Raw genomic sequence first — 57,298 nt, 5'->3', positions numbered from 1 at the left:
TTTCAAGTTTGCGTTATTTCGGCGAAATCCTGTTTCGCTATGCTGTCGCGGAAGAGAACACTCGAGACTGGAGACGCAACCTTGCTGGTGAACGGGAAATGGACTGAGGATTGGCAGCCGGTCCAGGCCAAGGATGAAAAGGGCGGCTTCGTCCGCCAGACCTCGAGTTTCCGCAGCTGGATAACACCCGACGGCCGACCGGGACCGACGGGCGAGCGCGGATTCAAGGCGGAGGCCGGCCGTTACCATCTTTATGTCGCGTTGATTTGCCCCTGGGCGTCGCGCACCCTGATCGGCCGCAAGCTGAAGGGGCTTGAGGATGTCATTTCCGTCTCGGTGGTCGAACCGGCGCTGACCAAGCAGGGCTGGCGTTTCGGAGATTATCCCGGCGCGACAGACGACCCGGTCAACGGCGCCACCTATATGCATGAGATCTACACCAAGGCCGATCCGCTCTTCACGGGCCGCGCCACCGTGCCGGTGCTTTGGGACAAGCGGACCGGCACGATCGTCAACAACGAATCATCAGATATCCTGCGTATGCTGAATGACGGTTTCGGCGATCTCGCCCAGAACGACATCGATCTTTATCCGACCGGCAAGCGCGAGGATATAGACCGCTTCAACGCGCGGATCTATCCGGCCCTCAATAACGGCGTCTATCGCGCCGGCTTCGCGACGACGCAGGTCGCCTATGAGGAAGCTTTCCATGGCGTGTTCAAATGTCTCGATCAGGTTGAGGCCGAGCTGGAGGGCAGGGACTACCTCTTTACCGACCATCCGACCGAAAGCGATATCAGGCTGTTCGTCACCCTCGTCCGTTTCGATGTCGCCTATCACGGCCTCTTCAAGTGCAACCTCCGCAGGCTGTCGGATTATGCCAATCTCCGGTCCTTCTGCCGCCGCATGTTCGACTGGCCTGGGATCGCCGAGACGGTCAGCTTCGATCACATCAAGCGCGGCTACTATTCGGTGACGGCGCTCAATCCGAGCGGTATCGTGCCGCTCGGCCCTGCACTCGAAGAGCTGTTCTGATACTCGACCGCCCCCAAAAACCCGTCTAAGGTCCGCCTCGTTTTGATGGAATTGGGAGGACCGTTATGAATGGGGAGGAGTTTCGGCGCTGGTCGGAAAAGGCCGCGAATTGGGGTGCGGATTATCGCGCATCGCTCCGGGACCGGCCCGTGCGGGCGCAGACGGCTCCTGGCGAAATATCCGCGCATATTGCCGATTCCCCACCGGAATCCGGCGAAGCGATGGAGGATATCTTCAAGGATTTCGAGGATATCCTCGTTCCCGGCATGACGCATTGGCAGCATCCACGCTTTTTTGCCTATTTCCCCGCCAATGCCGCCCCGGTCTCGGTGATCGCCGAATATCTGGTCAGCGCCATTGCCGCGCAATGCATGCTTTGGCAGACCTCGCCTTCCGCCACCGAGTTGGAGACCAAGGTGGTCGACTGGCTGGGTCAAGCCCTCGGCCTGCCTGACAGTTTCACCGGCGTCATCCAGGATTCGGCTTCAACCGCAACTCTTGCCGCCGTTCTGGTCATGCGCGAGCGGGCGCTGGACTGGCATGGCAACAGCCACGGACTCGCTGCAAACAAGGCGGTGCGGATCTATTCTACCGATCAGGTCCATACGTCAATCGACCGCGCCATCTGGATTTCCGGCGTCGGCGCGGAGAACCTAGTGCGCATCCCCTCCGCCGGTCCGAACAAGGCCATGGATCCTCAGGCGCTTGCCGCTGCGATAGAGCAAGACCGCGCCGCCGGATTGCTGCCGGCCGGTGTTATCGCCTGCGTTGGCGGCACCAGCGTCGGCGCCTGCGATGATATCGCTGCTGTCGTCGATGTGGCGCATGCCCACGGACTTTACGTGCATGTCGATGCCGCCTGGGCGGGCTCCGCCATGATCTGCCCGGAATTCCGTGAGCTGTGGCAAGGCGTCGAGCGGGCCGATTCCGTCGTCTTCAATCCGCATAAATGGCTTGGCGCGCAATTCGATTGCTCCGTCCAGTTCGTTCGCGAACCGGAAACGCTGGTGCGGACGCTGGCGATCCAGCCCGAATATCTGCGTACCCATGGCCATGACGGCATCATCAACTATTCGGAATGGTCGGTGCCGCTTGGCCGGCGCTTTCGCGCGTTGAAGCTCTGGTTCCTGCTGCGCTATCACGGCCTGGAAGGGCTGCGGGGGATGATCCGCAATCACGTCGCATGGTCGCAGAATCTGGCTAAGCGCCTGGTGGCCGAACCCGATTTTGAGATTGTCACCCAGCCGTTTCTGTCGTTGTTTTCGTTCGATCACAAGGCGCCCGCGGGCGCCGATCAGGAAAGCCATACGCAGCGCCTGATTGCCGCGATCAACAATGACGGCCGCATCTATCTAACGCAGACCCGCGTTGCCGGCCGCCTGGTCATTCGCTTTCAGGCCGGACAGTTCGAAGCGACAGCGGAAGATATCGATATGGCTTTTGCTGTCATCGTCGAAATCGCCAGAGCATTGCCCCCGGTCTAGAAAAACTGTTGTTCCCACGCGGAACGCCGGAGCATGCTATGCTCTGAAATCGATTGATGACACTGGTAAATAATTCGTTCATATATGGTGTCACCAATCTTGGCTTTGAAAGCAATCTCGTCTTTGAAAAATGCAGGGAAGGAAAATCCATGAAATTGTTGCGTGTAGGGCAAGCCGGAAAGGAAAAGCCGGCACTTCTGGATAGCGACGGCAAGATCCGCGATCTCTCCGCGCATGTCGCCGATATTGGTGGAGAGGCCATTTCGCCGGCTGGTCTCGCGAAGATCGCCGCTCTCGATCCGAAGAGCCTGCCGGAACTGGCGGAAGGCCGCATCGGCGCCTGTGTCGCCGGCACCGGCAAATTCATCTGCATCGGTCTGAACTTTTCCGACCATGCCGCGGAAACCGGTGCCACCGTGCCGCCGGAGCCGATCATCTTCATGAAGGCAAGCTCGGCCATCGTCGGCCCGAATGACAACGTGCTGATCCCGCGCGGCTCGGAAAAGACCGATTGGGAAGTCGAGCTCGGCGTCGTCATCGGCAAAAAGGCGAAATATGTCAGCGAAGCCGATGCTCTCGATTATGTCGCCGGCTATTGCGTTTCGCACGATGTTTCCGAGCGCGCTTTCCAGACGGAACGTTCGGGACAATGGACCAAGGGCAAGTCCTGCGACACCTTCGGTCCGATCGGCCCGTGGCTGGTTACGAAGGACGAGGTTGCCGACCCGCAGAACCTCGGCATGTGGCTAAAGGTCAACGGGAAGACGATGCAGAACGGCTCGACCAAGACCATGGTCTATGGTGTTGCCTACCTCGTATCCTATCTCAGCCAGTTCATGTCGCTGCATCCGGGTGATGTCATCTCCACCGGCACGCCTCCCGGCGTCGGCATGGGCATGAAGCCACCGCAATATCTGAAGCCGGGCGATGTCGTCGAACTCGGCATGGAAGGCCTCGGCACGCAGCGCCAGACCTTCCTCGCAGACGCATGAGGCCTTGAGGCTCAGGAACTTTAATCTTTTGAGATCATTGTTGATGCCGGAGAAGCGATTCTCCGGCGTTTTTATAGGTAAAACTCTCTGCAGTTATGTTGCCCCCCAACAAAAACTGCTAGACTGGTTAGTAAGAGCTTAAAGGATGGAGATTGCGCCTGAGGAGCCGCAATCATCCTGCTGCGCAGCGCAACCGGAGGAGCGCCGCAATGAAAGCAGCGACATATGAGGCGCATGAGCTTTTGAAAATCTATGTGATTTGCAAGTTCGCGCGCCGGCATCTCGAAAGGTGACGCCCCCAAATGTTTTATCAGTTTTACGAACTCAATCATGCCGCCCTCGCACCCTTCCGCGCCGCTGCCGACATGATGCGCCTGGCCTCTGCCAATCCCCTTAATCCGCTGTCGCATACCATGCTTGGCCGCACGTTGACGGCAAGCCTCGAAGTCTTCGAGCGCACGACCAGGCGCTATGGCAAGCCGGAATTCGGGCTTCATGAGACGACGATCGACGGCAAGCCGGTTTCGGTGCACGAAAAGATCGCCTGGAAGAAGCCGTTCTGCGATCTCATCCATTTCGAGCGCAGCCTGCCCGCCGGTCACGGCATCGATCCGCGCATCCTGATCGTCGCGCCGATCTCGGGCCACTATGCGACACTGCTGCGCGGAACCGTGGAAGCCCTTCTGCCGGGCGCCGATATCTACATCACCGACTGGATCGATGCCCGCATGGTGCCCATGACCGAAGGCACCTTCGATCTGGAGGATTATATCGATTACGTCATCGAGATGCTGCACCATCTCGGGCCGGACACGCATGTCGTTGCCGTCTGCCAGCCGTCCGTGCCGGTTCTCGCGGCCGTTGCGGTGATGGAGGCGGCCGGCGATCCTCTGGTGCCGGCGTCGATGACGCTGATGGGCGGCCCGATCGATACGCGCATCAATCCGACGGCGGTCAACAAGCTGGCCAAGGACAGGCCGCTCGAATGGTTTGCCGACAATGTCATCATGAATGTCCCCTGGCCGCAGCCGGGCTTCATGCGGCCCGTCTATCCCGGCTTCCTGCAGCTTTCCGGCTTCATGTCGATGAACCTCGATAGGCACATGATCGCCCACAAGGACTTCTTCGTGCATCTCGTCAAGAACGACGGCGAGCCGGCGGAGAAGCACCGCGATTTCTATGATGAATACCTGGCTGTCATGGATCTGACCGCGGAATTCTATCTGCAGACCGTGGACCAGGTGTTCATCAAGCATGCGCTGCCCAAGGGCGAACTCATGCATCGCGGCCGGCCGGTCGATCCTTCGGTGATCCGCAATGTCGCGCTGCTGACCGTCGAGGGCGAGAATGACGATATCTCCGGCGTCGGCCAGACCATGGCGGCGCAGACCATCTGCACCGGCATCCCCGATCATATGCGCATGCATTATCTGCAGCCGGACGTCGGCCATTACGGTGTCTTCAACGGCTCGCGCTTCCGCCGCGAGATCGCGCCGCGCATTTTAGCCTTTGCCCGCGAGCATGCCCGCACCGGCCGGCCGGTCGTCAAGCGGGTGATCAAGGGCGGGAAATCCGCCTGAGGAGCATGATCCAAAAAAGGCGCAGCGATTTTTGGATGAAGATCATGCAAAATCAAATAGTCAGAGCGTGATGACGTCCGAAAAGAACGTCATCACGCTCTGGCAGCGCAAATTATTAGCTTTTGTTGAATTATCCGCGCGGATTCAAGGGCTTGTCCGATTCCGCTTGAATATGCCATTGAAGGCTCACGAAGAGGTTACCATCTCGATTCCAGCGGTTTCGAAGATGATCGGGCCGTTTACCGCGCCGCGCGTCCTTGGAACGCGCTGAGATGCAGTAGAGCTTTAAAAAATGCGCAGAAGCCTTTCCGTCGATCGGTGTTGGTCGAGGGGCGATGCGCCGTGCGAGGATACCTCACGATGAACCAATCTGCATTGCTACGCCCGGATTGGACTCCGGCTACTATTGCCCTGATGGTGCTTGGCTTCGTGGTCTTTTGGCCGCTGGGCTTTGCCATGCTCGCCTATATTCTCTTCGGGGAACGTTTGCGGGATTTCAAAAGGGATGTGAATGAAAGGGCCGACGGCATGTTTGCCGGCTGCGGCCGCCATCGCGGCCGTCACCGTCATTCCTTCTCCACCGGCAACGTCGCCTTCGACGACTGGCGCAAGGCGGAACTTGAGCGCCTCGAGCAGGAGCGCCGCAAGCTGGACGAGATGCGCGCCGAATTCGACAGCTACGTGCGCGAGCTGCGCCGCGCCAAGGATCAGGACGAGTTCGACCGCTTCATGCGCGAGCGCAACAGCGTCAAGCGCAATGACAACAATGGCGGTCCGGCGACCGAATTCCAGACGCCGTGACCGAGGCCCTGTAACGCAATCGAAACCGGCATCGGGCGATGCCGGTTTTTCTTTGCCAGATATCAGCCCGAATCGTATAAAACTGCCTTCCATGTTTCCGCTTCTATCCAGATCCCGCAGAGCGTCTGCCGAACCACCCGCGCCGGAAACGCGCACCCTGAACGTCGCCGGCCGTCTGATGCCGCTGACGATCCGCCAGCATGAGCGGGCGACGCGCATCACGCTTCGGATCGAGCCGGGCGGACGCTCGCTGAAGATGACCATTCCGCGCGGTCTTGCGGCACGCGAGGTCAATGCCTTCCTCGACCGGCATCAGGGCTGGCTTTTGACAAAGCTCGCCAAATTCACGACGGACAGCAGCCTGCGCAGCGGCAGCGAAATCCTTCTGCGCGGCGTGCGTCACCGGATCGAGCACACAGGTACCCTGCGCGGTCTCACCGAAGCCATCATCGTGGACGGCCAGCCGGTGCTGCGTGTCAGCGGTCTGCCGGAACATGCCGGCCGCCGCATCGCGACTTTCCTGAAGAAGGAGGCACGCGCCGATCTCGAAAAGCTCGTGGCGGTGCACGCCGGAACGATCCGCGCGCCTGTCTCCTCCATCACCATGAAGGACACCCGCAGCCGTTGGGGCTCTTGCTCTTCCCAGGGAAACCTCAGCTTCTCCTGGCGTATCGTCATGGCGCCGCCGCTGGTCATCGACTATCTCGCCGCCCATGAGGTCGCGCACTTAAGAGAAATGAACCACGGCCCGCGCTTCTGGGCGCTCTGCCGCAAGCTCTGCCCCGGCATGGACGATGCCAAGGCCTGGCTGAAGCGCCATGGCAGCCAGCTGCACGCGATCGATTTTGATTGAGCAGCCGTTATCGGCTAAAGGCTTCTGGCCCCTTTCGCGTGATGTGGCTCATTCGGGTGCAGCGATGCGAATCGGCCGTGTGCCGATCGGAGCGCCGGTTGCACGGTCGATCATGACGGGATCGATCTCCGTCCCGGTCTCGGCGTCGAAGAACCGGGTTACACCGTCTGCATTGCGGTGCTTTCGCCCCCACGCGCCGATCGCAAACAGGACAGGCAGGAAGTCCTGGCCCGCTGCAGTCAATATGTACTCATCCCGCGGCGGCCGCTCCGAATAGCGGTGCTTCTCCAGCAGCCCGTCCTCCGTGAGCGCTGCAAGCCGACGGGTCAGGATCGTCGGGGCGATGCTGAGGCTCTTGCGGAATTCATCGAATCGGGTGAGCCCGGCATGGGCGTCCCTTAGGATCAGCATGCTCCATGCGTCCCCCACCAGCGCGAGGCTGCGGGCAATCAGGCATGATTGGTCTGAAAGATTCTGCATGTTAGTATCTTTTTGATAGTGACTTAGTTTCGAAATGATAGTAACTTAGTTTTCATCGATGTTCCACGATAAAAATGAAAGCTGAGACAGATGAGCGGTAAAGAACGCGGCGTCGCCCTGGTTACAGGCGCTTCCTCCGGCATTGGGCTGGCAACCGCACGAGCGCTGCGGCGCAATGGTTACCAGGTGTTCGGAACCAGCCGCAAGCCGATGGCCGACACCTCCGATGGCGTGACGATGCTGGTTTGCGACGTCACTGACGATCGTTCGGTGCAGAGTGTGGTCGAAGATGTTGTGATCCGTGCAGGACGAATCGATCTTCTCGTCAACAATGCCGGGATCGGGTTGCTCGGAGGTGCCGAGGAGTCTTCTGCCGTACAGGCAAAGGCTCTGTTCGATGTGAATGTCTTCGGCGTCGTGCGTCTGACGAATGCGGTGCTGCCCATTATGAGACGCCAGCGAAAGGGCAGGATCATCAACATGAGCTCCATCCTTGGTCTCATACCCGCCCCCTTCAACGCCCTCTATGCATCGACCAAGCATGCGATCGAGGGTTATTCGGAATCGCTCGACCACGAGGTGCGAACGCAAGGCATTCGCGTCGTGCTGGTCGAGCCTGGCGTCACCCGCACGTCTTTCGAGGAAAATCTCACGCGTGCTGATCAGCCGCTTCCCATCTACGACACCATTCGCGCCGATGCGGAAAAGCTGATGCGGGAGATCGTCGAGACGGGAGATGCACCGGAGATCGTCGCCGACATGCTCGTTAAGGCGGCCAATGCGGCATCACCGAAGAGACGTTACACCGCAGGAAAGATGGCAGGCCAGGTCCGCTTCATACGCCGCTTCCTGCCTGAGTCATTCGTCGACAAAAATCTTCGGAAATTCAACAGGCTTCCGGCCTGAGCCGCTAGCGCCGCAACCTTAGGAAAAGAAAGTCAGTATCATGAAGGCATTCCTGATCGATCGCTATGCGAAAGGTGCTGCTCTGCGCTTGGGCGAGGTCCCCGAGCCGGAGTTGCGGGAAGACGAAGTTTTGGTCCGGATCCATGCTGCCAGCGTAAACCCGGTGGATGCAAAGATCAGGGACGGCGAGTTCAAACTTGTGCTGCCATACCGCCTGCCGCTGATCCTGGGCAATGACGCGGCAGGCGTCGTGGTTCGGGTCGGATCTAAAGTCCGGAAATTCAAAACCGGCGACGAAGTCTATGGACGCCCGGCCAAGGACCGTATCGGCACATTCGCGGAGTTCATTGCGATCAACGAGGCCGACGTTGCGATGAAGCCGAAGAACCTGACAATGGAAGAGGCGGCATCTGTGCCGCTCGTCGCCCTGACCGCCTGGCAGGCGCTTGTCGACCGGGCAAACCTGAAGAAGGGGCAGAAGATTCTGATCCATGCCGGCTCGGGCGGCGTCGGGGCGATTGCCATCCAGCTTGCCAAACATATCGGTGCGACCGTGGCGACGACGACAAGCACAGCCAATGTCGATCTGGTCAGAAGTCTCGGAGCGGATGTCGTCGTCGACTACAAGAAGGACGATTTCGAAAACGTCCTGCAGGGGTATGATGTCGTGCTGAACAGCCTTGGCAAGGATACGCTGGAAAAATCACTCCGCGTCCTGAAGCCGGGTGGGAAGTTGATCTCGATCTCCGGTCCGCCAGATCCGGAGTTTGCCAGGGAAAGCGGTTCCGGCTGGCTGCTTCGGCAAGCTATGCGCCTGCTGAGCTTTAGCATCCGCAGAAAATCCAAACGCCATCGCGTCAGCTATTCGTTCCTCTTCATGAAGCCGAGCGGCGGGCAGCTCGAGCAGATCGCCTCATTGATCGAGGCAGGAGCCATACGACCTGTCGTCGATCGGGTCTTTCCGTTCGAAAAGACCAACGAGGCGCTGGCCTACGTCGAGACAGGCCGTGCTCGGGGCAAAGTCGTCATCGCGGTGCGGTGAGGACTTTTGCCACATGAAGGCCATTGTATAGGTTTCAGGCCAAAGAGCACTGTTGCCCGCCGTCGCCTTCGGCAGCGCAAAATTCCCCCGCCTGTCGCCTTTAGGCTCGACTCTTTTGAAATTTCGTGTCACTCCGCTGCCATGAACCCCGATGTCAAAATTTGCGGTCTGAAGACGCCGGAAGCGGTGGATCGTGCGCTTGCGCGCGGCGCCACCCATATCGGCTTCATCTTCTTCGAGAAGAGCCCACGCTATATCGAGCCCGATCTGGCCGGCCGGCTGGCCGAGCGCGCTCGCGGCAAGGCAAAGATCGTTGCCGTCACGGTCAATCCCACCAATGACGATCTCGATGAGATCATGTCGCTGGTGCAGCCGGATATATTGCAGCTCCACGGCAATGAAAGCCCGGAGCGTGTCTTGACGATCAAAGCGGTCTATAATGTCTCCGTCATGAAGGCCATGTCGGTGCGTGACGCCGACGATCTGAAGCGGGTCGAATCCTATATCGGCATTGCCGACCGCTTCCTGTTCGATGCTAAGCCGCCTGTCGGCTCGGAGCTGCCGGGTGGAAACGGCGTGTCCTTCGATTGGGGCCTGATGAGCTGGCTCGACGATCGGGTCGACTACATGCTGTCCGGCGGCGTCAACAAGGATAATGTCGCGCTCGCGCTGGCATCCACCAAGGCCACGGGCATCGATCTTTCCTCCGCCGTCGAAAGCGCGCCGGGTGTGAAGGATCTGGGTAAGATCGACCAGTTTTTCGACGCATTTGCAGAAGCATGTCTGCCGGAACCGGCAGCAGGGAGTAGAGAGTGAACCAGACGCCAAAACTGAATTCCTTCCGCGCCGGCCCCGATGAGGACGGTCGTTTCGGCATTTATGGCGGCCGTTTCGTTGCCGAAACGTTGATGCCGCTGATCCTGGATTTGCAGGAGGAATGGAACAAGGCGAAGAACGATCCGGCCTTCCAGGCGGAATTGAAATCTCTCGGCACGCATTATATTGGCCGCCCGAGCCCGCTTTACTTTGCCGAGCGCCTGACGGCCGAACTTGGCGGCGCGAAGATCTATTTCAAGCGCGAAGAGCTGAACCACACCGGGTCCCATAAGATCAACAACTGCATCGGCCAGATCCTGCTGGCCAAGCGCATGGGCAAGACCCGCATCATCGCCGAAACCGGCGCGGGCCAGCATGGCGTCGCTTCCGCGACCGTTGCCGCCCGTTTTGGCCTGCCCTGCGTCGTCTACATGGGCGCGACCGATGTCGAGCGGCAGGCGCCGAACGTCTTCCGCATGAAGCTGCTGGGTGCCGAGGTCATTCCGGTGACGGCCGGCAGCGGCACGCTGAAGGATGCCATGAACGAAGCCCTTCGCGATTGGGTCACCAATGTCGACGACACCTATTACCTGATCGGAACGGCCGCCGGCCCGCATCCCTATCCGGAAATGGTTCGGGATTTCCAGGCTGTGATCGGCACGGAAGCCAAGCAGCAGATGCTGGAGGCCGAAGGCCGCCTGCCGGATCTCGTTATCGCGGCCGTCGGCGGCGGTTCGAATGCGATCGGCATCTTCCATCCCTTCCTCGATGATGAAGGCGTCAAGATCGTCGGCGTCGAAGCCGGCGGCAAGGGCCTTGAGGGCGACGAGCATTGCGCCTCGATCACCGCGGGCTCGCCCGGCGTGCTGCACGGCAACCGCACCTACCTGCTGCAGGACGATGACGGCCAGATCAAAGAGGGACATTCGATTTCGGCCGGCCTCGACTATCCCGGCATCGGCCCGGAACATTCCTGGCTGAACGATATCGGTCGCGCCGAATATGTGCCGATCATGGACCATGAGGCGCTGGAAGCCTTTCAGACGCTGACGCGCCTCGAAGGCATCATTCCGGCGCTGGAGCCGAGCCATGCGCTCGCCGAAGTCATCAAGCGCGCCCCGAAGATGGGCAAGGACGAGATCATCCTGATGAACCTCTCCGGCCGCGGCGACAAGGACATCTTCACCGTCGCCAAGATTCTGGGAATGTGAGTTAGACGCCATGACCGCACGTATGGACAAACGCTTCGCCGCTCTGAAGGCTGAAGGCCGCCCGGCACTCGTCACCTATTTCATGGGTGGCGATCCCGATTACGACACCTCGCTCGGCATCATGAAGGCGCTGCCTGAAGCCGGTGCCGACGTCATCGAGCTCGGCATGCCCTTTTCCGATCCCATGGCCGACGGCCCGGCGATCCAGCTTGCCGGCCAGCGCGCCTTGAAGGCCGGCCAGACGCTGAAGAAGACGCTGCAGCTCGCCGCCGATTTCCGTAAGACGGATGCCGATACGCCGATCGTGATGATGGGCTATTACAATCCGATCTATATTTACGGCGTCGAAAAGTTCCTCGATGACGCCCTTGTCGCCGGCGTCGATGGCCTGATTGTCGTCGACCTGCCGCCGGAAATGGACGACGAACTCTGCATTCCCGCCATCAGGAAGGGCATCAACTTCATCCGCCTGGCGACGCCGACCACCGATGACAAGCGCCTGCCGACCGTTTTGAAGAACACGTCCGGTTTCGTCTATTATGTCTCGATGAACGGCATCACCGGTTCGGCTCTGCCGGATCCGTCGCTGGTGTCGGGCGCCGTTAAGCGTATCAAGCAGCACACCGACCTGCCGATCTGCGTTGGCTTCGGCGTCAAAACGGCAGAGCATGCCAAGGTAATCGGCGGCTCTGCAGACGGCGTGGTCGTCGGCACCGCCATTGTCAACCAGATCGCCACCAGCCTCACCAAGGATGGCAAGGCCAGCGCCGACACCATCCAGGCCGTCGCGACGCTTGTCCGGGGCCTGTCGACGGGAACCCGCTCGGCGCGCCTTGTTGCCGCCGAATAGTTTCCCCATATAGGCCATGTCTTCAAATCGTTGCGAATTGAAGACATGGCCTATGGGCATTAGGTGACGACTACGATATCGATTGATATGGTCGATTAGGAGTTTCGAATTGAACTGGATCACGAATTACGTTCGCCCGCGGATCAACTCCATGCTGGGCCGTCGCGAAATTTCGGAGAATCTCTGGATCAAGTGCCCGGAGACCGGCGAAATGGTCTTCCACAAGGATCTTGAGGACAACAAGTGGGTCATCCCCGCTTCCGGCTTCCATATGAAGATGCCGGCCAAGGCGCGCCTTGCCGATCTCTTCGACAATGGCGAGTATGAAGCCCTGCCGCAGCCGAAGGTCGCGCAGGACCCGCTGAAGTTCCGCGATTCGAAGAAATATACCGACCGCCTGAAGGACAGCCGCATCAAGACCGAGCAGGAAGACACGATCCTTGCCGGCGTCGGCAAGGTTCGCGGCGTCAAGCTCGTTGCCGTCGTGCATGAGTTCAATTTCATGGGCGGTTCGCTCGGCATCGCTGCCGGCGAGGCCATCGTCAAGGCATTCGAGCGGGCGATTTCAGAGAAATGCCCGCTGGTCATGTTCCCGGCTTCGGGTGGCGCGCGCATGCAGGAAGGCATCCTGTCGCTGATGCAGCTGCCGCGCACCACGGTTGCCGTCGACATGCTGAAGGAAGTCGGCCAGCCCTATATCGTCGTTCTGACCAATCCGACGACCGGCGGCGTCACCGCCTCCTACGCCATGCTGGGCGACATTCATCTGGCCGAGCCGGGCGCGGAAATCTGCTTTGCCGGCAAGCGCGTCATCGAGCAGACGATCCGCGAAAAGCTGCCGGAAGGCTTCCAGACCTCGGAATACCTGCTGGAACACGGCATGGTGGACATGGTCATCAAGCGTCACGACATTCCGGATACCCTGGCCACGCTCCTGAAGATCCTGACCAAGGCGCCGGCAAACGACGTGTCCGCCAAGAGCAAGAATGGTGCTGCGCTGGCGATAGCGGCGAGCGCCTGATATCATCGATGGCGGAGGTGCGGGATGACGGCTATGGATCAATCCGCAATGAGCGAGGCAGCACGGGAGATTGACAAGCTGATGGGGCTGCACCCCAAGGGCTTCGATCTCTCCCTGGAGAGAATAACCCGGCTGCTCGATATCCTCGGTAACCCTCATAGGAAATTGCCGCCGGTGATCCATGTCGCCGGCACCAACGGCAAGGGATCGGTGACGGCCTTCTGCCGCGCGCTGCTCGAAGCCGGCGGTTACAGCGTCCACGTTCACACCTCGCCGCATCTCGTCAATTGGCACGAGCGCTACCGCATGGGCGTCAAGGGTGGCCGCGGCAAGCTTGTCGACGACGCCGTGTTCGCTGATGTGCTGCGGCGCATCGCCGACGCCAATGGCGGCCAGAAAATCACGGTCTTCGAGATCCTGACGGCAGCGACTTTCATCCTCTTTGCCGAGCATCCGGCCGATGCCGCCGTCATCGAAGTCGGCCTCGGCGGCCGTTTTGATGCCACCAACGTCATTTCCGATCCGGCCGTGTCGGTCATTATGCCGATTTCGCTCGATCACCAGCCCTATCTCGGCGATCGCGTCGAGCTGATTGCGGCCGAGAAGGCTGGCATCATGAAATCAGGCCATCCTGTTGTCATCGGCCACCAGGAATATGATGCGGCGCTCGACGTGCTGATATCGACGGCCGAGCGGCTGCGTTGCCCGACGGCCGTTTTCGGCCAGGATTTTTCCGCCCACGAAGAATATGGCAAGCTGGTCTACCAGGACGAGTTCGGCCTCGCCGATCTGCCGCTGCCGCGCCTGCCGGGCCGCCATCAATATGCCAATGCCGCCGCCGCCATCCGCGCCGTCAAGGCCGCCGGTTTCGTCGTCACCGAAGCGATGATGGAAAAGGCGATGACCTCGGTCGAATGGCCGGGCCGCCTGCAGCGGTTGACGGAAGGCAATCTGATGTCGCATGCACCCGAAGGCGCGGAGATCTGGGTTGATGGTGGCCATAATCCCGGCGCCGGCGAAGTCATCGCCGAAGCCATGGCCAATTTCGAGGAGCGCCAGCCGCGCCCTCTGTTCCTGATTATCGGCATGATCAACACCAAGGATCCGGTCGGTTATTTCAAGGCCTTCGCCGGTCTTGCGGAAAAGGTCTATTGCGTGCCGATCCGCGCCAGCGACGCGATGATCGATCCGGTCATTCTGGCGAACGCGGCCTATGATGCCGGCCTGGTGGCGGAACCGATGTCTGATGTCGGCGAGGCGCTGGATGCGATCAAGGCCTTCGTTGTGCCGAATTCACCCGCTCCGCGCATTTTGATCGGTGGATCCCTCTATCTGGTCGGCGACGTTCTTGCCGATAACGGCACGCCGCCTCGATAAATTGGATCAGGATCAATAAAAAAGCCCGGTCGAGCCGGGCTTTTTTATTCTATTCAGTCGATACCTATCAGGATGCGCTGGAAATCCAGCTCTGCAGGGCGGTCTTCGGAGCGGCGCCGACCTTGATGTCAGCCACTTCGCCGCCCTTGAACATGGCAAGCGTCGGGATCGAGCGAACGCCGAACTGGGCGGCCAGTTCCGGATTTTCGTCGATATTGAGCTTGGCGACCTTGACCTTGCCTTCAAACTGTACGGCGAGCTCTTCCAAAGCCGGAGCGATCATCTTGCACGGACCGCACCATTCGGCCCAGAAATCAACGACGACGGGCTCTGCGGACTGCAGGACTTCAGCAGTGAAGTTGGAAGTATCGACTTTAACGGTAGCCATAGGCTGCTCCTTTACCAGGATTTGCGGTTGCTATGTATGTGAGGGGGCGGCGCCTGAATTTCAATGTCCGATATTTCACTTTGTCTGGAGCTCCGCAAGCGCCAATGCAAGGGCGTCGTCGGACAGCGTATAGATCGAAGCGTTTTCGGTATAGACCAGCAGGCAATCGATGCGTTTTCCCGGATAGAGCGGCGAAAGGACGGAGCGGTAGATAGCAAGCTGCGCTTTGTGCGCGAAGGGAATGTCCCGCTCACTGCCCGGGGGCACGCGATTCGTCTTGTAGTCCAGGATGACGATGCGGTCGTCGAGTACCGCCAGACGGTCGATGCGGCCCGAGACGGCGTAGGACTGGCTGCCGAGCGTCAACGTGCCCATGATCGAGACTTCGGCCTGGGCATGCGCGCTGAAGGTGCCTTGCAGGTCCGGGTGCGAGAGTAGCGCCATGACGGAGCCGATCAATGCTTCCCGCTCGGCCTGGGGCCAGAAGCGCGCGGCGCGTTCGGCGTAGCGCCGCGCCGCGTCGGCGCGATCCTCCGGCGCGATATCAGGCAGTGTCTGCAGCATGCGGTGGATGAAGCGGCCCTTCTGCAGAGCGTGGTCGGACTTCGCTTTCTCGCCGAAAAGCGCCGAAGTGACGAGCAGATTGTCGGCCTCATCGTCGATGACGGTGCCGACCCCAGAGGGGCTGAGCGGCCGGGGAAGGTTCCTCTGCGGCGGCAGTGGTCGGCTGAGTCCCGCAGGCAAGCCCGCGCGCTCCATCAGTTTCTCCGGCTCCGGCATGATTTCGAAATCGAGCTTCACTTGCGCAATTCGCCAGCTCAAGCCCTGCCAGTCACCATCAGCGCCGGAGAAAGTCCTCAACGTACAATGCTGCTCGTCCTGGCGCAGCGCCGCCGAAATCATCGCGTGCCATGTATCGCTGTTTTCGCGGATGCCGCGGTAGCCGCAGATGATCAGCCGGTCGGCAGCGCGCGTCATGCCGACATAGAGCAGGCGACGATATTCTTCCTCGGTCAGCGACTGCAGCCGCGCCGTATCGGCCTGCGTCAGCGAATTGGCAAGCGCGGAGACCGGCACCCAGACCGGCAGCGGGATCTGGTCCTTGCCGGTTTCGATCAGCCGCATCTTCGGCAGATGCGTATGGGTAAAGGCCTTGCCGCCGCCGTCGACGAGGAAGACGATCGGCGCTTCCAGCCCCTTCGATGCATGCACCGTCATGATCCGCACTTCGTTGCGGCCCTTGTCCTGCTCGCGCTTGACGGTTGGTGCTTCCAGTTCCAACGTCGAGATGAAGGATTGCAGGCCGGGCAGGCCGCCCGTCTCGTGATCCAGCGCGAAGGTCAGGAATTCGTCGAGGATGTCGCTGACCTCGGTGCCGAGCCGCGCCAGAAACTGCCGCCGGCCGCCGAAGCTGCCGAGCACGCGAGCGTAGAAGTCATGCACCGCCAGGCTTTTCGACAAAGCAAGGAAGGTCTTCAGCTGTTCGACGGCCCGGCTAAAGCGGTCATGGCCGTCTTCGGCGAACCGTTGCAGATGGCTCCAGACGCTCTCGTGGTCATCACGATAAGCCGCGACCGCGAAGACATCCTCTTCGCTGAGGTCGAACAACGGGCTTTTCAGCAGTGCGCAAAGCGAAAGATCGTCTTCCGGCAACAGCAGGAAGCGGCCGAGCGCCAGGAGATCCTGAATGGCGATATGGCTGGTCAACACCAGCCGGTCGGCACCGGCGACGGGAATGTTGCCGCGCCGTTTCAGGGCGCGGGTCAGCGCGTTGACGAAGCTGTCGCGCTTGCGCACCAGCACGAGAATGTCGCCGGCTTCGATGAAGCGGGCCTTGCCTTTTTCGATGATCGTCTCTCGCCCGATGAGGTTGCCGATCGTCTGCGCCATCCGCCGCGCCAGGATGGCGGGCGGTGCGCTTTCCGGCGTCGAATCGAAAGGTGCCGTCCAGTCCTCCTCCTTGGCAGCCGGTTCCGGCGCGATCATCTCCCAGAGATCGACGGCGCCGGGATGGCCGATGCGGCTGGAGCGGTGCACCACCGGCTCGTTGACGGCGCTGAGCCCCCTAGCGTTCTCCGGGCTGGTGAAGATATGGTCGACGGCGCCGAGCACATCGGCCGTCGAGCGGAAGGACAGCGGCAGCCGAATCGACGAGAACCGCAGGCCGCTGGCATCCACCCGTCGGCGGGTGCGATCGCTTTCCTCGGAAAAGCGCTCCGGCCGCGCGCCTTGGAACGAATAGATCGATTGCTTCTCGTCGCCGACGGCAAAGATCGTCCGCAGCGTCGGCCGCGCGCTTTCGCCGGCGAAGAAATCCTCCGCTAGCGACTGGATGACGCTCCACTGGATCGGGCTGGTATCCTGTGCCTCATCGACAAGGATGTGATCGATACCCTTATCCAGCTTATAGTGAATCCATGGCCCGACGCCCTTCTTGTTGAGAAGGTCCGCCGTGCGGGTGATGAGATCCTCGAAATCGAGCTGGCTGCGCCGCTTCTTCAGCTCCTCATAGTCTCGGTTCAGCCGGTCGGCGAGGATAAGGGCAGCGCGGGTCGCCCGGTACATCCGCATCAGTTTCAGCCGGTCGCGGCAGGCAACGACATGAGCGCGTGCCGCCGCCACTGCATCGGAAAGTGCCGGAGCGTCCGCCAGCATCGCCTTCACAAAAAACTGGCTGTCCGATTTCGGTTCGCCTTTCGCGGTCAGCATGACCTTTTCGAGTATCTCGGCGCGGGCGATAGCATCCGCCTCGCGTTTGGCGAGGCGCAGCGCATAAGCGATCTCCTGTGCTTTTGCACCGCCCTTCTGATCGGCGAGCGTGAGATAGAGCTCCAGCGTCGCACCGAAGAGGCCGGGAAGCGGCCAGTACTGTTCCGCAATGCCGGCTTCCGTGTCGTCGGCGGAAAGTCCGAGCCGCGCCAGCAGCGTCGCTTCAAGGCCGCCCTGTCGCTCCGCCGCTTCGGTAAAGCGGCGGATGGCGTTGCGTTTGGCGACGATATCGCCGAGCAGCGTTTCCAGGCCCGATTCATCGCCGAGATCGAGCACATAGGCAAAGGCTTGTGCCAGCTCGGCATCGCCGTGCGGCGTCGCGGAGGCCAGCAGCGCGCGGCGCGCATCCTCGAGTAGGGTCGCCGCCGCACGGTCGTCGAGAACGGAGAAATGCCCGGCGACATTCGCCTCGAGCGGGAATTGATGCAGCAAGGCCTCGCAAAAGGCATGGATCGTCTGGATCTTCAACCCGCCCGGCGTCTCCAGCGCCTTGGCAAAGAGCCGACGCGCCTCGGCAAGCTTGAAGATATCCGGTTCCGCGCCCTCGATATCGGCGATGCGCGTTTTCAACTCGTCGTCCGGCATCGTCGCCCAAGTTGCCAGCCGGTCGAAGACGCGGTTCGACATTTCGGAAGCGGCGGCCTTGGTATAGGTGAGGCAGAGGATGGCCGAGGGCCGGGCGCCAGATAGCAGCAGGCGGATGACGCGCTGGGTGAGCACATGCGTCTTGCCCGAGCCGGCATTGGCCGAAACCCAGGCCGAGCGTTCGGGGTCCGAGGCGATGGATTGCTGGATCGTCGTCCAGCTGATCCAGACGCCGGGGTCGTCGCTGTCGGGCAGGCCGGCTGGTTCGCTGGCGGAAAGCTCACTCATCGCCGCCGCCTTCCTGTTCGCTTTCCGCCGTCGACCATTCCGAAACGCGGGCGAGGTGATCGTAATCGCCGCCATATTCGAACTGCTGGGCGGGGATCAGCCGCGAGGAAAAGCCCTTCTCGCCGGATTGCAGCAGCGAAACGAATTTGACGAACTGGTCCATCGCTTCCTGCGCCAGGTCCATAGCCGACTTTGTTTCCGTCTTGCCGCCGCGGCTGGAATGTTCGTTGTTGACCTGATCGACCCTGAAACGATCGCCCGGCCGCAGCCGCACGTAAAGCAGGTTTTCGGGAACCATCGCGCCGATATTGCGGAAGGCACCCTGTCTGAGCGCATAGGCTTCCAGCGCCAGCTGCGGGTCGAGCAGCGCGCGGGCCTGCGGCGGCGAGGGATTGTAGCCCGTCTTGTAGTCGATGATATCGGCCGCCTTGTCGCTCTTGATGTCGATGCGGTCGGCGACGCCAGTCAGCCTGACGCCGATGGGCTCGATCTCGACACCGGCCGGCACTTCCGTCGCCGTCTTGCGAACCTCCGGCCGTCGTTCCGCTTCCCAGGAGAGAAAGGCGCGAGCCACTTCGCGAAAGCGCGGCCGCCAGACGCTGTCGATATGGTCAGGCAGCCGCTGTGCATCGAACAGCTCAGCGATGATGCGATCCATAGCCAGCGTCGCATCCGGTGTGCCGGCAATGTGGCCTTCACGAACGAAGCGGTCGATGATCTTGTGATAGAGCGTGCCGCGCTCGGCCGGGCCGGGATCGCGATTGAACGGATCGACCGGATCGAGCCGCAGCACGCGCCGCGCATAGATGGCATAAGGGTCGCGACGCAGGCGGCCCACCTCGCTGAAGGAATAGCTTTTCGGCTGCAGTTCAGCGGGCGGCTTCGGCGCCGGCCGCAATGCCGGGGCCTGATTGTCGCCTTCGTCGATCAGGCCTGCCCAATGGCGGTATTGATCGCCGCGTGCCTTCAATACGGTTTCCAGGTCTTCTCCACCGAGTGCGATCAGCCGCTGCAGCCACCGGGAGGCGACCGTCGGCGTCGAACCCTGGCGCAGCGCGCGCGAATAGATGAGGTCACGGGTGCCGTTTGCCATTTCGAAATCGTGGGCAAGCTGGCCGATGCGCCGTTCCGGCGGCTCAAGGCCGATCTCCGTCTTCATCGTGCGCGAGATGAAGGGATTGTTCGCCGTCTGTCCGGGCCATGAGCCTTCATTCAAGCCGCCGAGGATCAGTGTGTCGACGCTCTGCAGGCGCGCTTCAAGCGTGCCGAAGATGAAAAGGCGCGGGTGGCTGAGAGCCCGCGGCTTCACCGCCTGTCCCACGCAGAGGGCCGTCATGATGTCGATCCATTGCGGCCCGTCCGCCTCGAGCTGGCCTTCGGTATCGATGACTTCCTTCAGCAGGCTGGCGAGCGTATCTCCGGCTTCCCCGGACCAAAGCGCCGCCAGATCACCGCGCTCGTCGGTCGCGACGGCTTCGAGCGTCCGGCCGGTGCGCTCGGCCCATTCCGAAAGGGTAGGTAAGCCGTCGGCCGTCTGCAAGGAGAGTGCCGTCACAAGCGGCTCACATGCCCTGGTGACCCTACTCGCCAGCTCGCGTGCATGCTCCACCGATTCGGGGGGAAGCGATTTGCGCCATTGCGGCGCGTGGCGGTCGTTCGCCTGTTCGGCGAGCCTGATATCGAGCAGCGCTTCCAGCGTGCCGATATCGACATGGGTGACTCCGCCCCTGAGCGCCAGGATTTCCAGCGCGTCGACGCCGAGCCGGTGCGTCTGCGACGGCAAGCCGAAGCGAGCGAGGGGATGCTTGAGCAGCGAGACGATGGAGACGGGATCGCCAGGGCGGAGCGTCGCTTCGAGCAGCAATTGCAGCAGCGTACCTTGCGGCATGGCCGAAAGCGGCGTGCCGGCCGAATCGTCGGCGGTGATGCCGAAGCGGGATAGCTCTGCGGTCACGCGCCTTGCGAGGTTGCGGTCGGGCGTGATCAAGGCGGCCTGGCTTTCGCCGCCATTGCGTCCCGGCTTCTCCAGCGCCAGTCGCAATGCGATTGCGATTGCCGTCGCTTCCTCGCGCTCGTTTGCCGCCTCGATCAGGGCGACATCGGCGAAGGCGCCGGCTATGGCATCAGGAGCAAGCGTCTTGTGCCAGCTTCCCCAGCCGCTCGTCGCCTCTGCCGGCGCCAAAGCGCGCGACAGGATCTGCGCCCGCATCTGCATGCTCTCCGCCGCCTCGGCAACGGTTTCGACATCGTGACGGGTGGCATACAAGCGCTTCAGCAGCAATGAAAGGCCGTATTGCGGATGGCTGCGCGTGGTCGGATCGGACCTTTCGCCGGCGACTGTTTCCGGCGCGACGAGCTGCCAGTGCTCTTCCGGCATCGAAAGATCGAGTCCGGGCAGGACGATCACCCCCTGCGGCAACGAGGCGACGGCCGCGATCAGCTCCGCAGTTGCCGGCACCGAGCCGGTCGAACCCGCGACGATCACCGGTCCCGGATGCTGCGTTGCGGCAATCCGCTGTGCTTCGGCGCGAAGGATGGCATTGCGATTGCGGGCGGCGGAGGACTTGCCGAGCTCTTCGAGGCGCGCCGGCCAGAAGGCGCTGGCGATCCGCAGAAATTCGGCCGTCAGCTGCCACCAGAGCGCATGCTCTTCGGCGTTGAGACTGGCAAGCTCGCTCCAGTCGCGATCCTCGGTCTCAAGCGAATCGATAAGCTCGGCGAGATTGCGCGCCAGCCATATGGCATCGGCCGGGCTTGCGGGGGCGACGAGCGGTGAATCGGAATGGATGTCGCGCACGATCTGCGGCAGCTTGTTGCGCCAGGCAAGGATCAGCCGCGCCAGCTCCAGAAGCCGCGACGTATTGGCAAGCGGCTGCGCCAGATCGGCCGTATCAGGCAGGGTTTCCTCGAAATAGCCGCTGTCGTCATCGGTTTCGCCGAGCGGGCGAATGACTGGCAGGATGGCGGAACGACCGCCGAGCAGATCGACGAATTCCGAGCGCAGGACACGCGCCGCGCGCCGTGTCGGCAGGAAGATGGTGACCCTGGCGAGCGACAGCGGATCGTTCGGATCATGGCGGAAATGCTCGGTCAGCCGGCCGTCGCAGAGAGCGGCCGCAAGGGTCTTCAGGAAGGGCAGGCCTGTCGGGATCGTCAGGATGCGTTGACGGTGGCCGCCTGCCATGGGCCTCACGCAAACGCCCGGAAAGTCCGGATCGTTTCCTCCGCCTCGCCGACCGCCTCGGGTGTCCCCACAGTCAGCCAGTGACCTTCGAGCATCGTACCGTAGAGCCGGCCGCGGGCAATGGCCTTGTCGAAGTATATATTGATGTTGAAGGCGTCATCCGGTGCGTCGTCGAGGAGCGACGGATCCATCGCGATGGCGCCGGCATAGACGACGCCATCATGCGGCGCGTCTCGATAGCGCCGGAGCCGGCCGTCTTCAGCCATGCTGAAATCGTTCTTGCCGTTATGGCCCGTCGTTTTTTCCAGCTCGACGCAGAGCATGGCCATATCCATGCGGGAGGCGTCGTAGAATCCGGCTAAACGCTCAAGGTTCGTCGGTTCGCCTGGCCGTTCACCGATCCAGAACAGATCGGCATTCATTACGAAAACCGGGTCGCGGCTCAGCAGCTTGAAGCCTTTGACCAGGCCGCCGCCGTTGTTCATCAGCGCGTCCCGCTCGTCTGAGATCAGGATCTCGAGCCCGCGATAGCTACGCAGATGCGCTTCCATCTGGTCGGCATGGTGATGCACATTGACGACTGCACGCTCGACGCCGGCTTCGGCCAATGCGTCCAGTGCGTAGTCGATCATCGGCTTGCCGGCGATCTTCACCAGCGGCTTCGGGATGGTGTCGGTGATCGGCCGCATGCGGGTTCCGAGCCCCGCGGCCAATACCATGGCTTGCTTGATGGTCATCTCGTCTCGAACTCGTGATTCGGTCGCTTGCTTTCCTTTAGCACAAGGCCGGAAAGCCGTCGCCGGGTCTTCGGTTGCTATGCCCCGCCGATACCGGCTTTCTCGCACCATTCGCGCAAGGGAGCCAGCGCCTCATGCTCGAAGGCGACGGCGAGATAGGCGAGGGTGCGCGGCATGTGCTTGAGGTAGCCGGGTTTGCCGTCACGCTGCAGCAGCCGCACCCAGAGGCCGGCGAGCTTGCAGTTGCGCTGCGCCGACATGATGGCCCAGCTTTTCAGGAACTTGGCCTCGTCGAAGCCGCCTTGGGCATGCCGAAGTGCGAGGTAGTCCGATATCAGCTGATCGTGCAGATCGCGCTCGATCGTCACGCGCGCATCCTGCACGAGCGAGGCGAGATCATAGGACGTAGGCCCGATCATCGCGTCCTGGAAATCGATGAGACCGATGCGCTGAATGCCCTTTTCCGCCGCCCGCCAGATGATGTTGGGCGAATGCATGTCGCGCAGCAGCAGGTTTTTTTCCGCGTCATCAAGCTGGTCGATGAGCTGATCCCAGATCGCCAGATAATCGGCGCGTTCGGCGTCGCTGGCCGGGGTGCCGCGTTTCCAGGGCAGATGCCAGTCGAGAAGCAGCCGCGCTTCCATCTTCATGGCGGTCCGGTCGAAATCCGGAATGTGATGGGTATGATCCGGCGTCACCGGAATATCGTGGGGAATGGTAAGGTTGTGCAGATGTGCGAGGCACGCGACGCTGGCGCGATAGCGCTCGGCAATGGGCCTGCCATGCTCGTCGAGCACGCCATCGGTGCCGAGATCCTCGATCAGCAGGATGCCTTGCTCGTAGTCGACGGAGAAGATTTCGGGTGTGGCAAAGCCGTTCTCGCGGAGAATGTCGGCGAGAGCCACGAAGGGATAGGCATTCTCGGCGAGATGCGCGACCTTCGGATAGGGCTTGCCATCGAGCACCGCCGGTCCCTCCGGTAGTGGCGGCCAATCCATCAGGATCACACGGCTGCCCTCGCCACGCGGATAGATGGACTCATAGGCCCGCAGCGAGGCGTCCCCGGTCAGGAAGCGGCGCCGGGCGCCTGCATAGCCGCTAGCATCGAGAAAGGCGCGTATCGCCAGCACGCGCCGTATGCGCGCCATTTGCCTGGCCGGCGCCATGATCGTTGCCCGCCGCCCTTCGCCCTCATGTTCCAGTTTGATTATGATGCGCTCTTTCGGCAGCTCGCTTTCCGCCATTTCAGGCCACTCGACGAGGCAGATGCCGGTCTGCAGCGCTTCGTCGAAGCCGAGTTCCATCAATTCGCTGGGATCGCCAAGGCGATAAAGGTCAAAATGGGAGACGGGGATGCGCAGCTCATAGGACTGCACGAGCGTAAAGGTCGGGCTTGGTACGTCGAGTTCCGCGTCGTCGGCCATGGCACGCAGCAGCGCGCGTGCGAGCGATGATTTGCCTGCGCCGAGGTCGCCGGATAGCGCCACGCAGTCGCCCGCCTTCAACGCCAGAGCCAGATCCTCCCCAAGCTGGGCGGTGGCCGTATCATCTGCGAGGAAGAGGGAGATGCTGGTGTCGGTTGCTGTCATTCTGCTGCGACGGAGTGGGGCAGTCCGGCGGACGGAATACGGCAGGTCACCTTCGTTCCCTTGCCCGGCTCGCTTTCGATCGAGACCTGGCCGTCATGCAGGCTGACAAAGCTTTCCACGATGGAAAGGCCAAGGCCCGCGCCGCTGCGCTTGCCGCCCTTGCCGTTGGAAGCGAAGCGGTTGAAGACCGTGTGGATCAGATCTTCCGATATGCCGGGGCCGTTGTCCGCGACCGAGAAGACGAAGTCCGTGCCTTCGCGTCCGCATGTCAGCGCGATGGTTGATCCCTCGGGCGCGAAATTGGCGGCATTGGTCAGAAGCTTGAGCAAAATCTGCTTCAGCCGCTGCTGGTCGGCGACAATGGAGCCGAGATGGGCGGGTACGGTGATTTCCAGCGTCACGCCGCTTTCCTGCAGCCGGTCGGCGATCTGCATCGATACTTCGTCTAGGAGATCGCTGAGCACGATCTCGGAATAGTTCAGCCGCATGATGCCGGCATCGACCGTCGCCAGGTCGAGAATATCGTTGACCAGCGTCAGCAGCACCGACGACGAGGTGGAGATATGGTCGATATATTCGGCCTGCCGATCGTTCAGCGAGCCGATGCCGGGCGTCTTCAGGAGATCGGTGAAGCCGATGATGTTGGTCAGCGGCGAGCGCAGTTCGTAGGAGACATGCTGGACGAAGTCGTTCTTCAGTTCGTCCGCCTTCAGCAGCGCCTCGTTCTTCTCGGTCAGTGCCCGTTCGGCGCGCACGCTGTCCGTCTTGTTGACGAAGGTCAGCATGGTCTGCGCATTCGGCAGCGGAATGACGGCGTAATCGAGCACCAGATTTGAATAGAGCTCCAGCGTGCCCTGCGACGACGGCCGCTCGTCATCGAAGCTGGTGATCTGCTCGGCAAAGCGCTTCCAGCCGTCCGGTCGGTCGTAGGAGGGCGTGCAGGCCTCGGCCAGCGCCTGGATATGCGTGCCGGGTTTGGCTTGCGCCTCCGTGATGTTCCACAGAATGCGGAAGGCCGGGTTCGAAAGGCGGATACGGCCATCAGGCCCGAAGACGGCGACGCCTTCGGATAGGTGGTCGATGGTCTCGCCCTGCACCTTGACGAGCGTATTGTAGCGCGTCTCAAGGTCGACCTGCTCGGTCAGGTTCTCGAACACCCAGGTGGCGCCGCCCTGGGGATGCGCCGTGGCGAAAACCCTCAGAATCTGGCCATTGGGCAGGTGCCAGAGGTCGCTCTGCGTATCGAGCGCACGATAGACCGAAAGGACGCCGTCCTTCCATGTCTTCCAGTTCAGCTGCTCGGGCAGCTTCTTGGCGCCGCGCAGCCGGTCCAGGATCTCGCTATTATCGGGTCGCTTCTCGAGGAAGGCGATGTCGAGCTCCCAGAGCTGGACGAAAGCCTGATTGTAGAACTGCAGCCGTCTGTCGCCGTCGAAGATCGCAACCGGCGTCGCCAGATGATCGAGCGTCTCGGCATGGCTCTTCAGCGTACGCGCCAGCTCGGCCCGGACCGCTTCCGCCTCGGAAACATCGATGGCGATGCCGGCGGAGCCGCTCGGAGACTTTACGTCGATGACGTCGAAGAACGTGCGGTTGCCGTGTACGACCGTCGAAATCTTGTCGTGGAAGGGCGATTCCGGGGTCGCCGAAGCGCGAATGCGCTCGCGGGCCACGGTCGTCAGGAATTCGCGCCCCTCGCGGATGGCTTCTTCCGTCGAGACGGCTTCAACAGCTTCGCCATAGGCCTGGTTGATCCAGGTCAGCTTGCCTTCGGCATCGCGCTGCCAGACCGGCAGGTCGATGGCGTCGAGCAGATTCTGGAAGGCGGAGATCGACGTCATCAGCCGGTCGCGCTCGATCTTCAGCTCGGCCAGTTCGGCGCGCAGATTATTGAGCGCGATGAAGCGAACGAAGGCGCGGCCGCCGGAAATGCGGCCCTGCGCTTCGAGGATCTCGTCGCGGTTGGTCTCGACCACCATGTCGAAGCTCTGGCCGTTGCCGCGCAGCTTGTCGATCGCCTTGTCCAGCTCGCCGGCCGACCACGACTTCAGCCAGCGGCCGAAGGCAAGGAATTCGTTGTCCTGGGGCGCGCCGGTCTCGACCGGGAGCTGGCCGAGCAGCTCCGGGCGCGCATTCTGGCCATCCCAGATGACGATACGGCGGTTCTTGTCGGCGATCAGCGCCTGATACTGGGAAATGCGTTGATTGGCATCGGACAGCGCCGTGCGGATCTCGCGGCTTTCGTTTTCCAGATTGCCACGCTGCCGGACCATCCACACGGTCGACAGCAGAGCGGCGGAAATGACGCCGATGATGATGGAAAAAACAGCCATTTCGGAAGAGGTGAAGAGGCGCACGGTCGCCTGCGACGCGATGTTGCTCTGCGCGAGAACAGGACCCGCCAGGCCGGTAACGAGGCCACCGAACACGCTGAGCCGCAACAGACGGGTCAGCGAGGCCAGCCGACCCTTGTCATTCCCTCGCTTCGTCCGCGGTAAAAACATATATGCACCGCCCTGCCGCAACCACGCTGCCGCTCCGCGTAGCGCTGGCTGATGCAAGTTGTCTTCCCCTTCAGACATAAGAGGTCTGTCTCCGTCCTTCAGAGCAGGATGCCGAAAAGTGTAAGCGGTTTTCGGACGACATCATGCTCTACTTATTTGATTGGAGAGCGGATTCAGATGTTAGGTCGAGCCGACCCAACATCATCCGGCTCTACTGTGCCGCATCCTGACAAGACATCCCATTTTCATGGCTCCGGGCGCGCCGGTTCGTCACGAATCAAGTTCAAAAACAATACTGCCTAAGGGAATCTGCGGGAAGGGAGCTGGCCAAAAAATAAGCCCCGGCATTTGTCAATGCCGGGGCCACAAGATGTTGTGGATATTGATCTTAAAATCAGTATCTGTAGTGGTCGGACTTGAAAGGACCTTGGGTCGTGACGCCGATATACGCGGCCTGCTCGTCCGAAAGCTCGGTCAATTTTACGCCGAGCTTGGCGAGATGCAGGCGGGCGACCTTTTCGTCGAGGTGCTTCGGCAGCACGTAGACCTGATTCTGATACTGACCGGGCTTGGTGAAGAGCTCGATCTGCGCCAGTGTCTGGTTGGTGAAGGAAGCGGACATGACGAAGGACGGATGGCCGGTGGCGTTGCCGAGGTTCAGCAGGCGGCCTTCCGACAAGAGGATGATGCGGTTGCCCTTGGCGAACTCGATCAGGTCGACCTGCGGCTTGACGTTCGTCCACTTCAGGTTACGCAGAGCGGCAACCTGGATTTCGTTGTCGAAGTGGCCGATGTTGCCGACGATCGCCATGTCCTTCATCGCGCGCATATGGTCGATGCGGATGACGTCCTTGTTGCCGGTCGTGGAGATGAAGATATCGGCGCTGGAGACGACGTCTTCGAGCTGAACGACTTCGTAACCGTCCATCGCAGCCTGGAGCGCGCAGATCGGATCGACTTCCGTAACCTTGACGCGGGCGCCGGCGCCGGAAAGCGAAGCGGCAGAGCCCTTGCCGACGTCGCCATAGCCGCAGACGACAGCGACCTTGCCGGCCATCATGACGTCGGTGGCGCGGCGGATGCCGTCAACCAGCGATTCCTTGCAGCCGTACTTGTTGTCGAACTTCGACTTGGTGACCGAGTCGTTGACGTTGATCGCCGGGAAGGGCAGCAGGCCCTTCTGGCTGAGCTGATAGAGGCGGTTGACGCCCGTGGTGGTTTCTTCGGTCACGCCCTTGATGGCGTCGCGCTGCTTGGTGAACCAGCCCGGCGAAGCCTGAAGGCGCTTCTTGATCTGCGCGAAGAGGATTTCCTCTTCTTCGGAATGCGGGTTGGAGAGCACGTCCTCGCCGGCTTCGGCGCGGGCGCCGAGCAGGATGTACATGGTGGCGTCGCCGCCGTCGTCGAGGATCATGTTGGACAGGCCGCCATCGGTCCACTGGAAGATCTTATCGGTGTAGATCCAGTAGTCCTCGAGGCTTTCGCCCTTGATGGCGAAGACCGGCACGCCGGAAGCAGCAATCGCTGCAGCGGCATGGTCCTGGGTCGAAAAGATGTTGCAGGATGCCCAGCGAACCTCGGCGCCGAGCGCCACCAGCGTCTCGATGAGAACGGCTGTTTGAATCGTCATGTGCAGCGAGCCGGTGATGCGCGCGCCCTTCAGCGGCTTCGTTTCGCCGAACTCGGCGCGGCAGGCCATCAGGCCCGGCATTTCGGTTTCGGCGATCGTGATTTCCTTGCGACCGAAGTCGGCAAGGCCGATATCCGCGACGACGTAGTCTTTTTCAGTGCTCATGAAGATCTCCAGCCTGAACGATGCAACCGCGCCGTGGGCAAAACGCCTCGGCCGAATGCAACAAGAATTGCACGCTGACAGCGTGTGGGATGATGCCGTGTAGCAGGCTTCAGGCTGGAAATCAATAATGATATAAAGAAGTCTTTATGTCTTTATATCCTGGCGGCAGCCAAGAGGAAAACTTAGATTTCCTCGCCGAACTTGTTGGCCACAAGCAGGTCCAGCGCCTCGAGCGCTTCGGCGGCCTGATTGCCGCTCGCCGTCACCAGCACGCTGCAGCCGGGGCTGGCCGCCAGCATCATCAGGCCCATGATCGAATTGCCGCCGACCGTCGTCCCGTCCTTGGAAACGGTGATGGCGGCGTCGTAGGCTTCGACGGTCTGGACGAATTTGGCGGAGGCGCGGGCGTGGAGGCCTCGCTTATTGATGATCAGGAGTTCCCTGGAAAGCTCGGTCATAGAGGCGGTGCTGTCCGTCATTTGCCGCTGAGCACACGGCTGGCTACGTTGATGTATTTGCGTCCGGCCTCCGAAGCTTCAACCAGAGCCTTCTCCATGTTGTTGTCGCCGCGCACGCCTGCAAGCTTGATGAGCATCGGCAGATTGACGCCGGCGATGACCTCGGTATGGCCGCTATTCATGACGGAAATTGCAAGATTGGAGGGCGTGCCGCCGAACATGTCGGTCAAGATGATGACGCCGTGGCCATCATCCGCGCCGGCGACGGCTTGCAGGATATCCTGTCGCCGCTTGTCCATGTCGTCTTCGGGACCAATGGATACCGTTTCTATGAACTTCTGCGGACCAACGACGTGCTCGACCGCATGCCGAAACTCTTCAGCTAGCTTGCCATGAGTGACAAGCACAAGTCCGATCATGATATTACTGCTCCCATCGCATTACGCAAACAGGTGGCCAATATCGCAATGCAGCAATGTCGTCCACCGGTTGGGGGGACATCTTGGCGATGAAAAGACGAAGTGCAAGCTTAAAATACAGGATTTGAACGCCTGTGAAGGCTTAAAAGGCCGATTATTCCAAACTGGAAGCGATTTTCGCCATAATTGTTGCGAGCGGATTCACCGAGTTGGCAGACAGGCGGACCAGCGGCAGCCGGATGGAGCCGGTCACGTTTATCTGCTCGTCCTCGGGAGGCAGCCTTTCCGCCGTCGCTGGATCGACCGGACGGATGGCGAAGTGCATTTCGGCCTTCTGAACGTAAGGCAGGCGAACAATGCCGGTGTAGCGGATTTCCATCAGGCCGGCGATCGAAGGCGGGCATTCGGCGAAAATGGAACCATCGTGCTCTGTGATCAACACCCGGTCGTCGGCGACCAGCGCTGCGGCGAGCCCGAGCGGCTTGGCGGCTGTCAGACATGAAAAGGCGAGCGAGGATTTGCCGCTGCCCGAAGGCCCCAGGAACAATAGGCCGGTCTTGCCGATGACGATCGCTGTCGCGTGAATATTGGCTGCTTCGACGGTCATGCGGCCGCTCATGCCGGTGTCTCGGCGGGCAGAGACAGGATGAAGCGGGCGCCCAGCAGCGTTGTGCCGTCAGTGTCGATAATGTTCTCCGCGCGGAGCGATCCGCCATGCGCCTCGGCAATCTGTCGGCTGATCGACAGGCCGAGACCCGAATTCTGCCCGAACTCCTCCGAATCCGGCCGGTCGGTATAGAAACGTTCGAAGATGCGGTCGATGTCCTCGGCCTGGATGCCGGGGCCATTGTCCTCGATGTAGATGACGCAGCGCGTCCTCGTGCGCGTCAGCCTCACCGTGATCTTCCCGGTGCCGTTCGGGACGAAGGATCGAGCGTTTTCGATGAGATTGGTGACGATCTGGCCGATACGCAAGTCGTGACCGACGACGGTGAACTTCGCCTTGTTGGCCGGCTTGCGGTCGACCAAATACTCAATCTCGACTGCCCTCTTGCTGTGTCCGACCTGGCGGGAAATATCGATCATGTCGCGCAGCAGCACTTCCAGATCGAGCGATTTTTCATCCGAGCGGGCGAGTTCAGCGTCGAGACGCGAGGCGTCGGAGATATCGCTGATCAGCCTGTCGAGGCGGCGCACATCATGCTGGATCACATCCATCAGCCGCTTCTTGGAATCGTCGCTCTTGGCCAGCGGCAGCGTCTCGACGGCGCTGCGCAGGGATGTCAGCGGGTTCTTCAGCTCGTGGCTGACATCGGCGGCAAAACTTTCGATCGCATCGATGCGGTCGTAGAGCGCCGACGTCATGTCACGCAGCGCGATCGATAGGTTGCCGATCTCGTCCTGGCGGGCGGAGAAATCGGGAATTTCCTCGCGCTCCTTCGCCCCGCCGCGGCGCACGCGAATGGCGGCGGCCGAGAGCCGGCGCAGCGGATTGGCGATGGTTGACGACAGAAGCAGCGACAGGACGACGTTGACCAGCGTCGCAACGCCGAAGACGCGCATGATCGCCAGGCGCTCGGCATGGACGATCTTGTCGATGTCGCCGGCTTGGGTCGAGAGCAAAAGCACGCCGAGCACAGCCCGGAAACGCTGGATGGGCACTGCGACCGAGACGATCAGTTCGCCCTTTTCCGTGGTGCGGACGACGGCGCCGCGCACGCCGGTCAGTGCGTTCATGACTTCCGGATAGATCGAACCGTCGCCTCCGGGCGCTTCCTTGTAAACAGGCAGGTTGCCTGGCTGCAGCATCTTGTTCAATAACCCGCTGAACCAGTCCGACCAGCTCTGCTTCTCGTCGTCAACAGGCGGCAGGTCATAGCGCAGCACCTGGCCGCGGGAATAGAGGTGGCGGCTGTCGAGCAGCAGATTGGCATCGGCGTCGAAGATGCGGGCGCGGGTGCGTGTCGGCGAGATCAACCGGGTCAGCACCGGCGCCACCTTTTCCGGATCGATCGGGAATTCCAGGTCCTCGTCGTTCGGAACAGGCGTAATGCTCTGGCCGGCCTGCAGCTCGAGCAGCTTCTGCGGATCGATGGTGATGGAATTGGTGTCGACCGATGCCGAGGCGGAAACGGCACCGGCGATGATTTCGCCCTGGGTCAGCAGGCTCTCGACGCGCGCGTCGATCAGGCCTTCCCGGAACTGGTTGAGGTAGAGAATGCCGCCGACAAGAACGACAAGGGCGGCAAGATTGAAGAACAGGATGCGCCGCGTCAGGCTCGAAAAGACGGCATTGCCGAAGATACGGCGGATCAGCGTGAACGGATGAGTCCATCGGCGGCGCGCAGGTCGAGCGCCGCTCGGGCTTTCCGCGTCATCTATATCTCTGTCCTGCACCAGCTGTGCCAATCCAATGGCCCTTTCGAAGAACGGGATCGCGGTCCCGTCCGCATGCTCTTATTCCATTGCCCGCTGTATGGTCCAGTTAACTATTCGGGCATGATGCCGAAAGGTGTGAGGGGATTTCGGACGACGTCATGCCCTATTTCTGATTCCGGAGCGGATTCAGATTTTAGGTCGATCCGACCTAAAATCATCCGGCTCTAGGCAGCTTCGCGGAAGCGGTAGCCGACGCCATACAGCGTCTCGATCATATCAAAATCGAGATCGACCATCTTGAATTTCTTGCGGAGCCGCTTGATGTGGCTGTCGATCGTGCGGTCGTCGACATAGACCTGCTCGTCGTAGGCGGCATCCATCAGAGCGTCGCGGCTCTTCACGACGCCGGGGCGCTGCGCCAGGGAATGCAGGATCAGGAATTCCGTGACGGTCAGCGTCACCGGCTCGCCCTTCCAGGTGCAGGTATGCCGCTCCTGGTCCATGACGAGCTGGCCGCGCTCCAGCGAGCGGGCCTGCTGCGTGGCACCCGGCTTGGCGGCTGCGCTGCCGCCAGCTGCGTTCGCGGCCTCGCGGGCGGAAGCGCGGCGGAGCACCGCCTTGACGCGCTCGACCAGCAGGCGCTGCGAGAAAGGCTTGGTGATGAAGTCGTCGGCGCCCATCTTCAGGCCGAAGAGTTCGTCGATCTCCTCATCCTTCGAGGTGAGGAAGATCACCGGTATATCGGACTTCTGCCGCAGGCGGCGCAGAAGTTCCATGCCATCCATGCGCGGCATCTTGATATCGAAGATCGCCAGCTGCGGCGGCCGGGCGAGCAGACCATCGAGCGCGGACGCGCCGTCCGTATAGGTCTCTACCTTATATCCCTCTGCTTCCAAGGCAATCGACACGGAAGTCAGGATATTGCGGTCGTCGTCAACGAGCGCGATTGTCAACATGGTATTCGTCTCCGTCATCAGTGCGCGTCTCCCGGATTTGGAATCCAGCCCAGGCGGTTTGCCAGCTCGGTCGGCGGTAACCTGGCGCGCTTATGGGGATAAAGGTGGAACAAATTGTGGCAAAGATAAAGGGGTGGATTGTCGAACCGCGACGCGCTTGCTCAAAGGTTGTGCGACGAAACGTCCCGGTGTTGTCAATTCAAACGATTTAAAATTATCGAAGTTTATTTAAATCGATTAAATAACTGATATCATTAAAGATTTTTTGTTTTTTGCTCTTGTGCTTTTAAAAAGACGTCTCTACGCTTTAGAAAGTTCTAACGGCCAAGGCCTTGTTGAGGAAAAAAGTGATGGAGCAATTCGGCGTCCGTAATCCCGCAACCGAACTGGGAACGATCGGCCTGGGAGCCGCCGCCAGCGTGCGCTATAACCTCATGGAGGCCCACCTCTATGAAGAGGCGATTCGCCGCCGCGAAGCTGATCTCACCGCCGATGGTGTGCTGAGGGCGCTGACCGGGCAGCACACCGGCCGTTCTCCGAAGGACAAGTTCGTCGTGCGCGACGCCACCACCGAAGATCAGATCTGGTGGGACAACAACAAGCCGATGTCGCCGGAGCACTTCGCGCTATTGCAGGAAGACATGCTGGCGCATGCGCATGGCAAGGACCTGTTCGTCCAGGATCTCATCGGCGGCGCCGATCGCGACTACGCCCTGCCGACGCGTGTCATCACCGAATTCGCCTGGCATTCGCTGTTCATCCGCAACCTGTTGATCCGTCCCGAACGTTCGGCGCTCGAAAGCTTCATGCCCAGGCTGACGATCATCGACCTGCCGAGCTTCCGCGCCGATCCGGAGCGTTACGGCTGCCGCACGGAAACGGTGATTGCCTGCGATCTGGTCAACGGCATCGTTCTGATCGGCGGCACGTCCTATGCCGGCGAAATGAAGAAATCGGTCTTCACCGCGCTGAACTATCTGCTGCCGGAACGCGGCGTCATGCCGATGCACTGCTCGGCCAATGTCGGCCCTGATGGCGACGCCGCGATCTTCTTTGGCCTGTCGGGCACCGGCAAGACGACGCTCTCAGCCGATCCGACGCGCACGCTCATCGGCGACGACGAGCATGGTTGGGGCGAAAACGGCATCTTCAATTTCGAAGGCGGCTGCTACGCCAAGACCATTCGCCTGTCGGCCGAGGCCGAGCCGGAAATCTACGCCACGACCCGCCGCTTCGGCACGGTGCTGGAAAATGTCGTGTTGGACGAGCATGGCCGCCCGGATCTCGACGATGGTTCGCTGACGGAGAATACCCGCAGCGCCTACCCGCTGCATTTCATCCCGAACGCCTCGGAATCCGGCTTAACAGGCCATCCCGAGACGATCATCATGCTGACGGCCGATGCCTTCGGCGTCATGCCGCCGATCGCCAGGCTGACGCCGGAACAGGCGATGTACCACTTCCTCTCCGGTTACACCGCCAAGGTCGCCGGCACGGAGAAGGGCGTCGTCGAGCCGGAAGCCACGTTCTCGACCTGCTTCGGCGCTCCCTTCATGCCGCGCCATCCGGCCGAATACGGCAATCTGCTCAAGGAACTGATTGCCCGCCACGGCGCCAGCTGCTGGCTGGTCAATACCGGCTGGACCGGCGGCGCCTATGGCACGGGACGGCGCATGCCGATCAAGGCGACGCGTGCCCTGCTGGCCGCCGCACTGAAGGGCGATCTCGACAATGTCGAATTCCGCATCGATCCGAATTTCGGCTTTGCGGTGCCGGTTGCCGTCGAGGGCGTCGACACGGCCATCCTCGACCCCCGCTCCACCTGGGCCGATGGCGAGGCCTATGACGCGCAGGCCAAGAAGCTGGTCCAGATGTTCGTGACCAACTTCGCCAAGTTCGAGGATCACGTCGACGGCAATGTCCGCGACGCGGCGCCGGGAATGCCCGTCGCAGCAGAATAAACATCCAGAACGGGAATGACTCACGTGAAACCCGGCGACCAGTTCGCCGGGTTTTCATTTTGCCCGGCAGTAGTTTTCAACCGCGCTCCGATGTGGGATAGACAGGCGCGGAGAAAACCATGGCCAGCGAAGCGCTTTATATCAACGACCGGATCACCATCGCCGGCTGGGAACTGACGGAACAATTCGTTCTGGCGGGCGGTCCTGGCGGCCAGAACGTCAACAAGGTTGCGACGGCGGTCCAGCTTTTCTTCAGCCTCCAGAATTCGCCGTCGCTCAACGAGCGCGTCAAGGCTAATGCGGCGAGGCTTGCCGGGCGGCGCCTTTCCAAGGACGGCGTGCTGATGATCGAGTCCAGCCGTTTCCGCAGCCAGGATCGCAATCGCGAGGATGCCCGCGAACGCCTGAAGGAACTGATCCTCGAAGCCGCGGCCCCGCCGCCGCCGCCGCGCAGGAAGACCAAGCCGACGAAGGGTTCCATCGAGCGCCGGCTGAAGGAAAAATCCGGGCGCTCCGAAGTCAAGAAGATGCGCGGCAAGCCTGGCGGCGATTAAGTCAGCTTTCGGGCTGCGCTTTTGGTTTGGCGGGATTAGAATGCGGATTGTCGGGCGATCTGATTTCGCGGCAGCTACCGGTGCCTGCGACGACGGCACATTCACCTGGCCGGCACCATCAGGAAAACATCAATGCTGCTTCCCAACGGTATTCGCCATCTCCCCGACTATCTCGATCGCCCCAAACAGGAAGGCCTGGTCGAGGCCATCCGCGCAATCGTGGCCGAAGCGCCGCTGTTCACGCCCGCCATGCCCGGGACAGGCAAGGAAATGTCGGTGCGCATGACCAATTGCGGTGCGCTCGGCTGGGTGACGGACAAGCAGCGCGGCTATCGCTATCAGCCGACGCATCCCGTCACCGGCCGACCATGGCCGGCCATGCCGCCGCAATTGCTCGATCTCTGGAATGATATAGCTGGCTATGAAAAGCCGCCGCAGGCTTGCCTCGTCAATTTCTACGCCGACGATGCCCGCATGGGGCTGCATCAGGACCGCGACGAGCAGGATCTGGCCGCACCCGTCCTGTCGATCTCGCTGGGCAACAGCTGCCTCTTCCGGGTCGGCGGTCTCAGCCGCAATGATCGCACGCTATCTTTCAAGCTCTCCAGTGGCGATATCGTCGTTCTCGGCGGCGAGGGCAGGCTCTGCTTCCATGGCGTCGACCGTATCTATCCGGCCACGTCGATATTGCTGAAGAATGGCGGGCGGATAAACCTGACTTTAAGGCGAGTTGATCCCTGAACGTCAAAGCTTCCTGAGCGCTACCTGTTCGATCAGATGGTTCTTGCCCTTCTGCAGGATGAGGTCGGCGCGCGGGCGGGTCGGCAGGATGTTCTGACGCAGGTTCTTGAGGTTGATGTTCTTCCAGAGCCCTTCGGCGATGGCCAGGGCCTCCTCGCCGCTGATCGAGGCGTAGCGGTGGAAGAAGGAATTGGGATCGCGGAAGGCGGTTTCGCGCAGCTTCATGAAGCGGGCGACATACCAGGTATGGATAAGCTCCTCGTCGGCGTCGATATAGATCGAGAAGTCGAAGAAATCTGAAACCATCGGTACGATCTTGCCGTCGGCCGGCAGATGCCGCGATTGCAGCACGTTGATGCCCTCGAAGATCAGGATATCCGGACGGTCGACCGTCTTGAATTCATTCGGCAGCACGTCATAGACGAGGTGCGAATAGCAGGGCGCCTTCACATCCGGCTGTCCTGCCTTGATCGCCGAGAGGAAGCGCAGCAGCGCTGCCGTATCGTAGCTTTCCGGAAAACCCTTGCGCTGCATCAGGTTGCGGCGCTGCAGTTCCGCATTCGGATAGAGAAAGCCGTCCGTGGTGATCAGGTCGACCTTCGGGCTCGACGGCCAGCGGCGCAACAGTTCTTTGAGGATACGGGCCGTAGTGGACTTGCCGACGGCGACGGAGCCGGCAATGCCGATGACGAACGGTGTCTTGGCGACATTCGAGAGGCTCAGAAACCGGTTGCGCTGCTCGAACAGGATCTGCGAGGATTCCACATGCGAGGACAAAAGGCGCGACAGCGACAGATAGATGCGCCGGACCTCGTTGAGATCGATCGGATCGCCCATCGAGCGCAGCCGCGTCACTTCGTCGGCCGTCAGCGTCAGCGGTGTGTCGGCCCGGAATTTCGCCCACTCTTCCGAAGAAAAGAAATAATAGGGCGAATAGGCTTTCGCCTGAAAAATATCGAGCGTTTCGGGCACAGATGGGGACTTGGTCGCTATCGTCATCGCTCTCTACCGGCGCGCCTTCTCCTGAAGGCCGGATTGTGCGGTGCGCCTTTCGAGCTCACCCATGACATTCTGCAACGGAATGCCTGCAATCTTCAATACGACCATAAGATGATAAAGCAAGTCCGCGGCCTCATAGGTGAGGTTGTCGTGATCGTTGGTGACCGCCGCCATAACGGCCTCGATCGCTTCCTCGCCCAGTTTCTTCGCGGCTTTCGGCTGGCCGGCGGCGCATAGTCTCGCGGTCCAGGATTCCTCCGGCGAGGCCTTGGAACGCTCCTCGACAATTCGTTCGAGGTCGGAGAGGGTAAATCCGCTCATTGGTTCGCTGCCTCCTAATCGAGCCGCATGGGAATGCCGCGCTCCGCCATGTAGCGCTTTGCTTCGCCCACCGAATAGGTGCCGAAGTGGAAGATCGAGGCGGCGAGCACCGCCGTCGCATGGCCTTCCTTGACACCGGCGACGAGATCGTCGAGGTCGCCGACGCCGCCGGACGCGATAACAGGCACCCGCACGGCATCCGCGATTGCCCGCGTCAGCTCCAGATCGTAGCCGACCTTGGTGCCGTCGCGATCCATGGAAGTGACGAGAAGCTCGCCGGCGCCGCGCTCGACCATCCGGCGCGCGAAATCGACGGCGTCGATGCCGGTCGCGTTGCGGCCACCATGGGTATAGATCTCCCAGGCGCTCATATTGTCGCCGCCGAGCGCCTCGGTCCGCCGCCGCTTGGCATCGATCGAGACGACGATGCACTGGTTGCCGAACTTGTCGGCCGCTTCGGCGACGAAATCCGGATTATTGACGGCTGCCGAATTGATCGACACCTTGTCGGCGCCGCAGAGCAGCAGCTTGCGGATATCGGCGATAGCGCGCACGCCGCCGCCGACAGTCACCGGCATGAAGCATTGCTCCGCCGTCCGCGCCACCACATCGAAGATGGTTTCGCGATTGTCGGAAGAGGCGGTGATGTCGAGAAAGCAGAGCTCGTCGGCGCCGGCGGCATCGTAGGCCTTGGCCGCCTCGACGGGGTCGCCGGCATCGACGAGATTGAGGAAGTTGACACCCTTGACGACGCGGCCGTCCTTGACGTCGAGGCAGGGGATGACGCGGGCTTTCAGGGTCATTGCACTGCCTCCCTGGCCTGCTTGATCAGTGCCAGTGCTTCCTTAGGGTCGATGCGGCCATCATAGAGCGCGCGGCCGGAAATCGCACCCTCCAGTTTGCGGGCGTCAGGCTCGATCATGCGGCGGATATCGTCAAGCGAGGCCAATCCGCCGGAGGCAATGACCGGGATGGAAACAGCTTCGGCCAGTTCCAGTGTCGAAGCCCAATTGATGCCGGTGAGGATGCCGTCGCGGTCGATGTCGGTGTAGATGATGGCGGCGACGCCGGCGCCTTCGAATTGCTTCGCCAGCTCGATGACGCCGAGTTCGGAGGCTTCCGCCCAGCCCTCGACTGCCACCTTGCCGCCCTTGGCGTCGATACCGACGGCGATATGGCCCGGAAACTGCCTGCAGGCTTCCACGACAAGCGCCGGATCGCGCACGGCGACCGTGCCGAGGATGACGCGGGTCAGACCGCGCGACAGCCAGTTTTCCATATGCTCGAGGGTGCGGATGCCGCCGCCGAGCTGTACCGGGTTCTTCGTCGCCTTGAGGATGGCGTCGACGGCAGCGCCGTTGACGGTCTCGCCGGCGAAGGCGCCGTTGAGATCGACCACATGCAGCCACTCGAAGCCCTGGTCCTCGAAGGCTTTCGCCTGAGCCGCCGGATCGGGATTGTAGACGGTCGCCTGCTCCATGTCGCCGAGCTTGAGGCGCACGCATTGGCCGTCTTTTAGGTCGATAGCAGGGAAAAGAATCATGATTTCTGTCCTTGGAGCGCGAGCCTTACGGCTTCCAGCGCAGGAAATTGGCAATCAGGGCGAGGCCGAGTTTCTGGCTCTTTTCCGGATGGAACTGCGAGCCGGCCATATTGTCGCGTCCGACGAAGGCGGTCATTGGTCCGCCATAGTTCGTGGTGGCGATGACGTCTTCGCCATGGTCGGCGGCCAGATGATAGGAATGGACGAAATAGGCGTGCAGCCCGTCCGGCCCGGTCGGAATCCCGTCGAAGAGCGCATGCGGATGCCGGATATCCAGCGTGTTCCAGCCGATCTGCGGGATCTTCAGGCTGGGATCGTTCGGGGTCATCTCCTTGACGTCGCCCTTGATCCAGCCGAACCCTTGGGTAACGGTCTTTTCCAGCCCGCGCGACGACATAAGCTGCATGCCGACGCAGATTCCGAGGAAGGGGCGGGCCTTGTGTTCCACGACATCGATCAAGGCTTCCGCCATGCCGGAAACGGCATCGAGCCCGCGACGGCAATCGGCATAGGCGCCGACGCCCGGAAGCACGATACGGTCCGCGGTAGCGACGCGCTCGGCATCATTTGTGAGGTCGATGTCCGCATCGATGCCGGCTTCGCGGGCAGCCCGCTCGAAAGCCTTGGTGGCCGAGCGCAGATTGCCGGAACCATAGTCGATAATTGCGACGCGCATCGTCAGCGTCCTCCGTCATAGCCGGGAAGACCGAAGCTCGGACCGGAACGGCTGGAATTGCTGTTGTTAGCCGAGATATCCCAATTTTTCGAATGGATATCCTGCTGCGGTTCGTCCTCGATGTGGGAAAAATGGATTTGCTCCGCCGTCGCCAGATCATGCGCTGAGACGAGATTTTCCATTTTCCACCCGCGGTCCATAAGCCGCTGGCCGAGCGCATACGGGCCCTCGAGGGCTGCCAGAACATGCACGCCGAGCAGAATGGCTGCGCCGGCGGCAAACAGGCCCGGCTGGCGCATCAATTCCAAGGCAACGCCTTGCAACAGAAAAGCGGCGGCGGCATGCAGCCACAAACGATGGAAAAGCATCCACAGCACCGGAAACAGGAAGGCCTTCCAGGAAAAGCCGTCGCGGATGAATCGCGTACCGTCGCGATACCGGTCCGATACTTCGGATCGGTTCGCCGCTCCGGGTGGAGTCAAAATCAGATAGCTTGCCATTTCTTCACTTCCCCAGGTTGGGGTTCAGGCGAGCGTGCCCTTCGTCGAGGGCACCCGGCCTGCCTGCCGCGGATCGATCTCGGTTGCGGTACGCAATGCGCGCGCAACGGCCTTGAAGCATGTCTCGGCTATATGGTGATTGTTGGCGCCATAATGGTTGAGAACATGCAGTGTGATGCCGGCATTCTGCGCTAAAGCCTGGAAGAACTCACGCACCAGTTCGGTGTCGAACGTGCCGATCTTCGGGGCGCTGAAGCTGACGTTCCACACAAGGAAGGGCCGGCCCGAGAGATCGACGGCCGCCTTGGTCATCGTCTCGTCCATGGCAAGGTCGATCGAGGCATAGCGCGTGATGCCGCGCCGGTCGCCCAGCGCCTTGGCGATGGCCTGGCCGATGGCGATGCCGGTATCCTCGACCGCATGATGGTCGTCCACATGCAGGTCGCCCTTGGTGTCGATCTCCATGTCGATCAGCGAATGTCGCGAAAGCTGTTCCAGCATATGGTCGAAGAAGCCGACACCCGTCGAAATCGTCGACTTGCCGCTGCCGTCGATATTGACGGACACGGAGACGGAAGTCTCGTTGGTCTTGCGGGAAACGCTTGCCGTGCGGCTCGCTGGGGTCTCTGCCATGGGCTGCTCCATCGGAATACGCGGGTTCCTTATCAGGCGTATCGAGAAATATCCAGAAGTTACGCGCGGGCTTGCGTCTTTAGCCGGCTCGTCTGCATTGATCCGGCTTGGCTGCCATTTGCAATCGTCAAAAGCCCTCTTACATAGGTGCTGACGGGGCCGAAACGCGGCCCGGCAGAAAGCCCGCCGGAACGGGGGCAAACAGGTGTTAAATGACGACAATTGTGACTATTCGCAAGAACGGCAAGGTCGTGATGGCCGGTGATGGCCAGGTCAGCCTTGGCCAGACCGTAATGAAGGGCAATGCCCGCAAGGTTCGCCGCATCGGCAAGGGCGATGTCATCGCCGGTTTCGCCGGCGCGACCGCCGATGCCTTCACCCTGCTCGAGCGCCTTGAAAAGAAGCTGGAACAATATCCGGGCCAGTTGATGCGCGCAGCCGTTGAGCTCGCCAAGGACTGGCGCACAGACAAATATCTGCGCAACCTCGAAGCCATGATGCTGGTGGCCGACAAGAGCGTGACGCTCGCCATCACCGGCAACGGCGATGTGCTCGAGCCGGAACACGGCGCCATGGCGATCGGCTCCGGCGGCAATTTCGCGCTCGCGGCCGCCCGTGCGCTGATGGATACCGACAAATCCGCTGAGGATGTCGCCCGCCGCGCCCTCGATATCGCCGCTGACATCTGCGTCTACACCAATCACAACGTGATTGTGGAAACGCTCGACGCCGAAGCCTAATTTCCTCTCTTGATAGTTTCTAGCCCTGACGGGAAACACACGAAATGACCACTTTTTCCCCCCGCGAGATCGTTTCCGAACTCGACCGTTATATCGTCGGCCAGCATGAGGCCAAGCGCGCCGTGGCGATCGCCCTGCGCAACCGCTGGCGCCGCCAGCAGCTCGAGCCCGATCTGCGCGACGAAGTCATGCCCAAGAACATCCTGATGATCGGCCCGACCGGTGTCGGCAAGACGGAAATCTCCCGTCGCCTCGCCAAGCTGGCCGGCGCGCCCTTCATCAAGGTCGAAGCCACCAAGTTCACCGAGGTCGGCTATGTCGGCCGCGATGTCGAACAGATCATCCGCGATCTCGTCGAAGTCGGCATCGGCTTGGTGCGCGAAAAGAAGCGCGCCGAGGTTCAGGCCAAGGCGCATATGAGCGCCGAGGAACGCGTTCTTGACGCCCTGGTCGGCGCGACTTCATCGCCGGCGACGCGCGACAGCTTCCGCAAGAAGCTGCGCGACGGTCAGCTTGATGACAAGGAAATCGACATCGAAGTTGCCGACACCGGTTCCGGCATGCCCGGCGGCTTCGAAATCCCCGGCATGCCCGGCGCCAATATCGGTGTGCTCAACCTGTCGGAAATGTTCGGCAAGGCCATGGGCGGCCGCACCAAGAAGGTGCGCACCACGGTCAAGGATTCCTACAAGGAACTGGTGCGCGACGAATCCGACAAGCTGATCGACAACGAGGCGATCCAGCGCGAAGCCGTGCAATCCGCCGAGAATGACGGCATTGTCTTCCTGGACGAAATCGACAAGATCGCGGCCCGCGACGGCGGCATAGGCGCCGGCGTCTCCCGCGAAGGCGTGCAGCGCGACCTGCTGCCGCTGGTCGAAGGCACGACGGTTTCGACGAAGTATGGCCCGGTCAAGACGGACCATATCCTCTTCATCGCCTCCGGTGCGTTCCACGTGTCGAAGCCTTCGGATCTCCTGCCGGAACTGCAGGGCCGCCTGCCGATCCGCGTCGAGCTCCGGCCGCTGACCAAGGAAGACTTCCGCCGCATCCTGACCGAACCGGAAGCCAGCCTCATCCGCCAGTACAAGGCGCTGATGGAAACGGAAGACCTGAAGCTCGATTTCACCGACGACGCCATCGACGCACTTGCCGATGTTGCCGTGCATCTGAACTCCACAGTCGAGAATATCGGCGCACGCCGCCTGCAGACGGTCATGGAGCGCGTGCTCGATGAGATCTCCTACAACGCTTCGGACCGCGCCGGCGTATCGGTGACCATCGATGCTGCCTATGTTCGCGAGCATGTCGGCGATCTCGCCAATAACACCGATCTCTCCCGCTTCATTCTGTAGCAGGCTGGCAGAGGCGATTTAAAACAGTAAGCACTCGACAGCGGGCCGTTAACTTTTTAGTTAGGGGCCCGTTTCTTTGTGTCGGATGGCTTTATTCGGCCAAGTTTATCCGTCAGGCAGCCGCACGGAAACATCGGTTGAAACTTCGACAGGACAGCCATCTTGCGACGCATACTGATCATATTTCTTCTGGCGGTCGCCAGCTTCTCCTGGATGCCCGCCTTTGCGGAAGCGGCAGTCGCCGTGCCGCCCGGTAACCGAAATGCCGAGCAGCCGCCGGTTCCCGGCGCCTCCGTGCGCCGCACCCGAGGCACGAATTCGACCTTCGACCGCAAGTACCAGAAAGTCCGCGAGCTGCTGGCGACCGACACCAAGCTGATGTCGAAGATCAAGTCGACGGCGCGCGCCTATGGCATCGATCCGATCCATATCATCGGCGCGCTCGTCGGCGAGCACACCTACAACGTCGATGCGTATGACGGTCTGCAGTCCTATTACGTCAAGGCTGCCTCCTATGCCGGCCAGAGCTTCCGCTTCGCCTATGACGGCGAAAGTGTCGACGATTTCATCGCCCGGCCGCAATTCGACGTCTGCAAGAGCAAGAGGGACTCCTACAGCCTCTGGACCTGCCGAGACGATGTCTGGGAAGACGATTTCCGCGGCAAGACGGTCGGCGGCAAATCCTATCCTGACAATCGCTTCAGCGCGGTTTTCTTCCAGCCCTTCTATGCCGGTCAGACCTTCGGCCTCGGCCAGGTCAATCCGCTGACGGCACTTGAACTATCCGATCTGGTCAGCAGCACCTCGGGCATTCCGAAGCTGGATGAGAAGGATGCCGGCGGCGTCTATAAGGCCATCATGGATCCGGACCTGTCGCTGGCCTTCGTTGCCGCATCGATCCGCAAGTCCATCGACGACTATCGCTCGATCGCCGGCATGGACATATCAGGCAATCCGGGCATCACCGCGACGCTCTACAATCTCGGCAACACCCGCAAGCGCGCCGCAGCACTTGCCGCAAAGAACCGCGGCGCCGCGCAGCCGGTCTGGCCGGAGGAAAATTACTATGGCTGGCTTATCAATGATAAGCTGAGTGACCTGAAGTCGCTTCTCTAGATTTTGCTGGCGGCATTCACCATATCGGGTGTCTGATGCCGCTCAGGCCACATGGGCCAAGCAGGAGCCCGGCTTTCGAGGAGAATTGATCTCATGGACATGATCCCGGAAGCCTTTTCTCCGCCCGCGCCGGTCCCGCGCACCGTCCCGCCATCGCGATTGACGATCATCCGTACCATCCTGCGCAATCCGCTCGAATTGTGGGGCGAGCCTTCCTATACGCTGCCTTGGATCAAGACCAAATTCTTCAACGAGCGGACGCTGATCGTCAACGATCCCGGCCTGATCAAGCATATCCTGGTCGACAACGCCGCCAACTACCGCATGGCCGATATCCGCCAGCTCGTGCTCCGGCCGATCCTGCGCGATGGGCTGCTGACCGCCGAAGGCCCCGTCTGGAAACGCTCGCGCAAGGCTGTTGCCCCGGTGTTCACGCCACGCCACGCCCAGGGCTTTGCCGGCCAGATGCTGAGTCAGAGCCTGGAATATGTGCACAAATACGAAGGTGTCGGCGACAAGGGCGCGACTTTCGACATCGCCGCCGATATGACCGAGCTCACCTTCGCCATTCTGGCCGAGACGCTGTTTTCCGGTGAGATCGTCACCGAAAGCGAGCATTTTGCCGACGATGTCAACGAGCTGCTGCATCGCATGGGGCGCGTCGATCCCATGGATCTGTTGCGCGCGCCCGCCTGGGTGCCGCGCGTCACCCGCATCGGCGGCCAGAAGATGCTCGACAAGTTTCGCGGCATCGTCCGCAATACCATGAACCTGCGTCTCGACAAGATGCGCAGGGATCGCGCCAGCGCGCCGGATGATTTCCTGACGTTGCTTCTGGAAAAGGCCGGCCCAGACGGGCTCACGATGGAGGAGATCGAGGATAATATCCTCACCTTCATCGGCGCAGGTCATGAGACGACGGCCCGCGCGCTTGCCTGGACGCTCTACTGCGTTGCCAACAGCCAGCATATCCGCGAAGCCATGGAAGAGGAAATCGACCGGGTGCTGGCAACAGATGCCGAGCCCGTCGCCTGGCTCGACCTGATGCCGCATGTCCGTGCCGCTTTCGAAGAGGCGATGCGCCTCTATCCGCCGGCGCCTTCGATCAACCGGGCCGCTATTGCCGACGACGAATGGATGAGCACGAAGGGCGAGCGCGTGACGATCCCGAAGGGGATCACCGTGTTGATCATGCCCTGGACGCTGCATCGCCACGAGCTCTATTGGGAAAAGCCGCGCGCCTTCATGCCCGAGCGTTTTCTTCCGGAGAACCGCGGCAAGATCAACCGTTTCCAGTATCTGCCTTTCGGCGCCGGTCCCCGCGTCTGCATCGGCGCCACCTTCGCCCTCCAGGAGGCGGTTATCGCTCTTGCGGTCATGATGCGCCGCTTCCGCTTCGACACGACTGAAGAGACCGATCCCTGGCCGGTGCAGAAGCTGACGACCCAGCCGCGCGGTGGTTTGCCGATGCGGGTTACGGTGAGGAACGGTTCGGCATAGCCGAAGCAATCGATCCGGTGAATCGATTGCAGTGACGAACGCCCGGAGCGGAAGCGAAGGGCCAGCGGCTGAGAATGCGGGGCCTATCTCGCCCCTGGCGGCGAGAAAGCAATTTCACTGGTTTAGGAATTGCGAAACAGGAGTTCTATACGTTCAAAATCTCGGTGCAATTTCTAAGCCATTGAAATTGCAAGAGCGGGGGTCCGTATCTTGCCTATTGTCGAGATTCTCCGCGCCCCACCTGCCCCCTCTCTTGCAAAAACTAAGAATTACACGGCGGACAAGCCCCTGCCTAATCCTAAGTTTTTGCTTTCTCGCCCGCCAAGGGCGAGATAGGTTTCGCGCTTGCCGCTTCGACCTCAATCCCCAAGGATGAATTGATCAGTGACGTCTCATTTCCTGCTCGGCATCGACACGGGTGGAACCTATACCGATGCCGTTCTCTTCCATGAAACCGATGGTGTGATCGCCAAGGCGAAATCGCTGACCACGCGGCACGATCTGGCCGTCGGCATCGCCGGCGCCGTTGATGCCGTCATTGCCGATGCCGGCGTTCCGGTTACGGCGATCGGCCTTGTTTCGCTGTCGACGACGCTCGCCACCAATGCGCTGGTGGAAGGGCAGGGCGGTCGCGCCGGGCTGGTCATGATCGGCTTCGGTCCCGATGATCTGAAGCGCGATGGCCTGGCGGAAGCGCTCGGGTCCGATCCCGTGCTGTTTCTGCCGGGCGGCCACAATGTTCACGGCAACGAAAATCCGCTCGATCTGACGGCATTGGAAGACGCACTGCCGGAACTGGCAAAGACGGTCTCCTCCTTCGCCATTGCCGGCTATTTCGCCGTGCGAAATCCGGCTCATGAAATCAGGGTGCGCGATCGTATCCGCGAATTGTCGCATCTGCCTGTTACCTGCAGCCACGAGCTATCCTCCAAGCTCGGAGGCCCGCGACGGGCTTTGACGACGCTGCTCAATGCCCGTTTGGTATCGATGATCGATCGTCTCGTCGGTGCCTGCGAAGGGTTTCTGGCAACGCGCGGCATCGCTGCGCCGATGATGGTGGTTCGTGGCGATGGAGCGTTGATTTCGGCTGCCGAGGCCAAGCTTCGGCCGATCGAGACCATTTTGTCCGGCCCGGCCGCGAGCCTGGTCGGCGCGCGCTATCTCACAGGCCTCGACGATGCTGTCGTTTCCGATATCGGCGGCACGACCACCGACGTTGCCATCATGGATGCCGGCCGGCCGAGGCTCGACGCCGATGGCGCTGTTGTCGGAGGCTATCGCACCATGGTCGAGGCCGTCGCGATGCGCACCTATGGCCTTGGCGGCGATTCGGAGGTGAAGATCAACGATCGCGGCCTCGTCGCCGGCTTCGAACTCGGGCCGCGTCGCCTGCTGCCGCTCAGCCTTGCCGCCCATGCGCATGGCGAGGCCGTGCTTGACGTGCTGGAGCAGCAATTGCGTGCGCCGCATCTTGCCCGCAATGCCGGCCGCTTCGCCATGCGCACCGGCGTGCCGGATCATCTGGCGAGCGGCCTCACGCCGCTCGAACAGGCGCTATTCGACAGGATTGGCAATACTCCCCTGGCACTCGACAAGCTTCTGACCGTAACCTCGCAGAAGGCTACTCTGGACCGGCTGGTGGCGCGGGGGCTAGTGCATCTGAGTGGTCTGACGCCGTCGGATGCCATGCATGTGCTGGGTCGGCAGAACCAGTGGAATGCGGAAGCTGCGCAGCTTGGGTTGGCCCTGGCGATGCGGCTGAAGGATGGCTCCGGACGCGCCATCGCCTCTTCCATCGAGGAATTGGCACAGAAAATCGTCGATCGCCTTACCCGCCAATCGGCCGAGGTCATTCTTGCCGCCTGTCTTGCCGAGGACGGCGTTGCCGATCTGGATCCGGCCAGGTCGATCTCGATCGATCGCGCCCTTCGCCGCGCCTCGGGCATTGCTCGCTTCGCTGTTTCGCTTGACCGCCCCCTTATCGGGCTCGGCGCTTCGGCACCGGTCTACTATCCCGCTATCGCCGCGATGCTGGGGAGCGAAACCACCATTCCTGCTCACTCGGATGTGGCCAATGCGGTCGGCGCCGTTGTCGGCCAGGTGCGAGCCAGCGCCACCGTCTTCGTCACCATGCCGGAAGATGGTATCTACGTTTTGAACGGAGCCGGCGAAAGTCTGCGGTTCACCGATGAGGACAGGAGCTTTGCTGACGCGCGGGCGCGGGCCGTCGAGGCTGCGATGGCGCAGGCGCGGCTCAATGGCGCCGTGGATCTCGTGGTGGCAATGGATGAGCAGGTCGACGCACCGGAGGTCGAGGGGAGCCGCAAGCTGATCGAGGCACGTTTCATCGCAACCGCCAGCGGGCGTCCTCGCATTGCCATGGACTGATTGTTTCCGACGGCGCATAAATCTTTCTAACTATTGCCAAATTGACGGAAAGCGAAACCGTGAGCAAAGTGGCAGCATGTGAAAATTGAGCCGTGAAACGGCCTTGAGGAGTATTTGGCATGAGCCGTATTGAGAAGAACGGGCTGCAGATCGAACCGGTACTTTACGATTTCCTCGTCAAGGAGGCATTGCCGGGTTCTGGTATCGATGCCGACACCTTTTTTGCCGGCTTCTCCAAAATCGTCCACGATCTCGCGCCGAAGAACCGCGAGCTGCTCGCCAAGCGCGACCGGATGCAGGCGGCGCTCGACGATTGGTATCGCAAGAATGGCGCGCCGGTCGATATCGCCGTCTACGAGGCTTTCCTGCGCGAAATCGGCTATATCGTGCCGGAAGGCCCGGCCTTCACGGTCTCGACCGCCAATGTTGATCCGGAAATCTCTCATATTGCCGGCCCGCAGCTCGTCGTTCCCGTCATGAACGCCCGCTATGCGCTGAATGCCGCCAATGCCCGCTGGGGATCGCTCTACGACGCGCTTTACGGCACAGATGCCATCCCCGAAACCGATGGCGCCGAGAAGGGCCGGGGCTATAATCCCAAGCGCGGCGAAAAGGTCATCGCCTGGGTGCGCGATTTCCTCGATGCCGCCGTGCCGCTTGCCGGCGTAAGCTGGAAGGGTGTTACCGGCTTTGCCGTGAACAATGGCGCTCTGGCGATCACGACCAAGAGCGGCGTCGCAGCGCTGGCGGATGCTAGCCATTTTGCCGGTTATCTCGGCGATGCGGCCACCCCGTCGCATATCCTGCTGAAGCAGAACGGCATTCATATCGAAGTTGTCATCGACGCCGGCACCGATATAGGCAAGACCGATCCGGCCAATATTTCCGACGTCCGCCTGGAATCGGCGATCACCACGATCATGGACTGCGAGGATTCCATCGCGGCCGTCGACGCCGAGGACAAGGCGGAAGTCTACCGCAACTGGCTCGGCCTGATGAAGGGCGATCTGACGGAGGAAGTCGCCAAGGGTGGCAAGACTTTCATACGCCGGCTCAATCCCGACGTAGCCTACACGGCTCCGGACGGCAGCACGTTCGATCTGCACTGCCGCTCGCTAATGCTGATACGTAATGTCGGCCACCTCATGACCAATCCGGCGATCCTCGATCGCGATGGCAACGAGGTTCCGGAAGGCATCATGGACGCTGTCATTACCGGCCTGATCGCGCTTTATGATATCGGTCCGAACGGTCGCCGCAAGAATTCGCGCACCGGCTCCATGTATGTCGTCAAGCCGAAGATGCATGGACCGGAAGAAGTCGCCTTCGCCGTCGAGATCTTCTCGCGCGTCGAGGCTGTGCTCGGCATGCCAGGCAACACCATGAAGATGGGCATCATGGACGAGGAGCGCCGCACCACGGTCAACCTCAAGGAAGCCATCCGCGCCGCCGGCGAGCGCGTCGTCTTCATCAACACCGGCTTTCTCGACCGCACCGGCGATGAAATCCATACCTCGATGGAAGCCGGACCGATGATCCGCAAGGGCGACATGAAGCAGGCCGCCTGGATCGCGGCCTATGAGAACTGGAATGTCGATATCGGCCTGGAATGCGGCCTTTCCGGCCACGCTCAGATCGGCAAGGGCATGTGGGCCATGCCGGACCTGATGGCGGCCATGCTGGAACAGAAGATCGCCCATCCGAAGGCCGGAGCGAACACCGCCTGGGTGCCGTCGCCGACGGCCGCCACACTGCATGCGACCCATTATCACCGCGTCAATGTCGCCGATGTCCAAAAGAGCCTGAAGAGCCGCGCCCGCGCCAAGCTTTCCGATATCCTCTCGGTGCCGGTCGCCTCGCGGCCGAACTGGACGCCGGAGGAAATCCAGCGCGAGATCGACAACAACAGTCAGGGTATCCTCGGCTATGTCGTCCGTTGGGTCGACCAGGGCGTCGGTTGCTCCAAGGTGCCCGATATCAACAATATCGGCCTGATGGAGGATCGCGCCACGCTCCGCATCTCGGCGCAGCACATGGCCAACTGGCTGCACCACAAGGTCATCACCGAGGCCCAGATCGTCGAGACGATGAAGCGCATGGCCGCCGTCGTCGACCAGCAAAATGCCTCCGATCCGCTCTATGTCGCCATGTCCGGCAATTTTGACGGTTCGATCGCCTTCCAGGCGGCGCTCGATCTCGTGCTCAAGGGTCGCGAGCAGCCGAACGGCTATACGGAACCGGTGCTGCATCGCCGCCGTATCGAGCTGAAGGCAAGGCAGGCAGGGTGATACCGTCTCTTCCTCAGAGGCCACCTCGATCCTTCGAGGCCTTGTCGTCTGCGCTGATGCTTTGACGGCAAGGCACCTCGGGATGAGGTGGGGAGAGTCCTATGGCCAGCGGAAAAGATCAGTCCTCATCCTGAGGTGCGCAGCCGAAGGCGGAGCCTCGAAGGACGAGGGCGGGTGGGACGGCATAGTATCACTCCGCTTTCTCGAACAAAAAAGGCCGCCGGATGGGATATCCGGCGGCCTTTTTCAATTCGAATGCCGGCAATGATTACTGGATGACGACGACCTTGGTGCTGCGGCCCGGCAGAACGCGGCTATAGAGATCGATGACGTCCTGATTGATCAGGCGGATGCAGCCCGAGGAAGCAGCGGTACCGATCGAAGCCCATTCCGGCGTGCCGTGCAGGCGGAACAGCGTGTCCTGGCCCTTGTCATTGTAGAGATACATGGCGCGCGCACCGAGCGGGTTCGAGAGGCCGGGATTCATGCCGCCATCGACATACTTGGCGATTTCCGGACGGCGGACCGCCATTTCCTTCGGCGGATGCCAATTCGGCCATTCCTGCTTCCAGGCTACATAGGCCGTGCCGGACCAGGAGAAGCCCTGCTTGCCGACGCCGATGCCATAGCGCATCGCTTCGCCGTTGCCGAGAATGTAGTAGAGATGACGCTCGCGCGTGTTGACGATGATGGTGCCTTCAGCCTCGTCGGACTTATAGGCAACGATCTGGCGGCGGAACTGCGGCTTCACCTTCTGGATCGGGATCGCCGGCAGTTCGAAGCCGTTGTCATTGGTGATGCCGTAGTCACCATCGAACGTCTTGATGGTATCGGCTGCGGAGTTTGCGGTGGCGGACGGCGCGGCTGCGGCAGTGGTGGCATAGCCAGCCGACGCGAGCATTGCGACAAGGCCGAGTGCGGTCATAGCATTACGGATGCGCATGGAGGACTCTTGAAATTTCGTGGCAGGGGATGGATGACTATCAATCATCTTTGTCTACGGTTTATTTTCCATTAAACTAAGCTTTGCAAGCTGCTGTTGGGCTCAAAAATAGCTCCGGCGCGCAAATTAGAGGGACATGGTTTTTTTGCAACAATGCTTGCCCCGTCCCTGAGGCAATTCATGACGATTTTGAACGTTTACAATAACAATCCGTTAATAGATGGCAGGCAGTCGGAACGAGCTATGCTTGTACGCAAGGGCGTGCAATTATTACTGCACGAGATGCGTCATGCCGTCCTGCCGGAGTTGCCGCTAGCGAGCCGCCGCCGGGCCGACCTCGTCAGCCTTTCCGAAAAGGGCGAAATCTGGATCATCGAGATCAAGACCTCGATCGAGGATTTCCGCGTCGACCGCAAATGGCCCGATTACCGCCTGCATTGCGACCGGTTGTTCTTTGCGACGCACAAGGACGTTCCGCTCGATATCTTCCCGGAAGATTGCGGGCTCTTCCTGTCGGACGGCTATGGCGCCCACATGATCCGCGAGGCGCCGGAGCATCGGCTGCCCCCGGCGACGCGCAAGTCGGTGACGTTGAATTTCTCCCGCACCGCCGCCCAGCGTCTGATGCTGGCTGAATGGGCAACGGGCAAGGATTTTACCTTCTCCCCTCGGGGAGAAGGTGACCGCCCTTCGATCAATCCAGGGGCGGATGATGGGGGCGAGGAACTTTAGCGTCGAGCACGCGGAGCGTAAGCGAAGGGCCTTCTACTTGGGTGCGCGCTTGGCGAGGATGCGCTGCAGCGTGCGACGATGCATATTGAGGCGGCGGGCCGTCTCGGAAACATTGCGCTCGCACATTTCGTAGACGCGCTGAATATGTTCCCAGCGCACCCGGTCCGCCGACATCGGATTTTCCGGCACTTCCGCCTTCTCGCCCGGGCGCTGCGTCAGCGCCGCGTAGACATCGTCGGCATCGGCTGGCTTGGCGAGATAGTCGAGCGCACCGAGTTTCACGGCCGTGACCGCCGTCGCGATATTGCCGTATCCGGTCAGCACCACGATATGCGTATCGTCGCGTCGCTGCCGGATCGCCTCGATGACATCCAAGCCGTTGCCGTCGCCGAGCCGGAGGTCGACGACTGCATATTGCGGCGGGTTGGCCTTGGTCTTGGCAACACCTTCCGCCACCGATTCCGCCGTCTCGACCACGAAGCCCCGGATTTCCATCGCGCGCGCCAGCCGGCGCAGGAAGGGGCCGTCGTCATCGACGATCAGCAGTGTCGCATCCGTGCCGATATGGGCTGCGGCATCCTTGTCCCCGGCACGCGAGGCGGCAAGCTCTTTATCCGTCATTCTATCTTCTATCCCGGCGACCATCCGCCTGCATATTCCACCAATTTGACGACCGCTGTTTTAAGCCGTGAAAATCATTTTGTCGAATTACTGTCGATCAACATGCGCGGCCATTCGACGCGCACGCGCGCGCCCGGCGTTTCCGGATCGCGGTTGCCGAAGGCGAGCGCCGCGCCGGAGCGCTCCAGCAGTGTCTTGGCGATGAAGAGGCCGAGCCCGAGGCCGCCAGCCGTGTCGTCGCGCTGCCGCGTCGTTACGTAAGGTTCCCCGATCCGCGTCAGGATCTCCGGCGAATAGCCGTTGCCGTCATCCTCGATGACGATCGTGAGCGTATCGGCGGTGTACTCCACCGTGACGGTCACCGTCTGGCGGGCATAGTCGACGGCGTTCTCGATAAGGTTGCCGAGACCGTACATGATGCCGGCATTGCGGTTCAGCACGGGCTCGCCGGCTCGCGGGCTCTTTTCGATCAGCTGCAGCGTGATCCCGAACTCGCGATGCGGGGCGATGATCTCTTCCATCATCGACGACAGGGTCAGCCGCCGCATATGCGCCTCGTCCTCCGAGGAGAGCGTGGTCAGCCGCCGCAGGATATCGCGGCAGCGTTCGCTCTGGCTGCGCAGCAGCGCCACATCCTCGCGGAAACGGTCGTCCTCTTTGAGCTCCCGTTCCATCTCCTTGGCGACGACGCTGATGGTCGCAAGCGGCGTGCCAAGCTCATGCGCCGCCGCCGCCGCCAGCCCATCGAGCTGCGACAGGTGCTTTTCCCGCTGCAACACCAGCTCCGTCGCCGACAGCGCGTCGGCAAGCTGCGAGGCTTCCATGGAGACGCGATAGGCATAGAAGGCCGCAAAAGCCATGGTGGAGGCAATGGAGCACCAGACTCCCAGCTGCATCACGCTGTGCACGCTCGTGGCAACCCCGTCATACCAGGGCAGCGGGAAGGGCGAGAAGGCAAGGCCGGTGATGCAGATCATCGCCAGCACGATCAGCGTCATGCTGTAGCGGATCGGCTGCGAGGCGAAGGAAATGATGACAGGCACGCAGACCAGCACGGAGAAAGGATTGGTCAGCCCGCCGGTGATCAGCAGCAACCCGCAGAGCTGCAGAAGATCGAGGCCAAGCAGCGCAAACGCCGCCGGCGGCTCCAACCGGTGCGTCGGTGGAAAACGCAGGGTCAGGAAGAAGTTGATCCAGGCAAGGCAGGCGATCAGCACGTAGCATGGCAAGAGTGGCATCGGGAATTTCAGCCAGAAGGCGACGATCGTCACCGTCGCCGTCTGGCCGCCGACGGCAAGCCAGCGCAGGCGAACCAGCGTCTGCAACCTCAGTCGCCGGCTGCTATGGTGGTCGTCCTGCGCCTTTATCTCTGCATCGGAAAGTTTTTCCAGTCCGCGGAAGAAGCGTGCCATCGTCAGGTTCCCCTTGGCTTGACGCGCGTCGTCGGCAAGGCATCCGCCGGATCTTCCGGCCAGGGGTGCCTCGGGTAGCGGCCGCGCATGTCGGCGCGCACATCCCGCCAGGATCCGGCCCAGAAGCCGGGCAGATCGCGCGTCGTTTGGATCGGGCGATGGGCTGGCGAGGTCAGCTCCAACACCAGCGGCAACCGGCCGCCGCCGATGGCAGGATGTTGTTTCAGCCCGAACAGCTCCTGGACGCGGATGGTCAACAGCGGCTCCTCGCCATCATATTGAATGGGATGGCGCTGGCCGGTCGGCGCCTCGAAATGCGTGGGTGCCATCCGGCCGAGATCGCGTTGCAGCTCATGCGGCACCAGCGACATCAGCCCGTTGGAAAGCCCGCCGGCGGAAATGTCGGAAAGTCCGCGAGCCTCGGCCTGGAAGGGTGTGAACCACTCGTCCAGCCGCGCGAGCAAGGCGTCGTCGCCCATATCAGGCCAAGGCTCGCCGATCGTGCGATGCAGAAAGCCTATCCGCGCGCGCAACTGCGCCGTTTCCTTGGAAAATGGCAGCACGCCGATGCCAAGTTCGCGAATACCCTCGGCCAGCGCCTTTGCCGCCTGCTCGCCGGATGGGCGCGGCAGGGGCGTTTCCTCAAAGATGATCGCGCCGAGCCGCGTGGCGCGCCGCGCCCGTACCTGCCGGCTGGCTTTGTCGAAGAAGCTCTGATCCTCGGTGCGGATCTCGCCCGGCAGATGCTCTTCGACATCAGTGCGGGAAATCTCGGCTGCCGCAAGAATACGCGCTTGTGCCGCGCGGCCGGTCAGATCGGCGATGACAAGCATCTGGGAACCGGCAAGGCGCTCGGTTTCCGGCAGTTCGGCGCCGCGCCCGTTCGCCATGACGAAGCGCCCACGCCCGCCGCGCTGCAGCGCGATGCGATCGGGAAAGGCATGCAGCAGCAGCGAGCCGGCCAAAGACAGTGGCGTTAAGCCGGCAGTCCCTTTGCCGCTGGCCGCCGAGGCAAGCCTTCCGGCCAGCCGGCGCGCTGCCTCGGCGCGTTCGCCCTTTTCCGTCTTGAAGCGCCGCAGCCGTTCTTCCAGGTCGATGCTCTGTCCACCAAGTCCCTGTTCGGTCAGCAGCACGGCAAGCAATGCGGCCTCGCGCGCCTGGCCGAAATCGGCGGCTGAGATCACCATCGCCGCCAGCCGAGGCGGCAGTGCCAGCTCGCGCATCAGCCGGCCCCGCGCCGTCAGCCCGTTTTCCGCGTCGAGCGCACCCAGTTGCCGCAACAGCGCCCGCGCCTCGGCAAGCGTCGTGGCCGGCGGCTGGTCGGCAAAGGCGAGCGCGGCCGGATCCTGCACGCCCCAATGTGCGAGGTCGAGCGCAAGGCCGGACAGATCGCTGGAGAGGATCTGCGGCGGCGTGAAGGCGGGCAGCGCCGCCGTCTGGCCTGGGTGCCACAGCCGGATGGCAATACCGGGTTCGGTTCGCCCGGCGCGGCCGGCCCGCTGATCGGCCGAGGCGCGCGATACCCGCACCGTTTCCAGCCGCGTGATGCCGGTCGAGGCTTCGAAGACGGGCAGCCGCTGCAGGCCGCTATCGATGACGATGCGCACGCCGTCGATGGTAATCGACGTCTCGGCGATCGAGGTCGCCAGCACGATCTTGCGGGTACCTTGCGGCGCCGGCCGGATCGCCGCGTCCTGCTCCTTCTGGCTGAGATTGCCGTAAAGTGGCGCGATCATCGTGGCAGTGCCGAACCGGCCCTCCAGCCTTTCCGCCGTGCGGGTAATTTCCGCCTGTCCCGGCAGGAAGGCGAGGATAGAGCCTTGTTCCGACGCATGCGCGTCGAGGATCGCTCGCGTCACCGTATCCTCGATCCGCTCACCCGGCGGTCGGTCCTGATGACGGATGTCGATCGGAAAGCTGCGGCCCATGCTCTCGATGACGGGCGGATGGTCGAGCAGGGTCGCGACACGCTCCACGTCGAGCGTTGCCGACATGACAAGGATGCGCAGATCTTCACGCAGCGCCGATTGCACGTCGAGAGCCAGTGCCAGGCCGAAATCCGCATCCAGCGAGCGTTCGTGGAATTCGTCGAAGATAACAGTGGAAACGCCCGATAATTCGGGATCGTCGAGGATCATCCGCGCGAACACGCCTTCTGTCACCACCTCGATACGGGTCTTGGCCGAGACGCGGTTATCGAGCCGCATGCGGTAGCCGACGGTGTCGCCGACCTGTTCGTTGAGCAGCGATGCCATGCGGGCCGCCGCTGCCCTTGCCGCCAGCCGCCGCGGCTCCAGAACAATGATCTTGCCGTCATCGCGCCATGCCTGCCCCAACAGGAAGAGCGGCACCAGCGTCGTCTTGCCGGCGCCGGGCGGTGCCGAGAGGACGGCGCGCCGATGCTCTGCAAGGGCAACGCCGATATCGGCGAGCACATGCGAGACCGGCAGGTCGGGCAATGAGGGCGTTGTATGCGTCACGCCTGCCGGCCCCGTACATATTCATAGGCAAGGATCGCGCCGGCGAGATCCTCGAGCGCCGCGCCCACCGATTTGAACAGGGTTATGTCCGCGTCATCGGTCCGTCCGGGATGCGCCCCGTTCACCAGCTCGCGGAGCTCGGCCCGGATGTCGTCGGCTGCCAATACGCCATTCTTCAGGGGCTGGGTGATGTCGCCGGCCTCTTTCATCGCGCCGGCACGCGTGTCGACAAACACCCGCGCCCGCCGTATCGCCGTATCGTCGGCCTCGCGCATATCCGGCTTGAAACCGCCGATGAGATCGAGATGCGCGCCCGGCTTCAGCCATTCCCCCTGGATCAGCGGTGCACCCGATAGTGTCGCGCAGGAAATGATGTCGGCACTGCGAGCCGCGGCCTGCAGATCCGCGACGGGCTCCGCGGCCAGGCCGAGCGCCTGCGCCTCCCTGGCGATGCCCGCTGCTTTCTCGCGGTCCCGCCCCCATATGCCGATCCGCTTCAAGGGCCGGCCCGTGGCATGTGCCTGGATCAGATTGAGCGACAGTCGTCCGGTGCCGCACACAAGCAACTCCTCGGCATCCTCGCGCGCAAGATATCGGGCAGCAAGCGCCGAGGCCGCCGCCGTGCGCCGCGCCGTCAGCTCGCCGCCATCGATCACCGCCAGCATCTCTCCCGTCTGGCCCGAGGAAAGAAGATAGGTTCCGAAGATGGCCGGCAGGGCACGCGCCGCATTTCCCGGGAACACCGAAACCATCTTCACGCCCATATAGCGTCCCGGCAGCCAGGCGGGCATCAGGAGCAGCGTCGCGTCACTTTCGCCGGGAACCTCCATATCGTGATGATGTCGGACCGGCATGACGCAACCATCGGCAAACATCGCCGCTATCGCATCGATCAGCGCCGGCCATGCAAGTGCTGCGCGCGTCTGTTCTTCGTCGAGGACCAGCATTCTCCACTCCTTCAATAGCTCGGTTTCTATTAGGTCCTGGGCGCGAAACTGGCAATGCAGGCCCTTCGGCGACCCCATGGGAGCTTGAGTCTGCCTCTTTGAAAGCCGTTTCCTGGGTGTTTCCGTCCAAGGAAGTAAAATGAATCCGGAAATGGCGCTCGATCGGGTCAAATTTCCCAGCTTTCGCCTCATCTTTTAAAATTAATGTTTCAAATCAATCACTTACAAAAATGTCAGAATTTTTACAGTTGGTGTGTTGACTTGGTTCGTTGGGTGGGATTATAAGCCCACTCACTGAACGAGGGCGGCGGCGCTGCTGGCGACGACGACTTTCGCTCTAGTGTTTCCT

At 61.6% G+C, this 57,298-nt stretch carries 49 protein-coding genes; 24 read left to right on the top strand and 25 right to left on the bottom strand.

Going from position 1 to position 57,298, the window contains the following annotated elements; all coding sequences use genetic code 11:
- Positions 1-81: 81 nt before the first annotated feature.
- From GA0061101_RS03565 to GA0061101_RS03535, 7 genes are all read left to right on the top strand, one after another.
- Positions 82-1,035, top strand: coding sequence for a glutathione S-transferase family protein (locus GA0061101_RS03565; protein WP_092573054.1), 954 nt, complete (start codon positions 82-84; stop codon positions 1,033-1,035).
- 65 nt (positions 1,036-1,100) lie between these two features.
- The gene (locus GA0061101_RS03560; protein ID WP_092573053.1) at positions 1,101-2,519 is read left to right on the top strand and encodes a pyridoxal phosphate-dependent decarboxylase family protein; all 1,419 of its coding nucleotides are present in this window, start codon (positions 1,101-1,103) and stop codon (positions 2,517-2,519) included.
- Between the two features lie 149 nt (positions 2,520-2,668).
- Positions 2,669-3,511, top strand: coding sequence for a fumarylacetoacetate hydrolase family protein (locus GA0061101_RS03555; RefSeq protein WP_037196131.1), 843 nt, complete (start codon positions 2,669-2,671; stop codon positions 3,509-3,511).
- Positions 3,512-3,813: 302 nt separating this feature from the next.
- Positions 3,814-5,091: a polyhydroxyalkanoate depolymerase gene (locus GA0061101_RS03550; RefSeq protein ID WP_092573052.1), complete on the top strand. Its 1,278-nt coding sequence runs from the start codon at positions 3,814-3,816 to the stop codon at positions 5,089-5,091.
- 31 nt (positions 5,092-5,122) lie between these two features.
- Positions 5,123-5,362, top strand: coding sequence for a hypothetical protein (locus GA0061101_RS03545; RefSeq protein ID WP_141694044.1), 240 nt, complete (start codon positions 5,123-5,125; stop codon positions 5,360-5,362).
- A gap of 89 nt (positions 5,363-5,451) precedes the next feature.
- Positions 5,452-5,892: a DUF2852 domain-containing protein gene (locus tag GA0061101_RS03540; protein WP_092573051.1), complete on the top strand. Its 441-nt coding sequence runs from the start codon at positions 5,452-5,454 to the stop codon at positions 5,890-5,892.
- A gap of 91 nt (positions 5,893-5,983) precedes the next feature.
- Positions 5,984-6,745 (top strand): M48 family metallopeptidase, encoded by a 762-nt coding sequence (locus tag GA0061101_RS03535; protein WP_037195567.1) that lies wholly within the window; start codon positions 5,984-5,986, stop codon positions 6,743-6,745.
- Between the two features lie 48 nt (positions 6,746-6,793).
- Here GA0061101_RS03535 and GA0061101_RS03530 read toward each other — a convergent pair whose 3' ends face one another.
- A complete protein-coding gene (locus GA0061101_RS03530) occupies positions 6,794-7,225 on the bottom strand; it encodes a winged helix-turn-helix transcriptional regulator (protein ID WP_047637612.1) in 432 nt (143 codons plus the stop codon).
- 90 nt (positions 7,226-7,315) lie between these two features.
- On the opposite strand from GA0061101_RS03530, the gene GA0061101_RS03525 reads away from it, so the two are divergent.
- The 7 genes from GA0061101_RS03525 (at position 7,316) to GA0061101_RS03495 (ending at position 14,448) form a co-directional block, all read left to right on the top strand.
- A complete protein-coding gene (locus tag GA0061101_RS03525) occupies positions 7,316-8,131 on the top strand; it encodes an oxidoreductase (RefSeq protein ID WP_047637610.1) in 816 nt (271 codons plus the stop codon).
- Positions 8,132-8,171: 40 nt separating this feature from the next.
- Positions 8,172-9,173, top strand: a complete 1,002-nt coding sequence (locus tag GA0061101_RS03520; protein ID WP_037195561.1) for an NADP-dependent oxidoreductase — start codon at positions 8,172-8,174, stop codon at positions 9,171-9,173.
- A 141-nt stretch (positions 9,174-9,314) separates the two neighbouring features.
- A complete protein-coding gene (locus GA0061101_RS03515; protein ID WP_037195560.1) occupies positions 9,315-9,989 on the top strand; it encodes a phosphoribosylanthranilate isomerase in 675 nt (224 codons plus the stop codon).
- Complete coding sequence (gene trpB / locus GA0061101_RS03510; RefSeq protein ID WP_037195558.1) at positions 9,986-11,200, top strand: tryptophan synthase subunit beta; 1,215 nt, start codon at positions 9,986-9,988, stop codon at positions 11,198-11,200. The genes GA0061101_RS03515 and trpB overlap by 4 nt, the downstream gene beginning before the upstream one ends.
- 10 nt (positions 11,201-11,210) lie before the next feature.
- Positions 11,211-12,050 (top strand): tryptophan synthase subunit alpha, encoded by an 840-nt coding sequence (gene trpA, locus GA0061101_RS03505; protein ID WP_092573050.1) that lies wholly within the window; start codon positions 11,211-11,213, stop codon positions 12,048-12,050.
- 109 nt (positions 12,051-12,159) lie between these two features.
- Entirely contained in the window at positions 12,160-13,071 is a 912-nt protein-coding gene (accD, locus tag GA0061101_RS03500) for an acetyl-CoA carboxylase, carboxyltransferase subunit beta (protein WP_092573049.1), read from the top strand.
- A gap of 48 nt (positions 13,072-13,119) precedes the next feature.
- Positions 13,120-14,448: a bifunctional folylpolyglutamate synthase/dihydrofolate synthase gene (locus GA0061101_RS03495; protein WP_047637909.1), complete on the top strand. Its 1,329-nt coding sequence runs from the start codon at positions 13,120-13,122 to the stop codon at positions 14,446-14,448.
- Between the two features lie 67 nt (positions 14,449-14,515).
- Here GA0061101_RS03495 and trxA read toward each other — a convergent pair whose 3' ends face one another.
- The 12 genes from trxA to GA0061101_RS03435 all read right to left on the bottom strand — a co-directional run bounded on the left by trxA (position 14,516) and on the right by GA0061101_RS03435 (position 32,499).
- Complete coding sequence (gene trxA / locus GA0061101_RS03490) at positions 14,516-14,836, bottom strand: thioredoxin (protein ID WP_037195551.1); 321 nt, start codon at positions 14,834-14,836, stop codon at positions 14,516-14,518.
- A 75-nt stretch (positions 14,837-14,911) separates the two neighbouring features.
- Entirely contained in the window at positions 14,912-18,478 is a 3,567-nt protein-coding gene (gene addA, locus GA0061101_RS03485; protein ID WP_092573048.1) for a double-strand break repair helicase AddA, read from the bottom strand.
- Complete coding sequence (gene addB / locus GA0061101_RS03480) at positions 18,471-21,662, bottom strand: double-strand break repair protein AddB (protein ID WP_092573047.1); 3,192 nt, start codon at positions 21,660-21,662, stop codon at positions 18,471-18,473. Before addB ends, addA begins: the two co-directional genes overlap by 8 nt.
- Positions 21,663-21,667: 5 nt before the next feature.
- Positions 21,668-22,399: a nucleotidyltransferase family protein gene (locus GA0061101_RS03475; protein ID WP_092573046.1), complete on the bottom strand. Its 732-nt coding sequence runs from the start codon at positions 22,397-22,399 to the stop codon at positions 21,668-21,670.
- A 77-nt stretch (positions 22,400-22,476) separates the two neighbouring features.
- A complete protein-coding gene (gene tsaE, locus GA0061101_RS03470; protein WP_092573045.1) occupies positions 22,477-23,988 on the bottom strand; it encodes a tRNA (adenosine(37)-N6)-threonylcarbamoyltransferase complex ATPase subunit type 1 TsaE in 1,512 nt (503 codons plus the stop codon).
- The gene (locus tag GA0061101_RS03465; RefSeq protein WP_037195542.1) at positions 23,985-26,570 is read right to left on the bottom strand and encodes a PAS domain-containing sensor histidine kinase; all 2,586 of its coding nucleotides are present in this window, start codon (positions 26,568-26,570) and stop codon (positions 23,985-23,987) included. Before GA0061101_RS03465 ends, tsaE begins: the two co-directional genes overlap by 4 nt.
- 316 nt (positions 26,571-26,886) lie before the next feature.
- The gene (gene ahcY, locus GA0061101_RS03460) at positions 26,887-28,287 is read right to left on the bottom strand and encodes an adenosylhomocysteinase (protein ID WP_037195540.1); all 1,401 of its coding nucleotides are present in this window, start codon (positions 28,285-28,287) and stop codon (positions 26,887-26,889) included.
- 182 nt (positions 28,288-28,469) lie between these two features.
- On the bottom strand, positions 28,470-28,745 hold the full coding sequence (locus GA0061101_RS03455; protein ID WP_037195537.1) for an HPr family phosphocarrier protein: 276 nt from the start codon (positions 28,743-28,745) through the stop codon (positions 28,470-28,472).
- A 17-nt stretch (positions 28,746-28,762) separates the two neighbouring features.
- A complete protein-coding gene (locus GA0061101_RS03450; protein ID WP_034481375.1) occupies positions 28,763-29,164 on the bottom strand; it encodes a PTS sugar transporter subunit IIA in 402 nt (133 codons plus the stop codon).
- Between the two features lie 154 nt (positions 29,165-29,318).
- Complete coding sequence (locus GA0061101_RS03445) at positions 29,319-29,771, bottom strand: HPr kinase/phosphorylase (RefSeq protein ID WP_037196129.1); 453 nt, start codon at positions 29,769-29,771, stop codon at positions 29,319-29,321.
- Between the two features lie 8 nt (positions 29,772-29,779).
- A complete protein-coding gene (locus GA0061101_RS03440) occupies positions 29,780-31,573 on the bottom strand; it encodes a sensor histidine kinase (protein WP_037195535.1) in 1,794 nt (597 codons plus the stop codon).
- A gap of 194 nt (positions 31,574-31,767) precedes the next feature.
- Positions 31,768-32,499, bottom strand: a complete 732-nt coding sequence (locus GA0061101_RS03435; RefSeq protein WP_197072741.1) for a response regulator transcription factor — start codon at positions 32,497-32,499, stop codon at positions 31,768-31,770.
- Positions 32,500-32,849: 350 nt separating this feature from the next.
- On the opposite strand from GA0061101_RS03435, the gene GA0061101_RS03430 reads away from it, so the two are divergent.
- The 3 genes from GA0061101_RS03430 (at position 32,850) to GA0061101_RS03420 (ending at position 35,755) form a co-directional block, all read left to right on the top strand.
- Positions 32,850-34,460 carry a phosphoenolpyruvate carboxykinase gene (locus GA0061101_RS03430; protein ID WP_037195530.1) on the top strand — a complete coding sequence of 537 codons (1,611 nt, stop codon included), beginning with the start codon at positions 32,850-32,852 and terminating at the stop codon, positions 34,458-34,460.
- A gap of 119 nt (positions 34,461-34,579) precedes the next feature.
- Positions 34,580-35,014 carry an alternative ribosome rescue aminoacyl-tRNA hydrolase ArfB gene (arfB, locus tag GA0061101_RS03425; RefSeq protein WP_092573044.1) on the top strand — a complete coding sequence of 145 codons (435 nt, stop codon included), beginning with the start codon at positions 34,580-34,582 and terminating at the stop codon, positions 35,012-35,014.
- Positions 35,015-35,146: 132 nt separating this feature from the next.
- On the top strand, positions 35,147-35,755 hold the full coding sequence (locus GA0061101_RS03420; protein ID WP_092573043.1) for an alpha-ketoglutarate-dependent dioxygenase AlkB: 609 nt from the start codon (positions 35,147-35,149) through the stop codon (positions 35,753-35,755).
- 3 nt (positions 35,756-35,758) lie between these two features.
- On the opposite strand, the gene coaA is transcribed toward GA0061101_RS03420, so the two are convergent.
- The 7 genes from coaA to hisB are packed head-to-tail and all read right to left on the bottom strand — an operon-like array spanning position 35,759 to position 40,427.
- A complete protein-coding gene (coaA, locus tag GA0061101_RS03415) occupies positions 35,759-36,754 on the bottom strand; it encodes a type I pantothenate kinase (protein ID WP_092573042.1) in 996 nt (331 codons plus the stop codon).
- 6 nt (positions 36,755-36,760) lie between these two features.
- Positions 36,761-37,075, bottom strand: coding sequence for a phosphoribosyl-ATP diphosphatase (locus GA0061101_RS03410; RefSeq protein WP_047559314.1), 315 nt, complete (start codon positions 37,073-37,075; stop codon positions 36,761-36,763).
- Positions 37,076-37,089: 14 nt separating this feature from the next.
- Positions 37,090-37,878 carry an imidazole glycerol phosphate synthase subunit HisF gene (hisF, locus tag GA0061101_RS03405; protein WP_092573041.1) on the bottom strand — a complete coding sequence of 263 codons (789 nt, stop codon included), beginning with the start codon at positions 37,876-37,878 and terminating at the stop codon, positions 37,090-37,092.
- Positions 37,875-38,618: a 1-(5-phosphoribosyl)-5-[(5-phosphoribosylamino)methylideneamino]imidazole-4-carboxamide isomerase gene (hisA, locus tag GA0061101_RS03400; protein ID WP_037195518.1), complete on the bottom strand. Its 744-nt coding sequence runs from the start codon at positions 38,616-38,618 to the stop codon at positions 37,875-37,877. The genes hisF and hisA overlap by 4 nt, the downstream gene beginning before the upstream one ends.
- Before the next feature lie 25 nt (positions 38,619-38,643).
- The gene (hisH, locus tag GA0061101_RS03395; protein WP_092573040.1) at positions 38,644-39,294 is read right to left on the bottom strand and encodes an imidazole glycerol phosphate synthase subunit HisH; all 651 of its coding nucleotides are present in this window, start codon (positions 39,292-39,294) and stop codon (positions 38,644-38,646) included.
- 2 nt (positions 39,295-39,296) lie between these two features.
- Positions 39,297-39,794, bottom strand: a complete 498-nt coding sequence (locus tag GA0061101_RS03390) for a DUF2628 domain-containing protein (RefSeq protein WP_092573039.1) — start codon at positions 39,792-39,794, stop codon at positions 39,297-39,299.
- Positions 39,795-39,818: 24 nt separating this feature from the next.
- Entirely contained in the window at positions 39,819-40,427 is a 609-nt protein-coding gene (gene hisB, locus GA0061101_RS03385) for an imidazoleglycerol-phosphate dehydratase HisB (RefSeq protein ID WP_047559495.1), read from the bottom strand.
- 212 nt (positions 40,428-40,639) lie between these two features.
- On the opposite strand from hisB, the gene hslV reads away from it, so the two are divergent.
- The 6 genes from hslV (at position 40,640) to GA0061101_RS03355 (ending at position 49,814) form a co-directional block, all read left to right on the top strand.
- Positions 40,640-41,167 carry an ATP-dependent protease subunit HslV gene (hslV, locus tag GA0061101_RS03380; RefSeq protein WP_034481393.1) on the top strand — a complete coding sequence of 176 codons (528 nt, stop codon included), beginning with the start codon at positions 40,640-40,642 and terminating at the stop codon, positions 41,165-41,167.
- Positions 41,168-41,211: 44 nt separating this feature from the next.
- Positions 41,212-42,522, top strand: coding sequence for an ATP-dependent protease ATPase subunit HslU (gene hslU / locus GA0061101_RS03375; RefSeq protein ID WP_037195508.1), 1,311 nt, complete (start codon positions 41,212-41,214; stop codon positions 42,520-42,522).
- Between the two features lie 162 nt (positions 42,523-42,684).
- Positions 42,685-43,638: a DUF1402 family protein gene (locus tag GA0061101_RS03370; protein WP_092573038.1), complete on the top strand. Its 954-nt coding sequence runs from the start codon at positions 42,685-42,687 to the stop codon at positions 43,636-43,638.
- A gap of 93 nt (positions 43,639-43,731) precedes the next feature.
- The gene (locus GA0061101_RS03365; RefSeq protein WP_037195505.1) at positions 43,732-45,138 is read left to right on the top strand and encodes a cytochrome P450; all 1,407 of its coding nucleotides are present in this window, start codon (positions 43,732-43,734) and stop codon (positions 45,136-45,138) included.
- Positions 45,139-45,522: 384 nt separating this feature from the next.
- Entirely contained in the window at positions 45,523-47,526 is a 2,004-nt protein-coding gene (locus GA0061101_RS03360; RefSeq protein ID WP_092573037.1) for a hydantoinase/oxoprolinase N-terminal domain-containing protein, read from the top strand.
- A gap of 119 nt (positions 47,527-47,645) precedes the next feature.
- Positions 47,646-49,814, top strand: a complete 2,169-nt coding sequence (locus GA0061101_RS03355; RefSeq protein ID WP_092573036.1) for a malate synthase G — start codon at positions 47,646-47,648, stop codon at positions 49,812-49,814.
- Between the two features lie 268 nt (positions 49,815-50,082).
- Here GA0061101_RS03355 and GA0061101_RS03350 read toward each other — a convergent pair whose 3' ends face one another.
- On the bottom strand, positions 50,083-50,757 hold the full coding sequence (locus GA0061101_RS03350) for a L,D-transpeptidase (RefSeq protein ID WP_037195499.1): 675 nt from the start codon (positions 50,755-50,757) through the stop codon (positions 50,083-50,085).
- A gap of 180 nt (positions 50,758-50,937) precedes the next feature.
- Here GA0061101_RS03350 and GA0061101_RS03345 point away from each other — a divergent pair, with 180 nt between their 5' ends.
- Positions 50,938-51,489, top strand: coding sequence for an MmcB family DNA repair protein (locus GA0061101_RS03345; RefSeq protein WP_092573035.1), 552 nt, complete (start codon positions 50,938-50,940; stop codon positions 51,487-51,489).
- Between the two features lie 33 nt (positions 51,490-51,522).
- Here GA0061101_RS03345 and GA0061101_RS03340 read toward each other — a convergent pair whose 3' ends face one another.
- The 4 genes from GA0061101_RS03340 to lhpI form a co-directional block, all read right to left on the bottom strand.
- A complete protein-coding gene (locus tag GA0061101_RS03340; RefSeq protein ID WP_092573034.1) occupies positions 51,523-52,110 on the bottom strand; it encodes an ActR/PrrA/RegA family redox response regulator transcription factor in 588 nt (195 codons plus the stop codon).
- A 74-nt stretch (positions 52,111-52,184) separates the two neighbouring features.
- Positions 52,185-53,522: an ActS/PrrB/RegB family redox-sensitive histidine kinase gene (locus tag GA0061101_RS03335; protein ID WP_092573033.1), complete on the bottom strand. Its 1,338-nt coding sequence runs from the start codon at positions 53,520-53,522 to the stop codon at positions 52,185-52,187.
- A 2-nt stretch (positions 53,523-53,524) separates the two neighbouring features.
- Positions 53,525-56,002 carry an ATP-dependent helicase HrpB gene (gene hrpB / locus GA0061101_RS03330; RefSeq protein ID WP_092573032.1) on the bottom strand — a complete coding sequence of 826 codons (2,478 nt, stop codon included), beginning with the start codon at positions 56,000-56,002 and terminating at the stop codon, positions 53,525-53,527.
- Positions 55,999-56,949 (bottom strand): bifunctional Delta(1)-pyrroline-2-carboxylate/Delta(1)-piperideine-2-carboxylate reductase, encoded by a 951-nt coding sequence (gene lhpI, locus GA0061101_RS03325; RefSeq protein WP_092573031.1) that lies wholly within the window; start codon positions 56,947-56,949, stop codon positions 55,999-56,001. The genes hrpB and lhpI overlap by 4 nt, the downstream gene beginning before the upstream one ends.
- Positions 56,950-57,298: the final 349 nt, after the last annotated feature.

Origin of the sequence: Martinezella lusitana (assembly GCF_900094565.1) — a bacterium.
In the GTDB taxonomy this organism is placed as follows: domain Bacteria; phylum Pseudomonadota; class Alphaproteobacteria; order Rhizobiales; family Rhizobiaceae; genus Rhizobium; species Rhizobium lusitanum.
Note: the sequence above shows the minus strand (reverse complement) of the source record. Positions and strands in the feature narration are given on the sequence as shown.

Excerpts from the sequence above, each read along its gene's own strand:
- GA0061101_RS03560 (WP_092573053.1), top strand. The coding sequence starts at position 1,101 with ATGAATGGGGAGGAGTTTCGGCGCTGGTCGGAAAAGGCCGCGAATTGG.
- GA0061101_RS03555 (WP_037196131.1), top strand. The coding sequence starts at position 2,669 with ATGAAATTGTTGCGTGTAGGGCAAGCCGGAAAGGAAAAGCCGGCACTT.
- GA0061101_RS03550 (WP_092573052.1), top strand. The coding sequence starts at position 3,814 with ATGTTTTATCAGTTTTACGAACTCAATCATGCCGCCCTCGCACCCTTC.
- GA0061101_RS03540 (WP_092573051.1), top strand. The coding sequence starts at position 5,452 with ATGAACCAATCTGCATTGCTACGCCCGGATTGGACTCCGGCTACTATT.
- GA0061101_RS03535 (WP_037195567.1), top strand. The coding sequence starts at position 5,984 with ATGTTTCCGCTTCTATCCAGATCCCGCAGAGCGTCTGCCGAACCACCC.
- GA0061101_RS03530 (WP_047637612.1), bottom strand. The coding sequence starts at position 7,225 with ATGCAGAATCTTTCAGACCAATCATGCCTGATTGCCCGCAGCCTCGCG.
- GA0061101_RS03525 (WP_047637610.1), top strand. The coding sequence starts at position 7,316 with ATGAGCGGTAAAGAACGCGGCGTCGCCCTGGTTACAGGCGCTTCCTCC.
- GA0061101_RS03520 (WP_037195561.1), top strand. The coding sequence starts at position 8,172 with ATGAAGGCATTCCTGATCGATCGCTATGCGAAAGGTGCTGCTCTGCGC.
- GA0061101_RS03515 (WP_037195560.1), top strand. The coding sequence starts at position 9,315 with ATGAACCCCGATGTCAAAATTTGCGGTCTGAAGACGCCGGAAGCGGTG.
- trpA (WP_092573050.1), top strand. The coding sequence starts at position 11,211 with ATGACCGCACGTATGGACAAACGCTTCGCCGCTCTGAAGGCTGAAGGC.
- GA0061101_RS03495 (WP_047637909.1), top strand. The coding sequence starts at position 13,120 with ATGAGCGAGGCAGCACGGGAGATTGACAAGCTGATGGGGCTGCACCCC.
- trxA (WP_037195551.1), bottom strand. The coding sequence starts at position 14,836 with ATGGCTACCGTTAAAGTCGATACTTCCAACTTCACTGCTGAAGTCCTG.
- addA (WP_092573048.1), bottom strand. The coding sequence starts at position 18,478 with ATGAGTGAGCTTTCCGCCAGCGAACCAGCCGGCCTGCCCGACAGCGAC.
- addB (WP_092573047.1), bottom strand. The coding sequence starts at position 21,662 with ATGGCAGGCGGCCACCGTCAACGCATCCTGACGATCCCGACAGGCCTG.
- GA0061101_RS03475 (WP_092573046.1), bottom strand. The coding sequence starts at position 22,399 with ATGACCATCAAGCAAGCCATGGTATTGGCCGCGGGGCTCGGAACCCGC.
- tsaE (WP_092573045.1), bottom strand. The coding sequence starts at position 23,988 with ATGACAGCAACCGACACCAGCATCTCCCTCTTCCTCGCAGATGATACG.
- GA0061101_RS03465 (WP_037195542.1), bottom strand. The coding sequence starts at position 26,570 with ATGTCTGAAGGGGAAGACAACTTGCATCAGCCAGCGCTACGCGGAGCG.
- ahcY (WP_037195540.1), bottom strand. The coding sequence starts at position 28,287 with ATGAGCACTGAAAAAGACTACGTCGTCGCGGATATCGGCCTTGCCGAC.
- GA0061101_RS03455 (WP_037195537.1), bottom strand. The coding sequence starts at position 28,745 with ATGACCGAGCTTTCCAGGGAACTCCTGATCATCAATAAGCGAGGCCTC.
- GA0061101_RS03450 (WP_034481375.1), bottom strand. The coding sequence starts at position 29,164 with ATGATCGGACTTGTGCTTGTCACTCATGGCAAGCTAGCTGAAGAGTTT.
- GA0061101_RS03445 (WP_037196129.1), bottom strand. The coding sequence starts at position 29,771 with ATGACCGTCGAAGCAGCCAATATTCACGCGACAGCGATCGTCATCGGC.
- GA0061101_RS03435 (WP_197072741.1), bottom strand. The coding sequence starts at position 32,499 with ATGTTGACAATCGCGCTCGTTGACGACGACCGCAATATCCTGACTTCC.
- GA0061101_RS03430 (WP_037195530.1), top strand. The coding sequence starts at position 32,850 with ATGGAGCAATTCGGCGTCCGTAATCCCGCAACCGAACTGGGAACGATC.
- arfB (WP_092573044.1), top strand. The coding sequence starts at position 34,580 with ATGGCCAGCGAAGCGCTTTATATCAACGACCGGATCACCATCGCCGGC.
- GA0061101_RS03420 (WP_092573043.1), top strand. The coding sequence starts at position 35,147 with ATGCTGCTTCCCAACGGTATTCGCCATCTCCCCGACTATCTCGATCGC.
- coaA (WP_092573042.1), bottom strand. The coding sequence starts at position 36,754 with ATGACGATAGCGACCAAGTCCCCATCTGTGCCCGAAACGCTCGATATT.
- GA0061101_RS03410 (WP_047559314.1), bottom strand. The coding sequence starts at position 37,075 with ATGAGCGGATTTACCCTCTCCGACCTCGAACGAATTGTCGAGGAGCGT.
- hisF (WP_092573041.1), bottom strand. The coding sequence starts at position 37,878 with ATGACCCTGAAAGCCCGCGTCATCCCCTGCCTCGACGTCAAGGACGGC.
- hisA (WP_037195518.1), bottom strand. The coding sequence starts at position 38,618 with ATGATTCTTTTCCCTGCTATCGACCTAAAAGACGGCCAATGCGTGCGC.
- hisH (WP_092573040.1), bottom strand. The coding sequence starts at position 39,294 with ATGCGCGTCGCAATTATCGACTATGGTTCCGGCAATCTGCGCTCGGCC.
- GA0061101_RS03390 (WP_092573039.1), bottom strand. The coding sequence starts at position 39,794 with ATGGCAAGCTATCTGATTTTGACTCCACCCGGAGCGGCGAACCGATCC.
- hisB (WP_047559495.1), bottom strand. The coding sequence starts at position 40,427 with ATGGCAGAGACCCCAGCGAGCCGCACGGCAAGCGTTTCCCGCAAGACC.
- hslV (WP_034481393.1), top strand. The coding sequence starts at position 40,640 with ATGACGACAATTGTGACTATTCGCAAGAACGGCAAGGTCGTGATGGCC.
- hslU (WP_037195508.1), top strand. The coding sequence starts at position 41,212 with ATGACCACTTTTTCCCCCCGCGAGATCGTTTCCGAACTCGACCGTTAT.
- GA0061101_RS03365 (WP_037195505.1), top strand. The coding sequence starts at position 43,732 with ATGGACATGATCCCGGAAGCCTTTTCTCCGCCCGCGCCGGTCCCGCGC.
- GA0061101_RS03355 (WP_092573036.1), top strand. The coding sequence starts at position 47,646 with ATGAGCCGTATTGAGAAGAACGGGCTGCAGATCGAACCGGTACTTTAC.
- GA0061101_RS03350 (WP_037195499.1), bottom strand. The coding sequence starts at position 50,757 with ATGCGCATCCGTAATGCTATGACCGCACTCGGCCTTGTCGCAATGCTC.
- GA0061101_RS03345 (WP_092573035.1), top strand. The coding sequence starts at position 50,938 with ATGACGATTTTGAACGTTTACAATAACAATCCGTTAATAGATGGCAGG.
- GA0061101_RS03340 (WP_092573034.1), bottom strand. The coding sequence starts at position 52,110 with ATGACGGATAAAGAGCTTGCCGCCTCGCGTGCCGGGGACAAGGATGCC.
- GA0061101_RS03335 (WP_092573033.1), bottom strand. The coding sequence starts at position 53,522 with ATGGCACGCTTCTTCCGCGGACTGGAAAAACTTTCCGATGCAGAGATA.
- lhpI (WP_092573031.1), bottom strand. The coding sequence starts at position 56,949 with ATGCTGGTCCTCGACGAAGAACAGACGCGCGCAGCACTTGCATGGCCG.